51 protein-coding genes (1 of these 51 cut by a window edge) are annotated in these 57,671 nt (G+C 44.1%); 13 read left to right on the top strand and 38 right to left on the bottom strand.

Features of this window, described 5'->3' with window-relative positions:
- The first annotated feature begins 64 nt into the window (after positions 1 to 64).
- Together AC2Q9J_RS02850 and rnjA are read left to right on the top strand one after the other, a co-directional pair.
- The gene (locus tag AC2Q9J_RS02850) at positions 65 to 277 is read left to right on the top strand and encodes a DNA-dependent RNA polymerase subunit epsilon (protein ID WP_499037002.1); all 213 of its coding nucleotides are present in this window, start codon (positions 65 to 67) and stop codon (positions 275 to 277) included.
- Positions 278 to 279: 2 nt separating this feature from the next.
- Positions 280 to 1,947: a ribonuclease J1 gene (rnjA, locus tag AC2Q9J_RS02855; RefSeq protein WP_499037004.1), complete on the top strand. Its 1,668-nt coding sequence runs from the start codon at positions 280 to 282 to the stop codon at positions 1,945 to 1,947.
- Between the two features lie 401 nt (positions 1,948 to 2,348).
- On the opposite strand, the gene AC2Q9J_RS02860 is transcribed toward rnjA, so the two are convergent.
- Both AC2Q9J_RS02860 and AC2Q9J_RS02865 read right to left on the bottom strand, forming a co-directional pair.
- Positions 2,349 to 3,008 carry a potassium channel family protein gene (locus tag AC2Q9J_RS02860; protein WP_084244875.1) on the bottom strand — a complete coding sequence of 220 codons (660 nt, stop codon included), beginning with the start codon at positions 3,006 to 3,008 and terminating at the stop codon, positions 2,349 to 2,351.
- Between the two features lie 76 nt (positions 3,009 to 3,084).
- Positions 3,085 to 3,381: a hypothetical protein gene (locus tag AC2Q9J_RS02865; RefSeq protein WP_101802009.1), complete on the bottom strand. Its 297-nt coding sequence runs from the start codon at positions 3,379 to 3,381 to the stop codon at positions 3,085 to 3,087.
- Between the two features lie 306 nt (positions 3,382 to 3,687).
- On the opposite strand from AC2Q9J_RS02865, the gene AC2Q9J_RS02870 reads away from it, so the two are divergent.
- The 6 genes from AC2Q9J_RS02870 (at position 3,688) to AC2Q9J_RS02895 (ending at position 9,618) form a co-directional block, all read left to right on the top strand.
- A complete protein-coding gene (locus tag AC2Q9J_RS02870) occupies positions 3,688 to 4,227 on the top strand; it encodes a helix-turn-helix domain-containing protein (RefSeq protein ID WP_499037006.1) in 540 nt (179 codons plus the stop codon).
- A gap of 16 nt (positions 4,228 to 4,243) precedes the next feature.
- Complete coding sequence (locus AC2Q9J_RS02875) at positions 4,244 to 5,350, top strand: ABC transporter ATP-binding protein (protein WP_499037008.1); 1,107 nt, start codon at positions 4,244 to 4,246, stop codon at positions 5,348 to 5,350.
- Positions 5,340 to 6,158, top strand: a complete 819-nt coding sequence (locus AC2Q9J_RS02880) for an ABC transporter permease (protein ID WP_499037338.1) — start codon at positions 5,340 to 5,342, stop codon at positions 6,156 to 6,158. Before AC2Q9J_RS02875 ends, AC2Q9J_RS02880 begins: the two co-directional genes overlap by 11 nt.
- Positions 6,142 to 6,948: an ABC transporter permease gene (locus AC2Q9J_RS02885; protein ID WP_499037010.1), complete on the top strand. Its 807-nt coding sequence runs from the start codon at positions 6,142 to 6,144 to the stop codon at positions 6,946 to 6,948. The genes AC2Q9J_RS02880 and AC2Q9J_RS02885 overlap by 17 nt, the downstream gene beginning before the upstream one ends.
- Before the next feature lie 2 nt (positions 6,949 to 6,950).
- Positions 6,951 to 8,027, top strand: a complete 1,077-nt coding sequence (locus tag AC2Q9J_RS02890; protein WP_499037012.1) for an ABC transporter substrate-binding protein — start codon at positions 6,951 to 6,953, stop codon at positions 8,025 to 8,027.
- A 364-nt stretch (positions 8,028 to 8,391) separates the two neighbouring features.
- Positions 8,392 to 9,618 (top strand): MFS transporter, encoded by a 1,227-nt coding sequence (locus tag AC2Q9J_RS02895; protein ID WP_499037014.1) that lies wholly within the window; start codon positions 8,392 to 8,394, stop codon positions 9,616 to 9,618.
- A gap of 138 nt (positions 9,619 to 9,756) precedes the next feature.
- Here the strand turns inward: AC2Q9J_RS02895 and AC2Q9J_RS02900 are convergent, their stop codons facing one another.
- From AC2Q9J_RS02900 to fadH, 15 genes are all read right to left on the bottom strand, one after another.
- Positions 9,757 to 10,431, bottom strand: coding sequence for a 5'-methylthioadenosine/S-adenosylhomocysteine nucleosidase family protein (locus AC2Q9J_RS02900; RefSeq protein ID WP_499037016.1), 675 nt, complete (start codon positions 10,429 to 10,431; stop codon positions 9,757 to 9,759).
- Between the two features lie 179 nt (positions 10,432 to 10,610).
- Entirely contained in the window at positions 10,611 to 13,190 is a 2,580-nt protein-coding gene (locus AC2Q9J_RS02905) for a VWA domain-containing protein (protein ID WP_499037017.1), read from the bottom strand.
- Positions 13,171 to 14,904 carry a vWA domain-containing protein gene (locus AC2Q9J_RS02910; RefSeq protein WP_499037019.1) on the bottom strand — a complete coding sequence of 578 codons (1,734 nt, stop codon included), beginning with the start codon at positions 14,902 to 14,904 and terminating at the stop codon, positions 13,171 to 13,173. The genes AC2Q9J_RS02905 and AC2Q9J_RS02910 overlap by 20 nt, the downstream gene beginning before the upstream one ends.
- Before the next feature lie 11 nt (positions 14,905 to 14,915).
- Positions 14,916 to 15,776 (bottom strand): DUF58 domain-containing protein, encoded by an 861-nt coding sequence (locus tag AC2Q9J_RS02915; protein WP_499037021.1) that lies wholly within the window; start codon positions 15,774 to 15,776, stop codon positions 14,916 to 14,918.
- Complete coding sequence (locus AC2Q9J_RS02920; RefSeq protein WP_499037023.1) at positions 15,773 to 16,765, bottom strand: AAA family ATPase; 993 nt, start codon at positions 16,763 to 16,765, stop codon at positions 15,773 to 15,775. The genes AC2Q9J_RS02915 and AC2Q9J_RS02920 overlap by 4 nt, the downstream gene beginning before the upstream one ends.
- An 18-nt stretch (positions 16,766 to 16,783) precedes the next feature.
- Positions 16,784 to 18,208 carry a DUF8809 domain-containing protein gene (locus AC2Q9J_RS02925; protein ID WP_499037025.1) on the bottom strand — a complete coding sequence of 475 codons (1,425 nt, stop codon included), beginning with the start codon at positions 18,206 to 18,208 and terminating at the stop codon, positions 16,784 to 16,786.
- A 12-nt stretch (positions 18,209 to 18,220) separates the two neighbouring features.
- The gene (locus tag AC2Q9J_RS02930; RefSeq protein WP_499037027.1) at positions 18,221 to 19,060 is read right to left on the bottom strand and encodes an ABC transporter permease; all 840 of its coding nucleotides are present in this window, start codon (positions 19,058 to 19,060) and stop codon (positions 18,221 to 18,223) included.
- Entirely contained in the window at positions 19,057 to 19,992 is a 936-nt protein-coding gene (locus tag AC2Q9J_RS02935; protein ID WP_499037029.1) for an ABC transporter ATP-binding protein, read from the bottom strand. The genes AC2Q9J_RS02930 and AC2Q9J_RS02935 overlap by 4 nt, the downstream gene beginning before the upstream one ends.
- Entirely contained in the window at positions 19,989 to 22,352 is a 2,364-nt protein-coding gene (locus AC2Q9J_RS02940) for a DUF8725 domain-containing protein (protein WP_499037031.1), read from the bottom strand. The genes AC2Q9J_RS02935 and AC2Q9J_RS02940 overlap by 4 nt, the downstream gene beginning before the upstream one ends.
- A 99-nt stretch (positions 22,353 to 22,451) precedes the next feature.
- Positions 22,452 to 23,567 carry an N-acetyldiaminopimelate deacetylase gene (locus AC2Q9J_RS02945; RefSeq protein ID WP_499037033.1) on the bottom strand — a complete coding sequence of 372 codons (1,116 nt, stop codon included), beginning with the start codon at positions 23,565 to 23,567 and terminating at the stop codon, positions 22,452 to 22,454.
- Between the two features lie 10 nt (positions 23,568 to 23,577).
- Complete coding sequence (dapD, locus tag AC2Q9J_RS02950) at positions 23,578 to 24,291, bottom strand: 2,3,4,5-tetrahydropyridine-2,6-dicarboxylate N-acetyltransferase (RefSeq protein WP_499037035.1); 714 nt, start codon at positions 24,289 to 24,291, stop codon at positions 23,578 to 23,580.
- 66 nt (positions 24,292 to 24,357) lie between these two features.
- On the bottom strand, positions 24,358 to 25,218 hold the full coding sequence (ccpC, locus tag AC2Q9J_RS02955) for a transcriptional regulator CcpC (RefSeq protein ID WP_499037339.1): 861 nt from the start codon (positions 25,216 to 25,218) through the stop codon (positions 24,358 to 24,360).
- Between the two features lie 4 nt (positions 25,219 to 25,222).
- Complete coding sequence (locus AC2Q9J_RS02960; protein ID WP_499037037.1) at positions 25,223 to 26,701, bottom strand: MDR family MFS transporter; 1,479 nt, start codon at positions 26,699 to 26,701, stop codon at positions 25,223 to 25,225.
- Positions 26,702 to 26,763: 62 nt separating this feature from the next.
- On the bottom strand, positions 26,764 to 27,213 hold the full coding sequence (cbpB, locus tag AC2Q9J_RS02965; RefSeq protein WP_084244833.1) for a cyclic-di-AMP-binding protein CbpB: 450 nt from the start codon (positions 27,211 to 27,213) through the stop codon (positions 26,764 to 26,766).
- 100 nt (positions 27,214 to 27,313) lie between these two features.
- Positions 27,314 to 28,081: a 2,4-dienoyl-CoA reductase gene (gene fadH, locus AC2Q9J_RS02970; RefSeq protein ID WP_499037039.1), complete on the bottom strand. Its 768-nt coding sequence runs from the start codon at positions 28,079 to 28,081 to the stop codon at positions 27,314 to 27,316.
- Positions 28,082 to 28,251: 170 nt separating this feature from the next.
- Between fadH and AC2Q9J_RS02975 the strand changes: the two genes are divergently transcribed.
- Positions 28,252 to 28,713 (top strand): YkyB family protein, encoded by a 462-nt coding sequence (locus AC2Q9J_RS02975; protein WP_499037041.1) that lies wholly within the window; start codon positions 28,252 to 28,254, stop codon positions 28,711 to 28,713.
- A gap of 15 nt (positions 28,714 to 28,728) precedes the next feature.
- Here the strand turns inward: AC2Q9J_RS02975 and AC2Q9J_RS02980 are convergent, their stop codons facing one another.
- From AC2Q9J_RS02980 to ykzS, 5 genes are all read right to left on the bottom strand, one after another.
- Positions 28,729 to 29,616, bottom strand: a complete 888-nt coding sequence (locus tag AC2Q9J_RS02980) for an NAD(P)-dependent oxidoreductase (RefSeq protein ID WP_499037043.1) — start codon at positions 29,614 to 29,616, stop codon at positions 28,729 to 28,731.
- A gap of 469 nt (positions 29,617 to 30,085) precedes the next feature.
- Complete coding sequence (locus AC2Q9J_RS02985; protein ID WP_499037045.1) at positions 30,086 to 31,300, bottom strand: hypothetical protein; 1,215 nt, start codon at positions 31,298 to 31,300, stop codon at positions 30,086 to 30,088.
- The gene (locus AC2Q9J_RS02990; protein ID WP_499037047.1) at positions 31,297 to 32,451 is read right to left on the bottom strand and encodes a DUF58 domain-containing protein; all 1,155 of its coding nucleotides are present in this window, start codon (positions 32,449 to 32,451) and stop codon (positions 31,297 to 31,299) included. Before AC2Q9J_RS02990 ends, AC2Q9J_RS02985 begins: the two co-directional genes overlap by 4 nt.
- A 1-nt stretch (position 32,452) precedes the next feature.
- A complete protein-coding gene (locus AC2Q9J_RS02995; RefSeq protein ID WP_499037048.1) occupies positions 32,453 to 33,388 on the bottom strand; it encodes an AAA family ATPase in 936 nt (311 codons plus the stop codon).
- 30 nt (positions 33,389 to 33,418) lie between these two features.
- Complete coding sequence (ykzS, locus tag AC2Q9J_RS03000) at positions 33,419 to 33,607, bottom strand: protein YkzS (protein ID WP_499037050.1); 189 nt, start codon at positions 33,605 to 33,607, stop codon at positions 33,419 to 33,421.
- A gap of 185 nt (positions 33,608 to 33,792) precedes the next feature.
- Between ykzS and AC2Q9J_RS03005 the strand changes: the two genes are divergently transcribed.
- Both AC2Q9J_RS03005 and AC2Q9J_RS03010 read left to right on the top strand, forming a co-directional pair.
- Positions 33,793 to 34,401: a CPBP family intramembrane glutamic endopeptidase gene (locus AC2Q9J_RS03005; protein WP_499037052.1), complete on the top strand. Its 609-nt coding sequence runs from the start codon at positions 33,793 to 33,795 to the stop codon at positions 34,399 to 34,401.
- A 352-nt stretch (positions 34,402 to 34,753) separates the two neighbouring features.
- A complete protein-coding gene (locus AC2Q9J_RS03010) occupies positions 34,754 to 35,443 on the top strand; it encodes a hypothetical protein (RefSeq protein WP_499037053.1) in 690 nt (229 codons plus the stop codon).
- 80 nt (positions 35,444 to 35,523) lie between these two features.
- Here AC2Q9J_RS03010 and AC2Q9J_RS03015 read toward each other — a convergent pair whose 3' ends face one another.
- From AC2Q9J_RS03015 to AC2Q9J_RS03060, 10 genes are all read right to left on the bottom strand, one after another.
- Complete coding sequence (locus AC2Q9J_RS03015) at positions 35,524 to 35,967, bottom strand: MarR family winged helix-turn-helix transcriptional regulator (RefSeq protein WP_499037055.1); 444 nt, start codon at positions 35,965 to 35,967, stop codon at positions 35,524 to 35,526.
- A 90-nt stretch (positions 35,968 to 36,057) separates the two neighbouring features.
- Positions 36,058 to 37,407, bottom strand: a complete 1,350-nt coding sequence (locus AC2Q9J_RS03020; protein WP_499037057.1) for a TrkH family potassium uptake protein — start codon at positions 37,405 to 37,407, stop codon at positions 36,058 to 36,060.
- 132 nt (positions 37,408 to 37,539) lie between these two features.
- The gene (locus AC2Q9J_RS03025) at positions 37,540 to 38,757 is read right to left on the bottom strand and encodes an anti-sigma-I factor RsgI family protein (RefSeq protein WP_499037340.1); all 1,218 of its coding nucleotides are present in this window, start codon (positions 38,755 to 38,757) and stop codon (positions 37,540 to 37,542) included.
- Positions 38,757 to 39,506: an RNA polymerase sigma-I factor gene (sigI, locus tag AC2Q9J_RS03030; RefSeq protein WP_499037058.1), complete on the bottom strand. Its 750-nt coding sequence runs from the start codon at positions 39,504 to 39,506 to the stop codon at positions 38,757 to 38,759. The genes AC2Q9J_RS03025 and sigI overlap by 1 nt, the downstream gene beginning before the upstream one ends.
- Positions 39,507 to 39,711: 205 nt before the next feature.
- Positions 39,712 to 40,485: a TerC family protein gene (locus tag AC2Q9J_RS03035; protein WP_499037060.1), complete on the bottom strand. Its 774-nt coding sequence runs from the start codon at positions 40,483 to 40,485 to the stop codon at positions 39,712 to 39,714.
- 216 nt (positions 40,486 to 40,701) lie between these two features.
- The gene (locus tag AC2Q9J_RS03040) at positions 40,702 to 41,787 is read right to left on the bottom strand and encodes an SDR family oxidoreductase (RefSeq protein WP_499037061.1); all 1,086 of its coding nucleotides are present in this window, start codon (positions 41,785 to 41,787) and stop codon (positions 40,702 to 40,704) included.
- Between the two features lie 201 nt (positions 41,788 to 41,988).
- Entirely contained in the window at positions 41,989 to 45,048 is a 3,060-nt protein-coding gene (locus AC2Q9J_RS03045; RefSeq protein ID WP_499037063.1) for an efflux RND transporter permease subunit, read from the bottom strand.
- Positions 45,049 to 45,247: 199 nt separating this feature from the next.
- Entirely contained in the window at positions 45,248 to 46,816 is a 1,569-nt protein-coding gene (locus tag AC2Q9J_RS03050; protein ID WP_499037065.1) for a peptide chain release factor 3, read from the bottom strand.
- 106 nt (positions 46,817 to 46,922) lie between these two features.
- Positions 46,923 to 48,383 carry a UDP-N-acetylmuramoyl-L-alanyl-D-glutamate--2,6-diaminopimelate ligase gene (locus AC2Q9J_RS03055; RefSeq protein WP_499037067.1) on the bottom strand — a complete coding sequence of 487 codons (1,461 nt, stop codon included), beginning with the start codon at positions 48,381 to 48,383 and terminating at the stop codon, positions 46,923 to 46,925.
- A gap of 14 nt (positions 48,384 to 48,397) precedes the next feature.
- Positions 48,398 to 49,450, bottom strand: coding sequence for a M42 family metallopeptidase (locus AC2Q9J_RS03060; RefSeq protein WP_499037069.1), 1,053 nt, complete (start codon positions 49,448 to 49,450; stop codon positions 48,398 to 48,400).
- Positions 49,451 to 49,553: 103 nt separating this feature from the next.
- Here AC2Q9J_RS03060 and AC2Q9J_RS03065 point away from each other — a divergent pair, with 103 nt between their 5' ends.
- Positions 49,554 to 51,122 carry an ATP-binding protein gene (locus tag AC2Q9J_RS03065; RefSeq protein WP_499037071.1) on the top strand — a complete coding sequence of 523 codons (1,569 nt, stop codon included), beginning with the start codon at positions 49,554 to 49,556 and terminating at the stop codon, positions 51,120 to 51,122.
- Positions 51,123 to 51,161: 39 nt separating this feature from the next.
- Here the strand turns inward: AC2Q9J_RS03065 and AC2Q9J_RS03070 are convergent, their stop codons facing one another.
- The 6 genes from AC2Q9J_RS03070 to AC2Q9J_RS03095 all read right to left on the bottom strand — a co-directional run bounded on the left by AC2Q9J_RS03070 (position 51,162) and on the right by AC2Q9J_RS03095 (position 57,421).
- Complete coding sequence (locus tag AC2Q9J_RS03070; RefSeq protein WP_499037073.1) at positions 51,162 to 51,791, bottom strand: PepSY domain-containing protein; 630 nt, start codon at positions 51,789 to 51,791, stop codon at positions 51,162 to 51,164.
- Between the two features lie 470 nt (positions 51,792 to 52,261).
- The gene (locus AC2Q9J_RS03075) at positions 52,262 to 52,972 is read right to left on the bottom strand and encodes a PepSY domain-containing protein (RefSeq protein WP_499037075.1); all 711 of its coding nucleotides are present in this window, start codon (positions 52,970 to 52,972) and stop codon (positions 52,262 to 52,264) included.
- The gene (locus AC2Q9J_RS03080) at positions 52,969 to 54,342 is read right to left on the bottom strand and encodes a sensor histidine kinase (RefSeq protein ID WP_499037076.1); all 1,374 of its coding nucleotides are present in this window, start codon (positions 54,340 to 54,342) and stop codon (positions 52,969 to 52,971) included. The genes AC2Q9J_RS03075 and AC2Q9J_RS03080 overlap by 4 nt, the downstream gene beginning before the upstream one ends.
- Positions 54,326 to 55,021, bottom strand: a complete 696-nt coding sequence (locus AC2Q9J_RS03085) for a response regulator transcription factor (RefSeq protein WP_499037078.1) — start codon at positions 55,019 to 55,021, stop codon at positions 54,326 to 54,328. The genes AC2Q9J_RS03080 and AC2Q9J_RS03085 overlap by 17 nt, the downstream gene beginning before the upstream one ends.
- Positions 55,022 to 55,083: 62 nt before the next feature.
- On the bottom strand, positions 55,084 to 56,472 hold the full coding sequence (locus AC2Q9J_RS03090) for an aldehyde dehydrogenase (protein ID WP_499037080.1): 1,389 nt from the start codon (positions 56,470 to 56,472) through the stop codon (positions 55,084 to 55,086).
- Between the two features lie 25 nt (positions 56,473 to 56,497).
- On the bottom strand, positions 56,498 to 57,421 hold the full coding sequence (locus AC2Q9J_RS03095) for a Gfo/Idh/MocA family protein (protein WP_499037082.1): 924 nt from the start codon (positions 57,419 to 57,421) through the stop codon (positions 56,498 to 56,500).
- Positions 57,422 to 57,543: 122 nt separating this feature from the next.
- Between AC2Q9J_RS03095 and AC2Q9J_RS03100 the strand changes: the two genes are divergently transcribed.
- Positions 57,544 to 57,671: the 5' portion of a hypothetical protein gene (locus tag AC2Q9J_RS03100; RefSeq protein WP_499037084.1), read on the top strand. It continues 16 nt past the right edge of the window; the window shows 128 of its 144 coding nt (coding positions 1–128); it begins with the start codon at positions 57,544 to 57,546; the stop codon falls past the right edge of the window.

Consider the following 57,671-nt stretch of genomic DNA (forward strand, 5'->3'; position numbering starts at 1 on the left):
AACAATGACATGATAATATAAAGAAAGTGAATTTATTTTGAACGTGGAAAAAGGAGAGCAAACTATGATTTTTAAAGTTTATTACCAAGAGAACCGCAATGAGGTGCCAGTTCGCGAAAATACTAAGAGCCTCTATGTTGAAGCTTCATCCGAGCGTGAAGTGAGAACGCACCTGAAAGACCGCAATTATAATATCGAGCTTGTTCAATTGCTCGAAGGCAGCCATCTAGAATACGAACAAGGCAGCCAAAACTATGAAGTTGAGAGTATCGACTGATCATGAAATTCGTAAAAAATGATCAGACAGCTGTTTTCGCGCTCGGCGGACTGGGCGAAATCGGTAAAAATACGTACGGTGTCCAATTCCAGGATGAAATCATCCTGATTGATGCCGGCATCAAATTTCCGGAAGACGATTTGCTCGGAATCGATTACGTTATTCCGGATTACACTTATTTAGTAAAAAATGCCGACAAGATCAAAGGCCTTTTCATCACGCATGGCCACGAAGACCATATTGGCGGCGTTGCCTATCTGTTAAAGAAAATCAATATTCCAGTATACGCAGGCAAGCTTGCACTTGGGCTGCTGCGCAAAAAATTGGAGGAGCATGGCCTTCTTCGCCAAACAAAACTGATCGAAGTCGGTGAAGATGACATTATCAAATTCCGCAAAACATCTGTAAGCTTTTTCAGTGTAACGCACAGTATTCCGGATGCATTTGGTATTGTTGTGAAAACACCACCGGGCAACATCGTCCATACAGGAGATTTCAAATTCGATTTCACACCTGTCGGCGAACCGGCGAACCTTTTAAAAATGGCTCAAATCGGCAGTGAAGGCGTTCTTTGCCTGCTGTCAGACAGCACAAATGCTGAAATCCCGAACTTCACCATGTCCGAACGCAAAGTCGGCGATACGATCAAAGATATTATGCGGAAAGTGGACGGACGTCTTATTTTCGCGACGTTCGCTTCCAATATCTATCGTCTTCAGCAAGTAACGGATGAAGCAGTTGCGCAGGGCCGTAAAATCGCTGTTTTCGGTCGAAGCATGGAAAATGCCATGACGATCGGCCGTGAACTCGGCTATATTAATGCTCCTGAAGATGCTTTTGTCGATACACAAACTTTGAATCGCCTGCCGGCCAATGAAGCTTTGATTCTTTGCACAGGCTCACAGGGTGAACCGATGGCCGCATTGTCACGCATCGCCAACGGTACGCATCGCCAAATTCAAATTCAGCCGAATGATACGGTCGTCTTCTCTTCTTCTCCGATTCCGGGGAATACGAGCAGCGTCAACCGCACTATCAACTTGTTATTCCGTGCAGGAGCCGATGTCATCCATGGTTCCCTGAATAATATCCATACATCAGGCCACGGTTCACAGGAAGAGAACAAGCTGATGCTTCGTTTGATCAAACCGAAATATTTCATGCCGATCCACGGCGAATACCGTATGCAGAAACAGCATGCGCAGCTTGCCATCGATTGCGACGTTCCACCTGAAAACACATTCATCATGGAAAATGGTGATGTATTGGCGTTGGGCACAGATGAAGCTTCGGTTGCCGGCCGCATCCCATCCGGAGATGTTTACATCGACGGCAGCGGAATCGGTGACATCGGCAATATCGTATTGCGCGACCGCCGTGTCCTTTCTGAAGAAGGATTGGTCATCGTTGTAGTCAGCGTTGATATGAAGAACAATAAAATGGTGTCCGGCCCTGATATCATCTCCCGCGGTTTCGTCTATATGCGCGAATCCGGAACGATGATCTACGAGGCACAGCAAATGCTGAACCGCCATTTGAAAAAGAAAATCCATGGCAAAGATACAGACTGGCCGGAACTGAAAAATGACATTTCAGATGTTCTTGGACCATATCTATACGAAAAAACAAAACGCCGTCCGATGATTCTTCCAGTGATAATGGAAGTCTAAGAAGACATTAAAAAGGGGTCCCGATACGGGACCCCCTTTTTGGTTGCCGAAAAACATATACTGCATCAATCATTCCGTTGCATATCTTTTAATGTCTCAAAGCCAGTGCAGCGATGCAGAGACAGAAACGGAGTTGGCTTTCCAACTCCGTTTCGAGCGAAGTGCTGAGATCCACTCGGGCGAAGTGGAACGAGCCCGAGTTAGCTCAGCACGAGCCAAGTGCGGCCAAAGTAGTTCGGCCGGCGCTTTGCGACGAAGCTAGCGCAGCGATGCAGGAGCACGGGTTTTGGAAAGCGGAGCTGTTTTGCGGAATATCGGTTAAATATCTTTACTTCTTTTTAAACAAAATTGAAAGGAGATCCCATTACGGTACCTCCTTTTTTCTCGTTTATATGAAAATACTAATTCAACATCTTCTTCTCAAAACGGTTGATATCCGCGTCAGAACCGATAATGATCAGAATATCCTGCAACTGGATTTCCATATCAGCCTGCGGGGAAACAATAATATCTTTGCCCCGTTTGATGGCCACGATGTTAATGCCGTAATTTGCGCGGATATCCAGTCCAATCAATGTGAAGCCCGCCAATCTTTCATTGGCCTTCACTTCCATGATCGAATGCTCATCTGAAAGTTCCAGATAGTCCAATACGTTATTCGAAAGCATATTGTGGGCAATACGGATTCCCATATCCCGCTCCGGATGCACCACTTTATCGGCGCCTATTTTATCCAGCACTTTCGCGTGGTAATCATTTTGCGCTTTTACCGTGATTTTCTTTACACCAATTTCTTTCAGCATAAGTGTTGTTAAAATACTGGCTTGAATGTTCTCCCCAATAGCGACAATAACATGTTCAAAATTTCGGATGCCAAGTGATTTCAAAACAGATTCATCGGTGGTATCAGCAACTACCGCCTGTGTTGCGATGCTCGCAAATTCATCTACTCTCTCCGTGTCTTTATCAATTGCCATAACGTCAGCATCCTGTTCAATCAGTTCCCGGACGATGCTGCCTCCGAACCTTCCCAGCCCTATCACTACAAATTCCTTTTTCATAACCATCCTCCAAATCCTTGCTCTAGCTATAGTCTACCATATAATTGTTTTGCTGAATAAACTAAAAAAACCCCGCTTATCGGCGGGGATCAAGTGGTCGTTTCGGGCGGTTCTCACAGTATTCACAATCAATATCGCTGCATGCTTCCTCACGCCATTCATTGCAGCTTGCACAATAGCTTGCGTCAAATTCGTCATCGAATGTCAACGGCGACAAACAATGGTGGCAGTATGTATGAACTTCCATCCAATTGATGACTTTCTTGTTGGCTACAAGGTAAAGGCCTTGCTGATCTTGTTTATAATTCATTATCGATGATTTTTGCACTGCCCGATGTTTCGGATCCAGGAAAAAATTCATTTTGTCATTCATTATTGGTCACTCCTAAATTAGTGGACAGGCTATTAACAGTATTTCTGATCGTCCTTTTTACACTGAGTCTTACATTATAATAAAATAATCTTTTTGCACTTTCTCTATAATAGTAAATACACCCTCTATAATGCAATAGAAATGAACCAATTAATTTAAATAATTTTCACTTGAATTTCATTAAAAAATATTGCATTTTTTCAAGTGACGGTAGTAAACTGTAAGTATATTATTACTAAACTTTAAAACTTTGAAGTTTGCTGAAAATAAACTTAACAATCTGTCTCAAATAAAGGGAGGAGCCTTATGGAGATCGGTTCAAAAATTAAAAGTCTCCGTCTAAAAAACGGATTGACCCAGGAAGAGTTGGGCGAACGCACAGATTTAAGCAAAGGTTTTATATCACAGCTGGAACGGGATATGAACTCTCCGTCTATTGAAACCTTCTTTACTTTACTGGAGGTATTAGGTACCACACCAAAAGAATTTTTTGATGACGCCGAGTCGCCGCAGGTCATCTACTCTTCGAAAGACCATCGTGTGCATAAGGATGAAGAGGCCGGCTATGAAGTGGACTGGCTCATCCCCACTTCCTATAAAAAAGAAATGGAGCCCATCTACCTTACACTGTTAGAAAACGGCCAGTACAAGAAATTCGAACCCTCACAATCCGAGACTTTCATTTATGTATTGGAAGGCAAAGTACGGCTAGTGCTTGGCGAAGAAGAATATATAGCTGTCGCTGGCGATTCCATCTATTATGAAGCATCACAGCACCATCAATTAGTAAATGCCGGAAAAGGCAAATGTGAAATGATCATAAGTGCAACACATTCTTATATATAATTCAGGAGGTAATAAAATGTCCGGAGATTCAATCATCCGTTTTGAAAATGTAACACAAATATACGAAGGTGCAGGCAATGTGCTGAATGATGTCAGCTTTGAACTGCAGCGCGGAAAGTTTTATACGCTGCTTGGGCCTTCCGGCTGCGGCAAGACGACCATCCTTCGCTTGATCGCTGGATTTATCAAACCGTCTAAAGGCGATATCTATATCGAGGGTGAAATCGTCAACGACTTCCCTGCCAATGAGCGACAGGTTAATACTGTCTTCCAGGATTATGCACTGTTCCCCCATTTGAATGTTTTTGAAAATGTGGCTTTCGGCCTTCGCATCAAAAAATTGAAGAAGGCTGAAATAGAACAGCGTGTGCTGGAGGCTCTTGAATTCGTCAACCTGCATGGTTATGAAAAACGAAATATTGATGAAATGTCAGGCGGCCAACGCCAGCGCGTAGCCATAGCGCGTGCCATCGTCAATGACCCGGAAGTTATCCTTCTAGATGAGCCCCTGTCTGCCCTGGATTTGAAATTGCGGACAGAAATGCAGTATGAACTTCGCGAACTTCAGCAGCGCCTTGGTAAAACATTTGTGTTTGTTACCCATGATCAGGAAGAAGCGCTTGCGATGTCTGACGAAATTTTTGTCATGAATGCCGGTGAAATTCAGCAAAGCGGCACACCTATGGATATCTATGACGAACCGATCAACCGTTTTGTAGCTGATTTTATCGGTGAATCGAATATCGTCGATGCTGTCATGATCGATGATTACCGTGTGCGGTTCGCTAACCAGGAATTTGAATGTGTCGATAAAGGCTTGAATAAAAATGAAAAAGTGGAGATTGTTATACGACCGGAAGATTTGCACATCACCCGCCTTAATAGAGGGAAAATTACGGTGACCGTGGACAGCCAGTTATTCCGTGGTGTACATTACGAAATTGCCACAATCGACGAAGTCGGCAATGAATGGCTTGTGCACTCTACTAAAAAAGTGGAAGTAGGCTCCAAAATAGGCTTGGATTTTGAACCTGAAGCCATCCACGTTATGCGCTTGAATGAATCGGAAGAGGCTTTTGATGCCAGACTTGAAGCTTATGGAGCAACGGGCTATGAAAAATAACCGGACCAATCCTTTTTATCTGATCCCTTATTACCTATGGATTGTGTTGTTTGTCATAACACCGATCGCACTCGTCGTGTATTTTTCGTTTTTTGATATAGCCGGCAATCTGACACTCGATAATTACCGCAACTTCTTTTCCTCCGTATACCTGCGGCTGACATTGAGTTCTTTCTGGTATGCTTTTCTGATCACGTTAATTTCCCTTTTGGTGGCATACCCGACTGCTTATTGGCTGACTAAAACAAAACATAAACAATTATGGCTGCTGTTGATCATCATTCCTTCATGGATCAATCTTCTATTGAAGGCTTATGCATTCATCGGAATCTTCGGCTTGTATGGCCCTGCCAATAATTTATTGGCATCGATCGGTTCTGAACGCCTGCAGATCCTGTTTACTGATTTCAGTTTCATCTTTGTCTCGGTTTATATTTTCATCCCGTTCATGGTGCTGCCGATATTCAATTCACTCGACCGCATCAATCCGGCGTTGATTGATGCATCACGGGACCTCGGCGCTTCTTCCTGGACAACTTTTACCCGGGTCATCTTCCCGCTGGCTATCAACGGCGTTAAAGCTGGCATCCAGGTTGTCTTCATTCCTGCGCTGTCGCTGTTTGTAATTACAAGGCTTATCGCGGGCAATAAAGTCATCACACTCGGAACAGCGATTGAACAGCAATTCCTTGTGACCCAAAACTGGGGCATGGGTTCGACTATAGCTGTTTTCCTGATTCTGTTCATGATTATCATCATGATGGTCACCGGTGAAAAAGGAGGTACGATCAATGGAAAAATTAAGTAAGACAGCACGAATCTATTTGGCCATTGTCTTTATCATCCTTTATGCGCCGATTTTCTACTTGATTTTCTATTCATTCAACAGCGGCGGCACGATGTCGAGTTTCGAAGGCTTTACGCTTGAACATTACGCTGCTGTTTTCAACGATACACGTCTTATCGTCATTGTATTGAATACCGTGATTGTCGCATTGCTTTCTGCTCTGATTTCGACTGCGATCGGCGTCCTTGGCGCGATTGGCATTGTTTTCATCCGCAACCGCAAAATGCGCAATGCCGTTCTCTCATTAAATACAATTCTGATTGTCAGTCCTGACGTCATTATTGGCGCCTCGTTCCTGATCTTGTTCACAATGATCGGCATCAAGCTCGGTTTCGCTTCCGTATTGATCTCCCATATAGCCTTCAGCATCCCGATTGTCGTGATCATGGTGCTGCCAAAGCTGATGGAAATGAGCGACTCGCTGATCGATGCCGCAACTGATCTCGGGGCCTCTAAACGTGATATTTTAACTCGCGTCATTCTGCCTTATATCAAACCCGGTATTTTTGCGGGATTCTTTTTGGCGCTGACTTATTCCCTGGATGATTTCGCCGTCACTTTCTTTGTAACAGGCAACGGATTCGCCACATTATCCGTTGAAATCTATTCGATGGCACGGGCTGGCATCACACTGACCATCAACGCACTTTCCGCTTTGATCTTCCTTGTGACCCTAGGGCTTGTGCTCGGCTATTACTTCTTTAATAATCGGACCCGGCTGACCATCCGACCACCAGGAGGAGGCAACTGACCATGAAAGATCTAATACGCGCAAGTGTGGCGATCATCGTCATTTCAGCAATTTTGCTGTACGTCGTTTCCCAGTTGGAGGACACATCTTCAGCTGGAGGCGGCGGTACCATCAATGTCTATAATTGGGGCGAATATATCGACCCTGAGCTGGTAAGCCAATTTGAAGAAGAAACTGGCATCACCGTCATCTACGAAACATTCGATTCAAATGAAGCGATGATGACAAAAATCGAACAAGGCGGCACGACATATGATGTCGCTATGCCTTCAGAATACGCAATCGAAAAAATGAAGGAATCGGATTTGCTCCACCCGATTGATTTGAACAAAATCACGAATCTCGAAAATATAGACCCTTATTTCTTGGACCTTCCATTTGATCCAGGCAATGAATACTCCATCCCTTATTTCTGGGGTACAGTAGGAATCGCCTTCAACCCTTCCCTGCTCGAAGGACAAACATTCGAGAGCTGGGATGACCTATGGGATCCAACGCTTGAACAGGAAGTGATCCTGGTGGATTCCGCCCGGGAAGTTATCGGCATGGGACTGAACAGCCTCGGCTATTCACTGAACTCAACCGATATGGGCGAATTGCGGGAAGCGACTGATAAACTGAAAACATTGGGACCGAATGTCAAAGCCATCATCGGTGATGAAATCGTCGAGATGATGCGGCGCGAAGAAGCCGCCGTTGCGCTCACTTGGTCCGGTCAGGCAGCGGATATGATGTGGATCAATGAAAACATCGATTATTCCGTACCTGTAGAAGGCTCTAATTTATGGTTCGATAATATGATCATTCCGAAAACAGCTGACAATGTGGAAGGTGCCCACGAATTCATCAACTTCATGCTGGATGCAGAAGTTGCGGCACAAAATGCTGATTACGTCGGCTATTCCACTCCGAACCAGGCAGCTTTGGACTTGATGGATCCTGAAGTGACGGGGGATGAACGCTTCTATCCGACAGAAGAGATGCGCGACCGGTTGGAAGTCTACGAAAACCTCGGGCTTGAAATGCTTGGCGTCTACAATGAATTGTTTTTGGAATTTAAAATGGATATGGAAAAATAACAGAAAATGAGCTGGGCAAAAGTGTTTTGCCCGGCTCATTTTATATTTTATTGTTATTCGTATACCTTCTAAAACCTTGCTCCTGCATCGCTCCGCTAGCTTCGTCGCAAATGACACCGGCAAAAATACTTTTTGCCTGTTGATTATTCTAACTTTATCTAAGCGAATAAAAATTCTTTATTTCTTACTTATCCTCAATCCCCTGCTCCTGCATCGCTCCGCTAGCTTCGTCGCAAATGCCACCGGCAAAAATACTTTTTGCCGGTGGCATTCCCTGTTATTTTCTTTTGAAATGGGGTATAGTAACTAAGTTAATAAATCGAAATTTAGCCACACGAAGTAATAAATGAAAGAAGGACGCCCTATGGCAGTAAAGTCAAATAAATTCGCATTATATATCCTCATGTTCAATATGTTCATCGCCATGAGCGGCATCGGCCTGATCATTCCTATCATGCCAGCTTATCTGGATACATTCGGAGTCGCCGGCCAGGTGCTTGGAACTTTAATCGCCACTTTCGCCTTTGCGCAATTCTTATTCTCCCCGCTTTCCGGCCAACTGTCAGATAAATACGGAAGAAAAAAATTGATTATTTTCGGTCTTGTCGTCTTTGGTATGTCGCAGCTTGTTTTCGGTCTGGCCACCGAACTTTGGGTTCTATATCTGGCCAGATTCTTCAGCGGCTTGGGTGCAGCTTTTCTTATTCCGCCAATGATGGCATTTGTCGCTGATATCACTACTTATGAAGAACGCGGCAAAGGGATGGGACTGCTCGGTGCATCCATGTCACTCGGTTTCATGATCGGACCCGGTTTTGGTGGTTTCCTTGCGGAAGTCAGCCTGCAATTCCCATTCTATATTGCAGCACTGGTCGCTACATTAGCGGCAATCATGTCCTATATCGCTTTACCGGATGTCGCTCCAACCATCCAGCAGGCAGAGAACAAAAAAGAAAATCTCTGGCAGCAGATGAGACGTTCCGTTTATATGCCATATTTCGTCATGTTGATTGTGATGTTCATCTTTGCTTTCGGTTTATCGAATTTCCAGTCGACCATCGCATTGTATGTCGATAAAGAACACGGCTTTACGCCAAAAGAAATTTCGATTCTTATCACCGTCGGCGGTTTTGTCGGCGTCATCATCCAGACTTTCGTAATTGACCGCCTGTTCAAACGCTATGGTGAAATGAATGTGATTCTGGTGAACCTGCTCATTTCTGCGGCTGCCATGATCGGCGTCCTGTTCGTCAACACATTCTGGACCATCTTACTCGTTTCTGCTGTGTTCTTCACTGCGGCGTCTCTGCTTCGTCCGGCGATCAATACACTGATTTCCAAGCTTGCCGGTGATCAGCAAGGCTACGCGGCGGGTATGAACAACGCCTATATGAGTCTCGGCAATATGATAGGTCCTGCGTTAGCTGGTATCCTATTCGATATCAATATGATATTCCCTTATATTGTAGGGACTGCCATCCTGCTGATCTGCTTCTTCATCGCTTCCAGCTGGTCTGCAAGAAAGCAGCAGCTGTTGCAGGAAACACGTTCAGTCGCACCTGTTGGAAAAGGTGAAGTTCAAAAAAGTTAAAGTAATCAACAACAAACTCTTAGTCAGTCACAAACTAAAACGTATAAAAAGACCGGCTTTCGATAAGCCGGTCTTTTTATTATTTATTATTCTCTTTTTGCCCATCCACCATTTAGATTTTGCGATTTGTTTAAATTTCTATTTGATAAATCTATTTAGGTATTCGTCGTAGATCTTGTTCATGACTTTCGGTGTGTTTTCCAAGTAAACATTGATTTGTTCTATATTCGACTCAAATTTGTCTGTGTTTCTTTCATCTGATGGAAAGTCAGATATCCCTTTAATTATGATGCATTCAACGTCATTCTTCTTGCATATATAAGCAATTGCACCAGCTTCTGTATCAGCTATTGTAATTTCGTTTTCTTTCAGCTCTAAATAGTCCTTCCACATTACAACTGCTTTATCAGCGGTGGCAATTGTTCCGGTGTAAAAATCATTCCCATATTTTGATAAAGCAATATCAACTATAAATGATTGTTTAATAAGCGGTTCAATCTCTTTTACTGTGCAATCATATTGAACTGCACGATTGGGCACAAAAATATCTAAATTACTGAACTGATCATCTATTCCCGTACATGTTCCTGCAACGATTACTTTAGTTAATCCAAATTCAGAAATCATATACTGAGTACCGCCAACACCGTTCACTTTTCTTATGCCGCTGCTATAAAAAACAAGTTCAGCATCATTAATTGTCCTCATAAAATACTCGCCATAAGGATAACCGAATCGTTCGTTTTCTTTTACGTTAAAGTATTCCAGTGTCGCTTCATATTCCCACTTTGTCGCAATACTTATTCCTATCATATGCATATCACCTTATAATCTAATTTTTCGTTTTTGAATAACTGTACACGAGCTATATTCATATATACAGATTAGCATAAAATTCCAGATTACCTCTCAAAAACTATATTTTTGAAATAAGATGTCAACTCTCATTTTATTTCAAAGTAAAGCCTGTCCGAAATTTGGACAGGCTTTACTTACTTATTCCGTTGTTTGGCTTTCAATAATTGCTCTATGCCATCATTGCCATTGTTCTGAGGTTGCGCCGCAATTTTTTTAGGCAGTGAGGGTATCCTCAGTCCGAATCGTCGAATTGTAATATCCGCAAAAAACAGCAGCATCGCCAATAGAATCAGCGGTATTGTTATGGATTGCATGGAGGAACTGTTGTAAGGAATGTCCCTGAAAGCATCATCCAGCGAATCCAGAACCTGGCCGCCGCTTCTTTCGGCAATCGCGGTCAACAGATCCACATTTGCAGGTGCACTGCGGTATTCCTCACCATAAGGAATTGTAAGGCCGGTCCGATAAGCCGCTCCGGTTTCATTGGAAACACCGAAAAATACGAGACCAGGTTCTTCCACCATATGGACATCGATGACACCAGGCGCTACAGGCTCCGTTTGAACTTTAATCTCTTCACCTGCTTCGTTAATGACAGTTACATTTAAAATAGCTGAAGATTGGCTTGGATCTTTAATGGTATAAATCCCCTGCTCTTTGCGGGTGATGGCAAACGGTGCTTCGACAAAGGACGGCAGAATCTGGGAAACGCTTCGGTTCCAAAATGCCGGCCAATTGTTCCAGTTTTGAAATTCACCGCTCCACGCTCCACTGCTGGAAGTGAAAGCCAGTGTTTTCCCCAGACCGTAATTCCATTCAGCCAGAATCGGATCTTCCTGTTCGCTTTCCGCGGCAACTCTTGCAGTGTCTTTAGCCGTAGTCGCTATATAGCTGTTTAACTGCGGAATTCCGTCAGCGAATAAAGGGCTCCATGCGCTGTCGTAAATCACCGGATAAAAAGGTTCATCTACAATATAAGTACGAGACATCATAATGGTCTCACGTGACAGGATTGCCGGTATCGTCGAAGCGTCTGTAACATCGTAGAACCGCCCGCTGCCGCTGTCAGCCAATGATTCAAGCAAAGCCCTGTCGGCGTCCTGCCCGACGGCGACTGTCGACAGTGTGATGTTATTTTCTGCGCCTTCATCAATTAGACTGTTATAATCATTTTGCGTCGATGATTGCCCGTCCGTCAGCAAAATAATGTGCTTGCGCTGAAGATCCAGTTCTTCCAATTGACCATAAGCTTCAGCCAGCGAAGAATAGATTTCTGTTCCGCCACCGGGGGCCACTGTGAGTATATCGTCAATTGCCTGCTGGCGGTCCTCCAGTTTCTGTGTCGGAACGATTTCCCATGGTTTATCATCAAAGGCAATGACGCCGACCACATCATCTTCCCTTAGCAATTCAACTGAACGCGCAGCGGCTTCTTTGGCCAATTCCATTTTTTGGCCGGCCATACTGCCTGAGCGGTCCATCACAATCACCAAGCCAAGTGACGGCAGCTCATGTTTCCCTTTCACTTCCATTTCAACCGGCAAAAGACTTTCAATCGGCGTTTTGAAATAGCCGCCTAGCCCGAAACTCTGATCGCCCCCGACCATCATGAAGCCCATGCCGAATTCCTTAACCGCTTGCTCGATGACAGCCATAGTCTGTTCCCCGACCTGGGTGCCGGACACATTATCAAAAACAATGGCATCATATGCCAGAATCGAAGACAAGTTTTGCGGCAGTCCCGAAGGTGCCATCTCTTCTAAGTTCAGGTTTTCGTTATCCAATAAAGCCGTTACCGGGCTTGCGCCTTCACTGCTGACAATCAATATTTCCGGCGGTCCTTCAACTTCTGTAAGGCTCGTCAATTGATTGTTTTGAAGAAATCCATCTCCTTCTATTTCAATCGATGCTGCAAATTTCAGCAACCCTTCACTTTGCACCTCATATTTATGTGACAGGATATTTCTGCCTTCCTCCAAAGTCACTGGTATACGTTCGATCTCTGCATCATTGGCGGACAGGATTAGTTCCCCTTTACTCTCTTGATCAGCTTCGATTATCAGGGAGAAATCCAGCTCTTCCCCTGAAAATGCCTGGGCAGGGGTTGTGAATTCTGTTAAAGCCGCTTCATTGCCTGCAGGCGGCTCTATCGGCAATACGTCGATTGTCATCCGTTCACCATTGATACGATTCAAACTTTCCAAGGCGGATGAACGGGTTTCATTGCCATCACTCAACAGAACAAGCCTGGTGGCCAAACTTTTTTCACCGCTATTGGCTGCCAGTTCAAGCGCCTGTGCAATATTGGTATGTCCTGCTTCATTAGCCGGAACTTCGGCAGGAAGTAAACCAGGTTCAGCTGATAAAGGCATCAGCGATTGGAAATCTTCAGCAAAAGTATATACCCCGGCAGATTGGTCAGTGCCATTATCAGCCAATGCCTGATTAAGCTGTTCTTCTATACCATTTTCAGCCTGGGCCATCGATGACGAACGATCCCATAGAAAGAGGATCTGCTCTTCATCAATAGGCTGGTGGATGACCGGTGATGCAAGCGCAGCAATCAGCAGAAATACGCTCAGCAATCTGAGAATGAATGAGGTGCGGAAAAGCTTTGACGCATTCCGAAAATGTTTCCAACCCGTCAAAAATAAATAGAGCGCTGCAGGAACGAGTAATAGCAGCCAAAAAGGTTCATCCATGCGAAGTTCCACGTCGGTACACCTCCCATTCCAACAGCACAAGCAGCAGGATCAGCAAAAGAATCACGGGAATTATAGAACGCTGTGCCGTATTCTCCGTTTCCACCGGGGTTCCTGCTGTAAAGTTCTGTCCAGCTGCCAGAGTTTTTTCTTCATTGTTTAATTGAACGATGAAATTTTTGGTTTCATCGCCGCTGACTGCCCGGTAAATTCCAGGTTCTCCTGGCGCTTGAAAACTGCCTTGCCCTTCGATATAGGAAAATTGATATTCTTCGCTTTTGAAGATTTCCCATTCGTCTGACGCAGAAGTCAATGCCACTGCACGCTGTTCTTTAGGCGAGAAGGTGCCAAGATAATTTTCATTGCCCGATAATTCATTGACTGCACTCCAAAGAAATAACGGAAAAGATGGACTCAACGGCCAGTCAGTCGCCTGTATATCCGCCAGTACGATGATATCCCCGCCGGGTGACAGTTGAACGAACGGCTCTCCTCCTACCGTCGCCACTGTCTCGAAGCCATCAAATCCTGGATAGATTTGAGATATGAAAACATCTTCCATCGGCGCATACGCAAACAGCGGATGATCGGCAGTTTCGACAGCTCCTGTTGCTGCAACGGGTGACTCATCATCTCTTCCAATCAATAAAACAGGTGCTTCTCCTTCGATAAGATCGGTTTGGTTTGTAACCAACGGAATTTCAGTGAAATTATTAAGTTGTTCTGCTGCAGCGGTATTTACTTGAATGCCCAAGGATTCCACCCCCCTGGAAACAAGGCCGCGAAGCTCATTGTCAATGATGACGGTCCCAGATGACCTGTTGATATAAGCAAATGCGCGGTTGTCCAATATGTATTCATCATTTACATTCAGAGTCGCCTGCCAAATTTCCGTTTTCGGCAAGTTTTCAAATGGAATAAGCTGCTCTTCTCCTGAAGCCATCTCAATATCTTTTCGCTGTTCAAATTCACCGCCCGCCAATTCCAATGTCCCTGATACGGTTTCATCACTATCATTAATAACCTGAACAATGGCGCGGTCTTCTGTATCGCCTTCAGCCACTCCAAATTGGCGAATCGACACATTGGATGGTTTTTCGCTATTTGCATGAACAACGTAAGCCGCTCCGGTTTTATTGGAAAGAATAGTTCGGTCTACAGAATCTGTGAAAATATGGATTACAGCTGAATTATCATTTGTAAGCGTTTCAGCAAATAACAGGGTTTTATCCATTTCAGGCGATTCGTAGCTAATATCGATTGCATCGATGACACTCTTCAGCCGCCCTGTCGATTGCTCCGTTCTGGCAAGGATTTCCGGCGTACCTCCCGCATTAATGATGGTTACCGGTTTGCCTTCCGCCTTCTCGGCCATTTCTTTCATCAGCTCTTTTTTGGATTCCAGCCGATTGGGGGAACCAGCCATCATGGACGCAGAAGTATCGATGACGAAGATGAATTCCCTTCCTTCGAGACTGTCCGACTCGAAATAAGGATTAAGAAGTGCAAACACAAGCAGTAAAAGGGCTGCCAGCTGCAGATAAAAAAGTGCATGGTGCTGCAATTTTTTCAGATAGGGTGATGCCTGCATCTCCTTCATCACTTGCCGCCAATATAATATAGAAGAAACTTGCTGGTCTTTGTATTTTTTTCGGTACAGATAGTAGACGATAAGAGCAATGGGCATTACAAGCGTCCAGACCATTCCCCAGTTTGATATTCCCATTCCCCTTCACCTCACCTGATCCATTTTTGTTTAAGCAATTGGTGTGAAAAAACGTGCTGGATCCCATCTTCGATATGCACCGGCATATACTGAATTCCATATCTGCGGCATAAAGCCTGCAAGCCATCCAGGTGTTCCACCCTTTTTCGGTTGTAATCATTTATTGTTTGCGCTGACATTGTCACATTGAAGGCATCTGAACTTTCATCATCAATCAAGCGCAGATCTCCTTGGAATAAAGGCTGTCGTTCCTGTTCATCGGATAGATGCAGAAAACGGACATCTTTTGAATATTTAGAGGCTCTGCTGAAAAACCGCTGCCACTCTTCCAGCGGTTCGAGGGCATCCGATAAAATGAATAATACAGTAGAATCTTTCGATTGGTTTAAATCCGCGATTTCTGCAAATCTTTTTTCATTCGCTTCAGGCAAGGTGGCAATAAAGTGATTGAATAATTTTTGTGCGGACTTCCCTTTCCTTCTAAGCGGTGGATGCTCTCCCTGGCCAATTGAAAAAGTGAGCTTGTCATCGTTCAACAACACGATGGATCCCAGCGAAAAAGCGAGCTGTTTAACAAACAGCCATTTGCTTTTCATCGATTTAGAACCGTCAACCATGATATGTACCCGCATTTCCTGCTCATCCAGGAACCGCTTTATGTAGACCTTTTCTGTCCTTGCATAAACGTTCCAGTCAATATGGCGGACGTCATCGCCTGGATGGTATTCCCTGAAATCGGAAAAATCCATCGATGAGCCGAATCGCCGTGATCGGCTTGAACCTTTATGATGTCCTCTTATTTTTGATTTGGTGGCAATCGAATGCCGGCCGAGACTTGACACCCAGTGCTCAGGCAAATGAAGGAAATTCATCGGTTTCTTCCTCGCCCTGCAGCGTCCAGCACCTGGTCAATCAATAAATCAATGTCCGCCCCTTCAGCTTCACCTTCATAATTAAGCAATAGCCGGTGCCTCAAAACCGGTTTTGCGACATATTTTAAATCGCCGATCGAAACGTGGTAGCGTCCTTCTGTCAACGCGCGCGCCTTTGCAGTCCTGATCAAACTTTGCAGACCCCGGGGACCACTGCCATATTGCACAAAACGGATAATATCTTCAATTTCAGTCTGAAGTGGATCTGTACTCTGTATAATATCGACAGCAACCATCAGAATGTCATCAGCGATCAGAACTTCTTTAGCAAGCTGCTGGGCTGCGATCAACTCCTCTGTATCCATCTGTTTCATCAATAGGATTTGTTCCGTGCCCGTGGTTCGCCGCACAATCTGTGCCAGCTCTTCGCGTGACGGAGACGGAATTTTAATTTTGCATAGGAAACGGTCCATCTGTGCTTCCGGAAGCGGATATGTGCCTTCCATTTCTATCGGGTTCTGGGTAGCCAGCACGAAAAACGGACGCGCCATATTTTTTGTGTCTCCAAGAACAGTGACAGTTTTTTCCCCCATCGCTTCCAGCAACGCACTTTGTGTTTTCGGTGTAGCCCGGTTAATTTCGTCAGCGAGCACCATCTGACTGAAAATCGGCCCTTCACGGAAAGTGAATTGCTGCTTTCCCGCCGCATCTCTTTCTATCAAACTGGTGCCGGTAATATCAGATGGCATCAAATCCGGCGTGAACTGGATTCTTGAAAAGGACAGATCCAGCACTTCCGCTATTGTGCGGATGAGCATCGTCTTGCCCAGACCCGGCAATCCCTCTAGCAATGCGTGGCCATCGGAAAGAATAGCGTAAAGCGAAAACTCGACCGCTTCTTCCTGGCCGACGATAAAGCGGCCGATTTCTTTTCTGACCTGTTGAAGTTTCAAGCTCATTTCCGTAAATTGTTCCGCTGTCACTGTCATCATCATCCCTGCTTTCGATTATTCACCGTCAATCGATGAAAAATATTGTTCAATTATGTTTTGAAGATCAGGTGGCAATTTCATGCGATTTGCACTGGAAAAATAAGAATCGCTGTAAGATCCCACCACTTCTTTATATGGACGGCTAGTTCCGCGCTCTGCATCAACTGCTCCTTCTTCAAAGGAACCTGCTTCACCCTCCGATAATTCTCCATTGTCGACGGTTGTTTCACCACTTCCGCCAATCCTTGAAGGGATGCTCAGCATTTCCCTACTGCCCTGGCCTGCACCCGCACCCGGATTCGTTCCTTCGCCAGCACCGCTGCCTTGTCCCTGTCCTCCGCCTGAACCTTCGGCACCCTCTCCTGAAGAATTTCCATCGCCTTCACTGCCCTGACTGGAACCTTCGCGTTCTGCTTCACTGCCACCGCCTTGTTGTCCGGCAGTGTCTCCTCCGCTTGAATCTTCCGCATTTTCACTACCGGCCCCTTCAGACTGTTCTCCGTCCGTTTCGCCGCCTGATGCAGCATCTTCGCTTCCGGCTTCACCATTTGCGCCATCCGCTTCAGATCCGGAACTTTCTTCCGGCTCCCCTGAAAGATTATTTGCGGCTATTGATTGCTGCAGATCAAAGGCCACCGGTTTTCCCATTTCGCTTAGAGCTGTTTGTGTATTACCAGCTTGCTGAGCCAATTCTTGAGAAGCATTCCCAAGTTCTTCCGCTTCTTCAGTTGCCTGCTCTGTGTCTTCCTGCTCTTTCTCCCGTTGTTTTAAAGCCAGTTCTTTTTGTTTTTTCACTAATTCACGCAAAGCTTGTTCAGGTGTTTCACTTTCGTTTAATTTCTCTTCAAGCGATTCAAGCTCCTTCTTAATCTCTGGTGAATCAGCCAATTCTTTTTGCTTTTCGACCTTTTCAATCATTTCTTCCACTAACTCCTGTTCCCGCTCTTGGTCTTTTGCTTCGAGTTGTGCAGAAGCAGGGAACAATCCTGAAATCGCCACCAAAATCAGCAGACTGACAGCTGCAAGAAGCCATCTTGGTGAAAACCATTCATTTTTCTCTTTTTTGAATAATTGATAACTGAGATGGATATCCTTTTCCGTCCGTTTCGCCAAATCTTCGGCCAAACGATTGCCAACAGGTATTTGGCTCAAAGTGAGCAATTGATTATGCGGAGTGAATTGATCCAATTCACTGACCGCCTGCTGACGCCGCGGTATTTTCGAGATCTTGGCCATCACCACTGTGAGCACTGTGAGAGCGGCTGCTATATATGCATAAAATTCATAATAAGGAAAAACGGACAGCCTCGAAATGACCATGATTAATAACGCCGAAGCCAGACCGAAAAACAAAGCAATCTGCAGAATTCTTATTAAATATTGCAGTTTCAGGCGCTGATTGGCCTTTTCGATGAACAAAGTGATTTTTTGGCTGTCCATAACGCATCCTCCTTATCTGTATTTATTCATATTCACCCGCAATTTAGTTACAGACAGCCATATCGCTCCTACAAAAATCAACGTGTAGAAAATCGTATAACTGACCCATAACGGAAGCGGAATTCCCGTCATTTGAGCAATCTCATCGCTGAACCCGGGTTCAAGCAAAGTCAACAGAACCACTGCAGGGTTGATGCTTGCCCAGAAATAACTGAGCGGCGTCACGCCTGTCCCCATTGCTGCTGAGGACAGGGATACAGACAGTATCAGGAAAAACCCCGTAACGGCTGTCAGGAAAATCATCGTACTATACGTTGCAATCATTGAGACGATCGTTCTGCGCAATAACGTTGAATACATGACACCCAAAGCGCCGATGACCAACAAAGTCAAAAAGTAGAACAGAAAGATGGTGGCAATCTGACTGGGTGATACGCCTCCATATAAAAATACCATACTATAGATGGGAAGCCCGGAGACAAGAAGCAGCAGCAAGAATGCTATTGATGACAGCAGCTTGCCGAATATGATCTGGAAACTGCTTTGCGCTGTTGTCAGCAGAATGTTCAAGGTCTGCTTTTCCCGCTCGCTGCTGATGGTTCCAGCGGTAAGCCCAGGCGTAATGAATAGTATCAGCCCCAATTGGATGTAGCTCAGCATACTGAACAGCATAAAACTTTCTTCTGGACGGAAAAATCCGCTGCCTGAAATTGAACTGGTCAGGTTTATAAAACCGAAAACAAAGATTCCCATAATTAATAGATAGAAGAAAAGACCTGTAAAACTCTTCATATTCCGGAATCGTAATTTTATTTCCTTCACCATAACTGGATTGGCCAGGAGCTCCTTCATTGCGTGTCAGCTCCTTTCGTAATTTCCATGAAGACGTCTTCCAGATCCGTTTCTTCTTCTGAAAATGCTAGTATGGGCAAACCGGTGGTCATCGCTTTACGCAGCAATGCCAATTGGTCATCTTCTGTGCCCTTATACAAGAATTGAAGAAGACCTCTTTCCTGAATTTCCGTAATTTGTGAAACCAGTGGATCATTTTCAAAAAAACGGATCGCTTCAGCAAAACTGCCAGTCAATTTGACGCTTATGACTTTTTCACTTTGCAGTTTTTCCTGAATGCTCTGTACCGAACCGTGAGCGATCAACTCGCCTGAATCGATGACTCCCAGTGTGTCACACATCTCAGCCAGCTCCGGCAGGATATGAGAAGAGATCAGTATCGTTTTGCCCATCGCTTTCAGCTCTCTCAGAATCTCCCGCATTTCAACTCTTGCACGAGGATCCAATCCGGATGCCGGTTCATCAAGTATCAAAACTTTAGGGTCATGAATCAAAGCCCTGGCGAGGCAAAGCCTCTGTTTCATCCCTCTAGACAGCAGATCGACATAATCATTTCTTTTATTCGAAAGATTAACCAGTTCGAGTAATTTGGGTATCAATACGGCTCTTTGCTGGGCATCCAAACCATAGCTTGCCCCGTAGAAATCAAGGTACTCCTCTGTTTTAAGCTGATCGTAGACCCCAAAGAAATCCGGCATATAACCAATTTGTTTCCGCACTTCATGTGGGTTTTGAGAAATGCTGATGCCATTGATCCAGGCTTCTCCGGAAGTCGGCTGAAGGAGTGTCGCCAATATTGAAAAGGTGGTGGATTTTCCAGCCCCATTGGCACCGACAAAACCGAAAACTGTTCCTTCTTCAATTGTCAGGTTCAAATCTTTCAAGGCATAAAAGGAGCCATATTTTTTCGTTAATCCCTTTATTTCGATCATTGGCCAACCACTCCTTCCAGCTCGATTTTTGGGACTGTGATCTCTGAAAAACCGGTCATTTCATTTTTAGTGATGCGAATTTCAATAGTTCCATCATCCGAAATATAATTTCCGCTATTCTCCGATAAATCATTGGACCCGGCATCCAAAGGTTCGTAGTCACCCGTATCTGTCCGTAAAATTGAAAATTGCACATCTGTCGAAGCAGACTGTGTTTCAAAACGCGTCCACTCAGCATCCTGGTCAGCCAGTGCATCCGGCAATTCATATCGAACTCTATATTCTCCAGGTTCCAGCCCATAAAAATGTGGATTATTTGGATATTTTTCGACATGACCCATAGCGCTTTGCAGTTGTACATCTATCTTTAAGTTGTCAGAACTGATGGCAACTTCTCCGTCAAAGTTCATACTTGGTTCAAAACTTTGCGCAAGCAAATGGACCGCAGAAACATTCGCATCCTGGTCCTCCAATGAGATTGGTGCGATTGCTGTATCTGCGTAAGCAATCAAATAAGGAGTCGACGCGTCTCTTCCAAGATGTTCGTATGCCATTGCCAAAGCGCTTTGTTTTCTCGCCTCAATTAATTCCTCTTCACCGCCGCTGATATTTTGTGGCACCTGATATTGTGCCATCGGTGAAATTGGCTGCAGCAATTCTGACTGGACGGCTTCAGCAATCTGCTTTTCTTCATCGGGATTAAAGTCTCCCAATGAAATAAACCTCGTTCCGGTCCAGATCGCTGCGTCTTTAACAGAGAACGGGAAAGAATTCCGTATTGTCCCAGTCAGGTTCCCATCTTCCATTATCAACTGGATATCAAACTGGCCGCTGCCGCTGATATAAGATTCTCCTAGTACAGAAGCCACTGACCAATATCGCATATTTCGTACAGTCAAAGTGGAGGCGGCTGCCCCTTTTTCTAAAATCGCATTTTGATGTGTATTGTTTGATGAAAATTGATCCCCTGCTGTAGCAGTCATTGTCGTGTTGGCTGGAGCAGTGAACCGATAATCGCCGCTGCGGTTCGATAATAAAGTATTCATGTAATAGCCGTTCAGCCCGCCATCGCCATCTACCTCGAAAAATCCGGTTTGCTGGATTTGAGGATTAGCTATTCTGTCTTTGGCACCTGCGGCAAAAATACCTATTGATGCAAGCCCCGCAATTAAAGGGATTGCAAGCCAAGCATATTCCCGCTTGTCTTTTTTAATAAGAAATAGATATAGTACGGGAACAACAATAATAATATACAAAAGAATAATCAGGAACATTACCGTTTTGGAAACGGCAAAGCTTTCAAATAATTCGTTGACCATTCCGACTTCATACGACATTCTTTCTTTAATCGACTGATCCTGCTGAAAGGCAGAGGAATTCTGGTCAGCGCCAACTAACTTAACCAGCATCTCTTCGTACCCATCCTGGGAAACGACTGGCTCATCCCCAAGTGAAAATGCCGTTTGAATTATTGTTCCCGCACCTACGGTTCTTTGCACTGCTAAGATTTGCCCTTCTTCTTCAAGTATCACCAGGGCATCCGCTTCGACATCACCCTGATAAACCGGAATCGGATTCTCAAATCCAGAAACGGCTGTCTCCTCTGGCGTATTAAGCTGCATTGGCAGCAAATCAGAAAGATTCCCTGTCGCGGCCCCTAAATTGCTGTCAGCGCCTACCAGGATTTTTCCTCCCTGTTCGAGCCATGTCATAGCAGCCTCCTGCGTTTCAGCTGGAAGATCACTATAAGGGAATTCATCAATAATCAAATAATCCAGCGCATCCCAGGCAAGTGATTCAGAAGGAAGCGATTTCTCTCCTTCCATAGTAAAATGGAATACTTGTGCATTCGCACCGTTTACTGGTAAATATCCACTTAATCCACTTAACCGGTCAGCGTTTTGGGTCAATGTTGCGATAAAGGGAATCTCGGGCATGAAATAATTGGGGCGCAGCGATTTACTTCCCTGAAAATCGATGGCATCCCCTTTTTTCCAGCCGCCTTCATAAATGAAGATTGTTTGATTGGTCGTTCCGCCAGAGTAGTTGTTGTCCATCATTCCTGGCAGCGATAAATTGAATGTTTTGGTTTCTCCTGCCGCCAGCTCAAGCGGCACTGTTAATCCCGATCCAATGTTATAGCTTTCGGAATAATCAATGACCAGATCTCCCGAAAACGCAGTGCCGTTATTGGAAGCCGTAATTTGTAACGGGACACCTCTGTTATATTTCACCTTATTCTGGAACCCGGCTTCCGCGTCAATTGTTATGTCGGCTTCTGCCGATGTATGCAGCGGAGCCACAATAAACAGCAGCCAGGCTGATAAAATTATGAATGCAAATGATATTGATCTTTTCATATCGTGCCCCCTTTACTCTCTATATAATTAGTACGCTCCAACTGTAAAATAGTTCCTTTAAGAAGAAAAAAAAGTGGACAGCATTTTGCTGTCCACTTTCTATAGTCCACTGAAATAACGGTGAATGAGATCAGGCATAAGAGCCAGGATTTTTTCATCGGGATTTATTTTTGAATGGTGAAGCCCGAATTCCGAGTCGACTCCAGCCCAGAACATCAACCCAGGTATCTGCTCAGTGAAATAGCCAAAATCTTCCCCGGTCATCGCGGCATCTGCGCGGACAGCAGTGATGCCTTCGGCCGATGAGGCAAACTCCAGAAAATGTTCAGCTAATTGCGCGTTGTTATCAACTTCTCGGTAAGAAGCTCCGTAGTCTATCGAAATACGGCAATTATAACCCGTTTCAACCGCTTTACAAATGGCTTCTATGCGCTCTTTCATTTTCAGCATAGATGTATTATTTAAAGTCCTGATGGTGCCTTCCAATCGGGCATTTTCAGCGATAATATTCTGAACGGTGCCGGCTGTGAATTTGCCGACCGTCAAAACTGCCGAATCCATCGGGTTGATATTGCGGCTGACAATCGTCTGAAGCTGCATCAATAGTGATGCGCCGGCAATCGCCATATCTTCTGTTAAATGCGGAAATGCCGCATGGCCGCCTTTTCCATGCAAATCTATAAAAAGTTCTGATGTATTGGCAAATAACATTCCCGGTTTTGTCGAAACGGTACCCACGGGCAGTTCTGGAGCGATATGCATAGCGTAGATTTCATCCGGCCATAAATCCGGCCGCTCATTTTTCAGCCATTCCCTGAAAGGCAAAGCTCCGCCCGGCCCTTCTTCCGCCGGTTGAAACAGCAGCAGCACATCCTGCTTTATCGGATTTTCGATGAGCCGTTTTAGCAATCCGATCGCATTCGCCATATGGATATCGTGTCCGCAAGCATGCATAAACCCTATATGCTCTGAACTGAAAGCAAGTCCAGTATTTTCTTCGATCGGCAAGCCGTCGATGTCTGTGCGCCAGGCGATAAGCTTATTTGCATCCAGCCCGCTAACTTTTACAGCGATGCCTGTTTGCCAGTCGGTAATTTCCAATCTTTCCTGCGGCATCGAGCGTATCTGCTCGAGCAGATACTGCTGCGTTTTAAATTCTCGGAAACCGATCTCCGGTATTCTATGCAAATCTCTTCTGATTTGGATTAGGTTCATATTAGATTCCTTATAGTTGACGAAGTTCTTGCTTAATTTCCGTTTTCGAGCGAGTCTTTTCATCCATCAATTTCAATACGCGAGCTGGCGTGCCGCCCACTACTGAATTTTCAGGTACATCTTCGATAACGATTGCTCCAGCTGCGACAACTGCGCCTTGACCGATACGCACGCCTTCAAGGACTACTGCATTAGCGCCGATCATTACATTATCTTCAACAATAACTGGAGTTGCAGAAGCCGGTTCGATTACGCCTGCAAGCACTGCGCCTGCGCCGATGTGGCAATTCTTGCCGACAGTAGCACGGCCGCCCATGATAACGCCCATATCGATCATCGTACCGTCGCCGATAACCGATCCGATATTGATGACTGCGCCCATCATGATGATGCAGTTATTGCCGATTTCCACATTTTCACGTATAAATGCGCCAGGTTCGATGCGGCTGTTGATGTTTTTCAGGTCCAGCATCGGAATCGCTGAATTGCGGCGATCATTTTCTACAACGTAGTCTTCAATCGCAGCTTCGTTTTCTTTTAATGCTTTTTCGATATCTGACCATTCACCGAAAACGGTGGCATGAGCACCTTCGCCAAAAACTTTTGTAGACTCTCCGAAATTTAATGAGGCAACGCCTTCACCTTTAACATAAACTTTTACAGGTGTTGATTTCTTTGCATTCTGTATGTACGAAATAATTTCATTTGCATCCATTTGCTTCATCAATTAAAACCTCTTTCTATAGTTGATGGTGTAATTATAACGGAAACTGCAAGATAATTCATTACTCTAGTCTAATAAAGCGGCATGTTTTTGCACAATTTCAACAAAAGCGGATACCTGCCGCAATTCGAAAGCGGAATCATAGCCAATGAGCCACGTATCGCGTGTCAATTCGAGTTCTTCCGCGTTGCTAGCCAACGCGACCGTATGAACATCTTCCGTGCCGTTTAATGTTATAGAAGGAAGTATAGCGTATCCAATGCCATTGACCGCCATTTGCTTGCACGTTTCAATCTGGTCCACTGTAATCTGTCTTTTCGGATTGGATGCGAAATGCTTTTGCCACCATTGCTGGATTTCTTCATAGTAATTAGAATCGCTTTTGAATTGGATGAAAGGCCGTTCCGTTTCCAGGACCTGTTCAAGGGAATCGATTTCCTTATCGACTAAATACAAAGTATCGCGGAATAAGTGGATTTTCTTCCCTTTCCAATCGGTATGTCCACGGACAATCCCTATATGTGCTTCCCCTTCATATAAAGCTCTTGTAATTTCAGAACTCCAGCCGGTAATCAATTGGATTTTCGCCTGAGGATAAAGAGTGACGAAATCCTTCAGCACTTTCGGCAGCCAATTTTGGCCAATGATTGAAGCACAGGCTATTTTCAATGTGCCATGCACTTTTGACGTCAGCGTATGAAGCACTTCAAATATTTCTTCTTTGCGCTGAAGCATCTCATTAGCGTAATTGATGACCAATTCGCCTGCTGGTGTCGGTGTCAGTCCCTTTTGGGACCGGATGAATAATTGCTGGCCCCACTCTTTTTCAATGGATTGCAATCTTTGCGATAAAGCCGGCTGCGAAAGGAAGAGACGCTCAGATGCTTTTCTCATATTGCCTTCCTCAGCCAGAATTTTTATGATCATTTCTTCATTTGACACTTCTTCTCACTCCTTTATCTCTTGGCAGACCAAATATCAGCAACAGGCTGACAACAGCAAAAACAGCCATTAAAGCATAGACATTCTGAAGAGCCAAGGATAATCCTTCCTGCAGATACTGCAGTTCATCGGCAGGCATGTCTGCGCGGCTATCAACGGTTAACAGCGAATTAATGGAGTCCAAGCCGTAGCCTTCTTCGCTTTCTTTAAAATAATTCAGCAGCGTTGTATTAAGTACGGTGCCAAGAAGCGCCACTCCGATTGTACTGCCAAGATTCCGCATGAACATATTGGAAGCTGTAGCGACTCCCCGCTTTTCATACGTAACAGCACTTTGGATCGACACGATGAATGCGGTGCTCGTCAAACCCATGCCGATACCAATAACAAAGCTTGATAAAGCCGCCCACCATGGTCCCGCTTCCGGACGCATCAGCACAAATAAGAGAGCTCCAAGCACCAAAAATACCCCGCCGGCAAGCGAAGTCCTGAAATAACCGAATCGGATTATCAGCCTCCCCGACAAAGTGGATGCAATTGGCCAGCCGATTGACATGGCGGTCAATGTAAATCCGGCGATGGCAGCAGGCTGTTCCATTACCCCAGTGACATAGGTTGGCAAATAACTCGAAACAGAGATCAAAATAATTCCTGTAGCTAGAGATACAAGATTGGCGTAAAGAATCGTTTTATTTTTCCATATATCAAATGGCATAATCGGATCTTTAACCTTCCGCTCAACAAAAACGAATAAAGTGAAAGCTACAGCCGAGGTGGTAATAAGAATTGCCGCTGACGGAGAAAACCAGTCAAAACCGACGCCGCCTTCAACAAGGAAGTATAATAAACTGATTAAACCGATCGTCAATAAAACCGCTCCGGCGTAATCAATTGAAGGCTTGCCGGTTTTCTGCGGTTCTTTCAGAAAGAGAAGTACTCCGGCAAGCGCCAGTATGCCAAGCGGAATATTAACCCAGAATACATATTCCCAACCGACAGTCGCAACAAGAACTCCACCGATGGCTGGACCGGACACCGCAGAAATACCCCAGACACTTGAAAGGTATCCCTGTACTTTAGCCCGTTCTTCAGCAGAATAGATATCCCCCACGATTGTTGTGGCAATCGGCAATACTGCACCGGCACCCATACCCTGTATCAGCCTGTAGATGATCAACTGATCCATCGAATTGGCGAGGCCGCACATCAGGGAACCAAAAAGGAACAATATGATGCCAAAAGCGAAAATCGGTTTACGGCCAAAGATATCGGAAAGCTTTCCATAAATAAGAACGGTCACTGTATTCATCAACAGATATGCTGAAAAGACCCAGCTATATTTTGAGAACCCACCCAGATCTGCTGCAATGCTTGGCATGGCGGTTGCCACAATTGTCGCCTCTACTGCACCTACAAACATTGCCAGCATGACAGAAGCCAGTACGAGCGGTCGATTTGTCGTCTTCATAACTCTGAACCCTCACTTCAAATTGCACAACAAAAAAGGCCTCTTTCCTCGAGGCCTTCCATTCATTGATTATTTCGGATTTGATAAATCTGTTTCTTTAATTGCTTCAATACCACACGTCTGGTCAAAATACCCATGAACAAACCGTCATCATCAACTACACAAAGGAAGTTCTGATCGATCAGCAAATCAAGCGCCTTCTGAAAACGTTCAGTTATTTTAATCAAGGGAATATCAGTCTGCATAATTTCCTGCACTTTAATTTCCGGTAATTTTTCGTATTCAATATGGTCGAGCCCAAGAATGGATTCCGTAATCCGCTGCGTATTGATCAGCCCCTGGAAACGGTATTTCATATCCAAAACCGGAATTGCCGAATAACCTGTTTTAGTTAATACAAGCAACGCGTGTTCCGCGCTATTGCCCAACTGGACGTGTGCGACCTTTTCAGATGAAATAATATAGTCTTCTATTTGAGTTTCAAGAAAGTCTTTGCTTGGTAATGAAATCATGCGCTCTACTCCTTTTGCATCATATACTGATGCTAATCACTCCGATTTCATCATAACACATCACTAAACATGAAACTATTTAAAAGAAAGTATTATTTACTTAAAAAGGAAATTTATTCAGCCATTGCCCGCCGTCAAGCGTCACAATCTCCCCATTCATATAGGAAGCTTTGTCCGACATGATAAAGGCGGCAAGTTCCGCAATTTCTTCAGGCTTGCCCAATCGGCCAAGAGGAATCGATTCGAGTGTGCGTTTGGCCGCTTTTTCTGATTCCCACAGCTTATCTGCTCCGCCAGTACGTTCAATAGGACCCGGTGCAATGCCGTTTACACGAATTCCGTATTGAGTTCCCCACTCTACTGCGAGAGTGCGAGTCAATGACATAACACCTGCTTTTGCGGCAGCTGAATGCGCTACTCCAGCACCCGCATTCCAGGCGTAAGTCGCAAGCATATTCAGGATATTTCCTTTAGTTTCATTTTCAATCCAATAGTTTCCGACAGCATGTGAACAGAAGAATGTACCATTCAATACAATATCAACAACTGACTTCCAGCCGTTAGGCGATAGTTTTTCCGCATGAACGATAAAGTTTCCAGCGGCATTATTAACCAAACCATCAATTCGGCCGAATTTTTCATGGGCAAATTTAACCATAGCTTTTGCGTGCTCCGGCTCACGGACATCCATTTGAAAAACTTCAACCGTCCCTTTTGAATCTGCCATATTTTTAACAGCCTCATTCAATTTCTCCATGTCTCTCCCGGTAATGACAACATTTGCTCCTTCAGAAGCAAATTTTTCCGCCATATGGTACCCCATACCGCTAGAACCACCCGTGACAATTATAGTTTGATCTTGAAACATTCCAAATTCCTCCTTTAGGCCTCATTAGATTTTTTTATGTAAAAACGATAAATTACGCCTATTTCCTCAAATGAACATATATTCCTGATACTTGTTATACACATTGCAAGAAAATTTTGATATAATGAAGATGTTTTAGGAATATAATCCTCTTTGAAAGGAATGAGCCTATGTCTAACTCCAGAATGGATTCTGAAATTGCTCAGGCAATTTTCACAGTCAACAGGCACGCAAAGACCGCTTCAGACAATCATTATTTATATGCCTTAAAAAAAGAGGCGTTAAATAAAATGATTCTCCAGGACCGCGCTCAGAAAATAGGGCTGCACTTCAGTAAAAACCCCCGTAAAAGCCAACAGCAATCTTCTGTCCTCGTAAAATGTGGAGACTATTATTTTCACATGCTGCCGAAAAAAGAAGACTTCGAGAATCTTGAACACCTCGGCCATCTGGATGAATCCTATCGGAACCCCGCCAGCAGGATGAACTTGCGTTCTGCCAAGGAAATCTTAAGTGAGTTGACCGGCCTGCAGCCTGTAAAAAAAGATACAGCTGCAACTAATCCCGGAAAAGCTTATCAGCCGCGAGAAATGAACAGATTCTATTCACCTAAAAAATCTTATTTTGACTGATGCACAGAGCCGGGACTAAATTGTCTTCGGCTCTTTGTAATTATTATCTTCATATTGAACGATCAATGCCTGAGTGCCTTTATCTTCATACCCTTTTTCCGCCAGACTCTCAAACAGGCTGAGGGACAAACGTAGCGCAGGGAGTTCCAGCCCCATCAATTCCGCTTCTTCCAAAGCAATTCTCATATCTTTAATGAAGTGTTTAATATAAAATCCGGGTTCGAAATTTCGCGAGATCATTTTCGGCGCCAGATTTGACAAGGACCAGGACCCTGCTGCCCCTGAGGAAATAGACAAGAGAACAGTTTCGGGATCGAGCCCTGCTTTCAGGGAATAGATCAATGATTCGCTGACCCCCATCATATTGGAAGCAATAACGATTTGATTGCACATTTTTGTATGCTGCCCTGAACCAGCTGGTCCCTGATAAACTATATTTCCGCCAAAAAGATCCAGTAAAGGCTGCACTTGTTTAAAAGTACTTTTTTCTCCCCCGACCATGATGGATAATAAACCATTTCTCGCACCTATATCTCCGCCGGAAACAGGGGCGTCAAGTGCTGATATCCCCTTCTGAAGTGCGGTCTTGAAAATTTCACGGGCAAGTTCCGGTTTCGACGTGGTCATATCGACTAACACAGTACCTTCATTGGCATTGTTAATGATGCCTTCATCCCCGAAATAGATTTCTTTCACGTCTGAAGGATAGCCGACCATCGTAAAAATAACTTCCGCGTCCTTCGCCAGCACTTTCGGAGATTCCTGCCACTTTGCGCCAGCTTCCAATAGATTTTGCGCTTTTGAAGCTGTTCGCGTATAGACAGAAACTTCATGCCCTTCATCAAGCAGGTGCTTCACTAGGCTGTTTCCCATGACTCCTGTTCCGATAAATCCTACCTTCATATGTATCCTCCTTTTTCAAGCTAACTTCAGTTTAGCAAAAATCTTCTGTATATTCATTAAATAGTATAGAAAAGCGACCGCGACCGTTAAGCTCTGAAAGGCATAAGACGGTTTGGCGAAGCGGCGTGTTTTCAGCCGCACAGTCTCGAAAAGCGGAAGTGCCTGGTCAGCTCTGAAAGGTATAAGGCGAATCAGCGTAGTGGCGCTTTTTGCCACGCAGCTGGTTTGACTTATATCCCGAAGAGCTAGGCACTGGAGACTAGACACGAAGTGGCTTATGACCCGAAGAGCTGGGCCGCGGGAGTCTAGACAATAGAAAAGCGGAAGTGCCTGGTCAGCTCTGAGAGGTAGGAGTCTAAACAATAAAAAAAACAAAAAAAAGAAGCCGATCCAGTTAAGGACCGACCACAAAAGGGGGAAATGAGAATGTTGCTGTGTTCTTTATTAGTATGCCCAGATAAATATGGGTTTAAACATTTTCCCTAAAAAAATTTTTATTTATTTTTTCCAGCTCTTCCACGAAAGGAGATGCTTCACTGGTCGCTATTAATCCGTCGCTGTACCGCACTTTATCATAGGTTCTAAAAAAGAATTCCGTAAATGGCAATTCTTCACGACGAGCCCATTCCCTGACGGTTTCGTGTTCCATGCGGCCTTTGTCAGCTTGGGTTGCCTTGGTTTCAAACTCTCTGAACGCTCTCCGGATTTCATGGATATCGACTAGCTCGTACCCTCTGGCCGGTTCTGGTTCTTGAGTTTTATCGGCAACTTCAGAAAAACGGATGACTTCAGCAACCCTTTCTTCTTTTTGACCGGCACTATCCGGTTTTATCTTTCGGATCAGCAGAATACCGATAATCACCGCAAGCACAATGCCTATACCAGCAATGATTGTATAATCGAATTCCATCGCGCCTTGTGAATAAGGAATATCCTCCGTCTGTTCCGCTTGTTGTTCCATATTGCTCAGATTCTCCTGCATCTCTTCTTCATTGGAAAGTCCGTTCACAATATTCACCAGCCAGTTCAGTACACCTGCAAATGGCCATAAGACCACTGCCAGTATGCCTCCGAAAACCGTTCCGGCTAGTTGCCGTGTTTCATCAGCCAGTAAATAAACAACGAATGCTATTGCCCCGGAAATGGCGATAATGCCTGCTGAACCAGCAAGCGCCTGCCAGAATTTCGCCCCTTCCTGCCTGGCGGCAAAATACCGGTAAAGCAGACGTGATACAGTGTAGAAAATAATGGCTGCTGCTGCAACCGGAAACAATAGGAGCTGTGAACTGCCCAGCGGGTTAAAGATACTTAAAATCAATGCAATAGTGAATATCACCAAAAACAGTATCATAAAGGAACTTTCTCCACTGCTTTTATCTTCTATCTCAGAAAATCTGGCATGCAGACGATATAAAGAAATGATTGTTAAGACGATGAACGTACCGACCGTCACCCCGGCAAATAAGGATATTGCCATTATCAGGCCGGCTGCAGTCAGAACAAGCGCTGGATTATAAGGCTTCCGCCAACTGACGGCAGCTGCTGCCAATGCCGATGCCAGCACTAACCCCAGCCAGATCAAAACCAAAGGAAATCTGGCTCCAGCGTCGATAAACAGAAATACAAATGAGATGAGGAAAGCATCCTGAATATACGCGGTGACCGAAGAAAATCTTGCAGTCATGCAATCACCCGCCCTTCGCTTGTGCGCAGAATCTTCAACTCTGTTTTTCTGCTCCACTTCGGTATATATTTTCTGACGCTTTCATGGTTGTCCGTCATAAGGTAAGTCGTATAAGGCAATTCCATATGAAGATCCAAATGGGCGATCATTGAAACGAACGGCATTGTCGAATTGTTTTTCGAAATCACCGACAACAATTCAAGCGCATGCTGTCTTTGTCTGCTTCCTTCACCCGAAGCCAGATAGAGATAAGGAATCTTGCCGGCTGACCGGACGTTGATTGCTATGGCATAAGGCACACCTTCGCTAAAGCAGTTTTCTATATAAGATGCCAATTCTTCAATTCTTTCTTCCAGGTTCGATATTGTCGCATAACGGTCAGCGACATTCAGCACAAAAAGCATCGCTTCATTCGCCACATGATTGTAAACCTTCGTCTGATAGGTCTGCATTCTGGCACTTGCCTTCCAGTGAATCTGATTGAATTGGTCTGTCGAGACGTAATCCCGTGTACCGATCGGCTGGAAGGGATCTTCAAACAGCGAATGCCGCAAGTTGAATTGTCCCGGTTTCTGTTTTGACGGTGCATAGCGGAATTGATATTTGCGCAGTTTCGGATAAACAAGATGTTCTTGCAGAATCATGTCACCGTATTCGAGCATCAGGCTCCCCTGGCCGAATGGATGAGGAATCGATAATTCCATTTTCTTGATGCGGGACAAGCCTCGGCGATTTCCTGTAACCGGCACTTTTAACACCACCGTCTCTTTATATCCCACCGTAAAAGGGATATCGAGCTCAACAAGCTCGGTATAACTGCCTGCTTCCTGGCCAACGGGTATAACTGTGTCAATAAACCAGATTTTCAGGTTAGCGCCCCAAACAGGCAAGCCTTTATTTTCAAAGGACAGTTCCCAATGTGAATCTCCGCCATTCAAGACTCTTTTTCGGATTTTTGAATTCTTAAAAACGAGTTTATCACCAAGTCTTGAAAAATAAGCTAATTGCAGCGCTACAATAAAGCCGATGAAAGCCGTAATCGCAGCAGCTGTAAATTGAAGGAACACCATAGACATAATAAATAGAACGACAGTGAAGCCGAGAGCCATTTTAGTGTTTTTTATTCCATAATCATGGCGGATCCAGTTCATGTCAATAAGCCTCAACCGGGGATGCCACCGAAGAGGAAATCTCTTTGAGCAATGTCTCTGGATCCTGGACCAGCATTCCTTCGACCGTCAACAGAAGACGGTGGACAGCTACTGGTTCAAGTATGTACTTGACGTCATCAGGTGTTACAAAATCACGGCCATCCAAATAAGCTTTCCCTTGGGCAGCGTGGACCAGAGCAAGCGCTGCACGGGAACTGAGACCAAGTTCGATCGATGGATGTTCACGGGTCGCGCGCACCAAATTCAGGATATATTTTTCGATATCTTCATGGACACTGACTTCGCTTGCGCCTTTAGACCATGCCGCCACATCATCAACTGATGCAATGCTCATTATCTGTTTTTTATGGGAGACATTATCCCGGAAGTTTCGAATAATCGACATTTCTTCATCATAATCCGGATAACCGATTTCCAATCGGAACAGAAAACGGTCCAATTGGGCAGCCGGCAATGGGAAAGTCCCTTGCTGGGATTCAACCGGGTTTTGAGTAGCAATAACCATGAATGGTTGTGGCAGCTGCAGCGTTTCCCCATCAATTGTCGCTTGTTTTTCTTCCATGGATTCAAGCAAACTTGACTGTGTGCGAGGTGTTGCCCGGTTAATCTCGTCAGCCAGTAGGATATTTGCCATTACAGCGCCCGGACGAAGCTCGAATTCCTGATTTTTCGGATTGAAGAAACGGATACCAGTCACGTCCGATGGCAACACATCAGGTGTAAATTGAAGCCTGCGAAACATGCCGCTGAAAGATCCAGCAAACGCTTTTGCCATCCAGGTTTTCCCTGAACCTGGAACACTTTCAAGCAATACGTGGCCTTGCTGGATCAAAGCGATCAGCATAAAGTCGATTTCTTTTTCACGGCCCACAACCAAATGATTCAAATGCTCTTTCACTTCTTTTAAATTCCCCATTTAACGCACCCCTTTGAGTTATGTATGCTTTTATTTACTCGGTTCCTGTGTATATCTATAGATTGTCTTGCCATGATGAAAAGCTTCACCGCGAAAATGCTTGAAATCTTCCCGGACAATCAAAACAGTACGGAACTCGAGAAAATTCTCCTTTTCAACAGTTAAGGATTCGATTTCACCCGATTTTAGCCGGTCTAATAATTCATTGTAATCTGTCATTATTTAATTCTCCTTTTTCAATATTTCCAAGGCTTGAAGTCTGTTATAATACATAGCGGACAAAGAGTTTGCCTGAGTCCGGCAATGGCTCTTCCATTTATTATACAACAAGGATTGTCTCCGGACAGTGTTAGTTTTACCATAAAACGGCAAAACTTGTCTTTTACATTATAGGAGGATATTTTATGCTGCGCTTTTTAACGAAACACAAACTATTATATGTGCTGCCGATCGCTTATGGCTTATACAATTTGGCATTTGCTGATATCTCTATTTTTTGGTATATGTATACATTCGCTTTATTAATTTTAATGTCCGCAGCCATTTTATTCGGGGAAATTCATGAAGAAATGCGCACTTGGAAGTCATTTACTTATGGAATATCCGCTGCTGCAGCAATATACCTGATCTTGTTTGCGGGCTATCATCTGCTGCAAGTGCTGGGTGTCGGGTCAGCGTCTTCCACTGCTGATTTCCTGGCAATATTCACGCCGGCCTCAGTTTGGCATCTTTTATTATTGATGTTCATCGTTGTGCCTGGTGAAGAGTTGTTCTGGCGTGGATTTGTTCAGCAGCAGCTCAAGCGGTATGTACCGGCTTCCATTGCCGTTCCGATAGCATCAGTCCTTTTTGGCCTGACTTTATGGCTGGCAGATTTCTGGCCGGGAATATTCGCGGGAACCGCAGTCGGTTTAGTCCTCGGTTATCTTTATGAAAAGAAAAAAAGTATGCCCGCGCTTATTATTGCCCACCTATTGTTAATGATATTGATTTTTATTGTTTTTCCATTTTAATATTAAAAGCGGAAGCGCCCGTTTAGCCCCGACAAGCAATAGAAGGCTCAAAGGTAATTTGAGCCTTCTATTTGCGACGAAGCGCGCAGCGATGCAGGAGCAGCAATAAGTAGTTATAAATTATAATGGCGTTCTTTGCCATTAACGGCAAGGCTGAAGCGACTCGAGGGGCTGGGCGCTGGAGTCTGGACAGTTAGAAAAGCGGAAGTGCCTGTTCAGCTCTGACGTCTAGACAGAAAAGCATTTATTTCCAAGCCATGTTAAACTAAAAAGGTAATATTTACTTTTTTAAAAAAAATAGTGAAACGATTTCCAGATTCATGCGTCTACTTTACAAAGGGAGTGAAATTATATGAATAAAAAATTATTTTTAGCAGCATCAGTACTGGCACTTGGCGGTTTAATGGCTGCATGTGGGTCGGACGAATCGACCGAAGAGACAAACGGTACTGCAACATCCAACACTGAACAAAGCGAAACGACAACTTCAGAAGAAACTGCAACAGAGGAAAGCACTGAAGAAGCAACAGAAGAAACAACAGAAGAAGCACCGGAAGAGGAATCTTCTGAGGAAGAACCTGCTGAAGAGAGCACTGAAGCCGAAGAAGAAAATCCGGCAGCCACTGAAGGGACACCGACAGTCAGTGATTCGCAATCTTACCAAATCCATTTGCTTTCAGGGTATGAACTTACTGCTGAAGAGCCAAACAAAGATGTAATCTACTCAACAGAAAATGATGAGTTGTTTATGCGTGTTGAAACTTTCAAACCTGAAGAAGCGGATTTTGCTTTTGCTGACGATTCCATCCAACAAACAGTGATAGCTTCCAACGAAACTGCCGAAATGACTGAGTTGCCAGCATTTGAAGAGGCTGGATTCAAAAATTCCGCTGTTTATGAAATCCCGACAGAAAACGGAAAAGTAACTGGAGCAGTATTTGAAACAGAAGGTTTGATCGTTAAACTTACAATTTTCGATCTTACAGACGCTGGAGTTACTGAAGAATTTCTAAACATGGGCAAGACCATCACCGCCAAGTAAGGACCGGCTGATAAGTCCCATAATACAATACAGATTTAAAAAACGGCTACCCTGAAATTCAGGGTAGCCGTTTTTTTTGATCAATAAGACAAATCCTTAATGGAAAGTCCCAGTTTCTTCATCAACTCAATTGCAGTATCTTTTTCTTCGGGTGATAAGGCAGCTGTCAATTCATGAAGATTTTTTTCATGTTCAGGGAAAATGCGCGCCATGAACTCTTTTCCTTCTTCGGAAATTTCAGCATAGGTAACACGGCGGTCAGTTGGACAATTAACCCGTGTAATATAGCCTCGTTTTTCCAATTTATCAATTACATACGTAATAGAACCACTAGCCAGAAGGATTTTTCCGCCTATTTTTTGAAGCGGCTGTTTTCCTTTATGGTAAAGCAATTCCATTACGGCAAATTCTGTAGGATTTACGCCATTGGCCTGAAAAAATTGATTGGCCTGCTCGGATATCGCTTTATGGGCTCGTGACATGACAATAAATAATTTTAAAGATCTCTGTATTTCTTCATTCATACTATCCACTCTTTTCCACTTATTAAACACTATAAATAAGATTATAGCCTTTTTGCATGAAAATGGCATCCCCTGCAGTTTAAACAATTATTAGCCGATGATGACACGTTCTTTCGGATAATGGAATTTCGTCGGATCGGTTTTTCCACCAATAGTAAACAGGAAGGAAATAAGTCCGACACGCCCTATGAACATCAAGACCATAATCGTCAACTTACCGAAGGAAGACAGATCATCTGTGATACCCAGCGACATCCCGCAAGTCCCGAATGCGCTGGTAATCTCAAAAATGATTTCTATCGCTGATGCTTCCGGTTCAGTGATGAATAAGATCATCGTTGATACAATCACCATAAATATGGCAAGGATAATGACTGCATAGGAACGGAACACATCGATCAATTGAATTTCCCGTTTGAAGATTTGGATGGTATTTTTCCCTCTGGCAAAGTTAATCAGGAATAAAATCGCGATCGCCAGCGTAGTAGTCCGGATCCCTCCCCCTGCGGAACTCGGAGATGCTCCGATAAACATCAGGACACTCATGAATACGTTTGTCGCTTCATCGAACTGGGTGATATCAAAAGTGACTAGCCCGCCTGACCGTGAAGATACCGAATGGAAAATCGCCGCGAATAATGTCTCATGCCAAGACATATCCTTGAATGCTTTAAACGATTCAAGCGCAAGTATCCCCAAGGTACCAATTGCGAGCAGGATACCAAATGTGCTCACTGTAATTTTTGTAAATAAAGAAAACCGGAAATTCTTATCTTTATTCGATAAAAACTCTTTCAGCTCAATCAATACCGGGAAGCCGATTGCGCCAAGTATAATCAGAATCATATTGATCACTTGAACAAAATAATCATTGAAATAAGGAACCAATGAGGCACCGGTAATATCAAAACCGCCATTAGTCGTAGCTGTTACCGAGGCAAAGACACCCTGCAGCAACGCTTCATTGAATGTATCGTAAAACTGCATGAAATATAACGTAAGAATAATTGCACCGATCAATTCAATCAATAATAAAATCGAAATAATATTGCGGATCAGTTTGACAACACCTGCCATACTTAACTGGTTATGGTCGACCATGATCAATTGACGCTCACGAAGGCCTATCCTTTTACCCACCAAGAGCCAGAAGAAGGTCCCGATAGACATGATGCCAATGCCGCCTAATTGAAGTATGACCATTAACAGCACAATGCCGAAGACAGAGTAAGTCTCAGAAATATTGATAACAGTCAGGCCAGTAACACTCACTGCACTTATAGCAGTAAAAAGTGTGTCGATCAAAGGGATATTGACGCCTTCCTGATGAACTCCTGGGAGCCGCAGCAACAGAAAGGAAATGGTGATGGCGGCAAAATAATAGGCTGCAATCGCCTGTGCTGGCGTTAGATTACGAATTTTTTGGAACGATTTATTCATATGCGTGAAATCCTTTCGACTTCGGTTATCTACCTATTCTAAGTAAAGTATTTGAAAAAAGAAAGGGAAATCGGAAATTCCCCACTTATCCATCTAAAAAACAGCAGAAAAGTATTTTCTGCTGTCATTGTATTACTCATTCTTATTCTTTTCTTTATTGTTCTTGCCGTTACTGCTGCTGTTATTTTGCTTGCTGCTCTTCTCACTTGGTTGTTTCAGATTGTTTTTTTCTGTTGATTTTTGCGGTCCGGAAACAGAGGGCTTGGATTTATCTTTTGTATTCTTTGCTTTCGAAGATTTTTCATTTCCTTTTGGAGACTTTTCTTTTTCTGTTCCTTTGTTTTCTTTATTTTTTTGCTGGCCAGGTGCTTCATCTTTTTTATCTGCAGGCTCATCGCTTTTATTGACATCATCTTTTTTTATCTGTCCAGGGGCTTGGTTGCGCTTTTCCTGGCCAGGCGGATTAGGGTTTCCCTTTTCTGCAGCAGGAGTTTCTTTACGCTTTTCCTGGCCTGGTGGTACTTCTTTTTCTTTTTCGGAAGGAGGATTTTTGACTTCCCCTTTATTTTTCTCTTCTTGCTTTTTAGCTTTTTCTGCCGACTTTAACTCTTTTTCTTTTTGTTTATCGACAGCTGCCGGCTTATCTTCCACTTTCAGTGGCTGGTTATTTTTCTCTTTAACAGGTTTGTCCTCATTTTTTTCGTTCTTTAGATTTTGTGAGTTGTTAATCAGTTGACCCACGGGCACACTCTTTTCGACTGAAGTTCTCCATTGTGTTTTAGAAGCTTCCTTCAGCTTAACAGTTACGTTTTTCGCCATTGCTTTTGCTGATATGGCCAGCACTGATTCTACAACTTCCTTATCCGCAACTTGATCCTCTTCGTCAGCAACTGTCGTAATGACAATTTCATCAGTAGTCGAATTCATTGACAGGACAATTACTTCATCAAGCACCTCTTCGAGTGGATGGTTTTTCCATTCACCAAGTTCTTCTAATATTTCCCGGCCGTCTGAATTTAACCCCCTGATGGAAACCACATCATATCCATCATTAATTCCCAGCTCAACTCCTGGATTCACCTGCACCTGAACGTAAGCAAAGGCTTCTTGTTTCGGCAGAAGTACAGAGAGGAATAACACCGCCACCGCTGCAGCAGCGGCGATAGGAGCCCAAACCGGCTTATTGGCTTTGCGCTTTTGCACAGCCAACACTTGTTTAGGATAAAAATAGCTTTCTTCTCCCACAGCAGCTTCCCCAACTGGCATGCCGTGGACAAATTCCCCGCTATGGCCAATGAATACAGAAGACTTGCCATTCAATTCTATACACAGTCCCTTTTGCATTCTCATCAACGCAACCGCTCCTTTAGGTAATCCTTTAAATAATGCAAATCACTCATTAGCAATACAGCAACCGCAATTATATACTTTCGATTGCGCTCAATAGTCTTCCTGGAAACTTCCACCAGTTGTTCTATGTCCTTGACTGGCAGTTTCTTTTTTTGCTGAAGAAAATTCTGATAATCTTCAGTTTCGGCAACCAATTGGGCAATTTGGATTGCGGTGACTCTGGCATCTTCATGAGCTGGCGATACTTTCACCAAGTCCTGGAATGTCATGCCATATCCCGAAAGCAACTTCTCATATTCAGCTATTTCTTCTCTGCGAGCCGCAACCTGCTGCTGCTCTGTATAATCTTTTATCGATGCAGATGTATCAATTCCACTCCTGAAGTCATCCGTCTCTGATAAACCATGAAAATCATGGGCAAAATCTTTTCTGTTGGCCTCTTTCCGGATATAATCAATGACTCTCCTTCTGATGACCATATGTGCAAAAGTCAAAAAAGAAGCGTTTTTTTCATGATTGAAACCATTGACCGCCTCATGGAACGCTGAAAGGGCTATCGTATATTCTTCATCATGATCATTAATGAACCGCTTGCAAACTTGTCCTGCAGTTTTTTTCATAAATGGTGAATAGGATGCCAACAAGCTTTCCATTGCCTGTGCATCGCCATTTTGAGCCTGTACTGCCAACAATTCGGCATTGCTTTTCTCACCGCGGCCGAAATATCCAGCCAATACTGACAGCAGCATCCGGTTCACCTCTTTCATTCTTCTCATTAATATTGATTGTAACGAGAATTGGAAAAAATGAAAAGAATGAACAATTCTTCCTTCTATAATAATGATTCGAGGATGTACCCCTTTTTATAAGGGTATAAACAATAAAATTTAACTTTCTCTTAATTTTTTCGATAAAATTAAAAGAGCATCTTCGGGAGAAGATGCTCTCAAAATATTAATGATTTTCAATTTCTTTATTCTTTTTCAACCCGATAAGTGCTCCGACTACTACTATTCCTACCAGTACGCTCCAGAAAGTAATTGTCCAAGGAGTTGAATGCGGGAAGTCATGCGGCAATATATCGAGCTTTTCATGTGACAAAGTCATCACGAGCAACTTCACGCCGACCCAGCCTACAACCACAAACGCGGCTGTTTCCAGCTGCGGGAATTTTTCCAGCAATTGAACAAATTTATGCGCAGCAAAACGCATGATGATAACACCGATTAAACCACCGGCAAGCATAACAGCGAATTGTCCTGAATTGATGCCGCCGATGTCTTCAAGACCAAACACGTTCAAATGCGGCAATGTTACTGCCAGAGCTACCGCAGCAAGCATCGAATCGATGGCGAATGCGATGTCAGCCAATTCGATTTTCAGAACTGTCATCCAAAAACCTGAACCTTTTGTGGCTTCCGGTTCAATGGAGTGTTCCTGCCCTTTACGCTGATCGTAGATATGTTTAAATGATATAAACAATAAATAGGCGGCCCCTAATGCTTGGATTTGCCAGATATTCACCAATAGCGTAATCATGAATAACGCAGCGAAACGGAAAACAAACGCTCCCGCCAATCCGTAGAATAAAGCTTTCTTTTGCTGAGCTTTCGGTAAATGTTTTACCATTACCGCCATTACCACTGCGTTATCCGCAGCAAGTAAGCCTTCCAGACCAATCAGGACCAACAGGACCCAGGCATACTCCAATAATATTGCACTATCCATCTTTCTTCCTCCTGTTTTTTGCCAGCAAAAAAGACCCTCACCTAATAAAAGGCAAAGGTCTCGCTAAGCAATCAAAATTGCTATCACAACCGATGGCTGCAAACCATGTGCTGACGACTGTGAAATAGGTTTCCCTACAGCTACTCCCCTTTGACATCTGTCAAAGTAATTTAGTTGTATTTTGAGTATAGCACCATTTTTTCGAAAGTAAATATACTATTGGATTGGAATATGAAATTTTTTGTCATTTTTATGCAACTCATAAAAAGCGACCATTTCCGGCATAGTTTCCAGGAAATCCGCACATCGGATGCCGCTTCCTTTTAAGAGTCGCTCGGCTTTTGACGTATCAAAAGAGGCTGGCCAATCCATATAATCCAAGGTCTCCATTTCAACACCGAGCATTTTTCTCACAGGTTTATATTTCATGCTGATGACAGCCATTTTCTTAGGCAAGCGTCCTTTCGGTGTTTTGCCTGTAAGATGAACTACCATAGAACGGTACACCTCTTCGACTGGATGCGGGTTTGGATCTGTCAAATGGACTGTTTCGCCTTCTGCGGCTGATAATTTACTTAAAAAGACTGATGCTTCAAATATGTAATCGATTGGGACGACATTAATATAGGAAGAAGATTTTCCTACATACGGAATAAGAGGCATTTTACGCATCCGGTCAATCATATTCAGGAAAAAATAAGGTCCATCGAATTTAATGGTTTCTCCTGTTTTTGAATGCCCGCGTACAATTCCCGGACGAATAATAGTAACCGGATAATTTCTTTTCATTTCCTCGACAAGCACTTCCGCTTCAAACTTTGTTTCTTCATAAAAATTTTTAAATTTTTCCGGACGGATCAATTCATCTTCCCGAAGTACCCCTTCACGTTTTCCAGCCACATAAGCTGTACTGAAGTACATATATCTTTCCAGACCTGAAAGTCCCGACACAAACTCATTTACAAATTTCGTTCCTTCGACATTCACTTTCCATGCTATATCACGCGGCACTGCCAAATCATAGATTGCGGCCAAATGCCAAAAGATGATTTTCTTATTTTCCAGGTAAGTAATGTCCTCTTGCTTAAGTCCCAGCCCTTGCTTCGTAATATCACCATCCATGATGCGTAAATGTCTGCAGCCTGTTTCTTCTTGAATGCGGGCAGCTTCTTTTTCCGCCTTAACACGCTCTGACGGCAATACAATCGCGGAAACGCCAAGTTCCGGATCCTGCCCGATGGAAGTACGGATCAGCTGACTTGCTATAAAACCTGGAAATCCTGTAAATACTGCTTCTGTCAATTCAATTCCCCCTAGTCGATTCTCCTTCATATAAATGAGACTTCTTGTTCAGCTAATAAAGTTCATTTACCTCTTCATTACCAATTATACTAAATATTCCAATAAAATGTATGGAAATAAAAAGCCAGCCGCTTGCAAGAGACTACGCTCCTGCATCGCTGCGCTGACTTTATAACAAAGATTAAGCCAATTCCATTTGGCTTACTTTTTATTCATCAATCTTGTTTCCCTGTCAAAGAGACTGTATACAATCGGCACTACATAAAGAGTAAGGAATGTGGAACTGATCAAACCGCCAATTACAGCAATCCCCATCGGCTGGTTTATTTCAGTTCCTTCACCAATTCCGACTGCAAGCGGTGCAAGCCCAAGAATTGTAGTCAATGCCGTCATTAGGATTGGACGCATTCTATCTCTGACTGATGTGATGATTGCATCATAGGATTCCATTCCACTTTCTTTGCGTTTGTTAATATAATCCACAAGAACGATCCCGTTATTCACGACGATCCCTACCAGAACCAGTATACCGATGACTGCGGTTATACTAATCGGTGTCTGTGTAATAAACAAGGCGATTGCCACACCGATGACCATCAGGGGCACAGTGAACATGATAACAAATGGATATTTAAACGATTCAAATTGAGCCGCCATAACCATATAGACTAGTACAACAGCCAATAATACAGCCATAATCATGTCATTGATGGCATTATCGAACAGTTCCCTGTCCCCTCCAAAGGTTATCATGGTTCCGTCGTCGAGATTCAAATCTTCAAGCGCTGCATCCACGTCATTTGACATATCTCCCATAGTGACATCCGACTGGTGCTGCAATGTGAACGACACACTTCCCGCCTGATCGACACGTTGAATGCTCACCGGGCCCTGAGCTATTTCAATCTCCGCAAGTTCCTGTAATTCGACAAATGTGCCGGAAGGCGTGCGGAGACTCAGTTCCTGCAATTTTTCATAGCTGTCACGATCTTCTTCTTCGATTTCCACAAACACGGCATAAACTTCATCCTGCTCATTTATCAATTGGGTAGCCTGTACCCCTCGGGTAATGTTGTTCACTGCCTGTGCAATCTGCGCCGGAGCCATGCCGTATTCAGTGGCAGCCTCACGGTCAATTGTCACCTGGATTTCATCGATTGTATCGTCACGGTCATTTGTCAGTTCAGTAACAGAATCCAAACTGTTTAGAGAATCACTGATTCTTTCTACAGCTTCATCAAGTCTGACAGGGTCGGTATCGGTAACTGTGAACGATAATGTATTCGGTGTTGAACCGGCAGCCGTTTGCAGATTAAATCCTACTTCAGCGCGGTCTCCCACTTTTTCAAGAATTTGAGGCTGGACATCGTCAACGAATTCAAAAACAGAACGTTCCCGGTCATCCAGCGGAATCAGTTTGACATAAATCTCAGCTTCGTTGGCCTCTGAAGACCCTTGTGCCTGACCTTGTTGAGTCGTTCCGACAAGGCTCACGTAAACTTCCACATCATCTTCCGCTTCAAGCTCTTCTTCAATCAGTGTGACCACTTCATCAGTCGCTGTGCGGGATGAGCCATTTTCAAGCTCAACTGAGACACTGACGAACCCTTCATCTGTAGCCGGTAAAAATTCAGTGCCGACCTGTGAAACGCCAAAAGCGCCAATGATCAAAAACACTAATGTAACCAATAAAACAACTATCCGATGACGCAGTGCCCACTTGATGGAGCGTTCAAAGTTCTTGAGCCCTTTGGACCTCCGCTTTCTCGCTTCAACATTGCCTTTCGGTTTTTTAAGCATTTGGGAAGCAAGCATCGGAATGACTGTCAGTGCAACAGCCAAAGAGGCAAAAAGACTGAATGAAATCGTCAATGCAAACTCAAAGAAAATTTCACCAATCAACCCCGAGATAAAAATTACTGGAACAAAAACTGCTACTGTAGTCAGTGTTGAAGCCGTGATGGCTCCAGCCACTTCCCTTGCACCATCCGAAGCTGCTTTCTTCGAAGGTTTGCCCATTGCTAAATGCCGCTCAATATTTTCAATTACAACGATGGCATTATCCACGAGCATGCCTATCCCCAACGCTAAAGCGCCGAGTGTCATAATATTTAAGGCAAAGTCAGCAAAATACATCAAAACAAATGTAACAATGACGGAATAAGGAATTGCGATACCGATGATGACCGGGCTCTTTATTCCACGCAGGAAGAAAAACAGCACGAGCATCGCAAATATGCCTCCGAAGATTAATGTCTGTCCAATATTTCCAACTGCCAGTTTCACATAATCTCCCTGGTCAAAGAGAATATCAGCTTCTACTGCGCTGAAGCGTTCTTCTTCAAGCAGTTCTTCTAAGCGTTCCTGGAATGCAGTTGAAACGTCCGCAGTGTTCGCACCGGATTCCTGCAGGGCTGCCAAAAGTACAGCCGGTTCCTGGTTGGCACGCGTTTCACTGTTGCGGTCCCGTTCAGTCAGTGAAACATCCGCAACATCACCAATCGTCAGGTTCTCGCCATCAAGCGGATCCACTGTCACGATGAGGTCCGCGACTTCTTCCGGGCTCGTCAATGTGCTGATGATCCGAGTTGTTAAATTACGGCCATCTTCGCTTTCAATCGGTTCACCAGGCATCGAAACATTGCTTCCTTGAATCACTTGCACAATATCTGATTGCTGCAAACCATTCTCTTCCAATAATTCCTGATCGAGAGAAATTAAAATATCCTCTATTAAAGTTCCGGAAATATTTACGTTCGCCACACCTTCTGTCTGCAGCAATTCCGTTTCCAGTTCCTCCGCAAGTACTCTTATGTCTACATCCGATTCGGTCGCTCGCAAAGATAATTGCAAAATGGGGAATTGTGAAGGGTCGAACTTCAGAAACTGTGGTGTCCCTGCGTCTTCAGGTATGAAGGTCTGGTCAATCCGTTGGAGGATGTCGCTTTGCACATCATCAATTTCAGTGGACCAGTCGAATTCAAGTAAAATGAAATTCGATCCTTCCTGTGAAGTCGACTGGATCGATTCGATGCCAGGCAATGTTGAAAGGTTCGCCTCCAAAGGCTTTGTCACTTTCTCATTCACTTCTGTAGGGCTTGCCCCATTGTAACTGGTTACGACAACCCCAATTGGCGGATTCAATTCAGGTATTAAGGTCACCGGAATCCTTAAAAATGACACTGCTCCCAAGATTATGACCAATAGCATGGTGACAGTAGTCAAAACCGGTCTTTTTATCGAAAAATCACTTAGTTTCATCGTGTCAAACCCTCTCTGTTACTTCGTTCTTTTATCATAAGAAAAACTGACTGCCACCGCAAACTTAAACCTTTGAAATGAATTTGGATTTTTCTAAATGTGAACAGAATATTCTTATTTAATTCACAAAAAAACCTGCCTCTTGGCAGGTTCTAAAATTTCTTTATGGTTAGATGGTTCTTAGTGAGAAAGTTTCTTCTTATAATAAGCTGTACAGCCTGATACCCGGATTTTTATCCTGGAACCAGCGTGTGGCGAATTCATTCTCGAACAGGAATACATAGTTATCGAAACGGTCCTTCACCAACATCGAACGGCTGCTGGACATAGACTCTTTGACGTCTTCTTCGTTTTCGATCCATCGGGCAATTTTGGAACCGATCGGCTCCATCCGGACTTCAACATTGTACTCATTTTTCATGCGGTGTTCAAAAACTTCAAATTGCAATTGGCCCACTGCTCCAAGAATGACTTCTTCCATATGCAGCGTTTTATAATACTGAATGGCCCCTTCCTGGACAAGCTGAAGAATCCCTTTATGGAAATGTTTTTGCTTCATAACGTTTTTAGCGGTAACTTTCACAAATAATTCCGGTGTAAACTGTGGAAGGTTTTCGAACTGGAATTTCTTCCCGCTTGTTATCGTATCGCCAATCTGGTAATTCCCCACATCATGCAGCCCGATGATATCTCCGGCAACTGCTTCTGCCACCATTTCACGATCATCCGCCAGAAACTGAGTAGTTTGGGACAAGCGGAACGATTTTCCGGTACGCGATAAGGTAACGTTCATCCCTTTTTCGAATTTTCCTGACACGATTCGCACAAAAGCGATTCGGTCACGGTGTGCAGGATTCATATTCGCCTGGATTTTGAAAACGAAGCCTGAGAATGGAGTATCCACCGGGTCTACAATGTCTTCTTCCTGGGTCATTCTTGGCTGCGGCGACGGTGCGAATTGAAGGTAGGTCTCCAAAAACGTCTGAACGCCAAAGTTTGCAAGTGCGCTGCCAAAGAAAACCGGAGTCAATTCTCCTCTTTTTACCCGGTCGAATGAAAATTCGTTGCCGGCTTCATTGAGCAATTGAATATCTTCCATAGCTTGTGTGTAATAGGAAGAATTTTTCATATCGTGATCGACAGCCAATTCACCTTCTTCGTCTATCGGCAAAAATCTGTCGCCTTCAGACCGGAAAGGCTCTACACGTTTATTGAAGCGATCATATATGCCAAGGAATTCTTTCCCCATGCCGATCGGCCAATTCATTGCGTACGACTGAATTCCAAGTACTTCTTCAAGTTCTTCCATCAATTCCAACGGTTCTTTCCCCTGGCGATCCATCTTATTGATGAATGTGAAAATCGGTATACCGCGCATTTTACAAACTTTAAATAATTTAACTGTCTGTGCTTCTATCCCTTTTGCGACATCGATTATCATCACGGCACTGTCGACCGCCATTAATGTACGATATGTGTCTTCACTGAAATCCTGGTGTCCAGGTGTATCCAGAATATTTACACGGTGGCCGTCATAATCAAACTGCATAACAGATGAAGTAACGGAAATTCCCCGCTGTTTCTCGATTTCCATCCAGTCGGATGTTGCAAATTTACCACTTTTCTTCCCTTTAACCGTACCCGCGTCGCGGATGGCTCCACCGAATAGCAAAAGCTTTTCAGTTAAAGTGGTTTTCCCGGCATCCGGGTGGGAAATGATGGCGAATGTTCTTCTATTTTCAATTTCATTTTTAGTTTGGACTGACATGTTTTACGCTCCTTTAATCTACTCTCTTCATATTAGAGAAGGAAATGTGAAAAAACAAGAAATAATAACCTATACCACAAAAAAAGAAGCCGCTTTGGGCCTCTTTTCAGCTATATTTTTTCAACGCTTCCTGTTTCGCGATTTCTTTATCACTGTGCGGATATTTTGTGGCTCCAATAATTTGATAATCTTCGTGGCCTTTTCCGGCAAGAATAATGATATCACCAGGTTCTGACTGCTGAATCGCATGTTTCACCGCTTCTTCACGGTCGCCGATGCAGGCATAATTCGGATGGGCCATTCCAGTTTCCAAATCTTTCAGGATGCTGTCATATGCTTCATCTCTCGGATCATCAGTAGTTAAAACGACATAATCCGCAACTGATGCTTTTTTAGCCATATTCGGCCTTTTCGATTTGTCCCGGTTGCCGCCGGTTCCCACAAGGAAAATGATTTTATTTTTTTTGAATCCTGTTACGGCAGCCAGTGCTTTTTCAATGGCGTCAGGTGTATGGGCATAATCCACATAAACGGTTACAGGTGCTTCAATCGCCACTCTCTGCATACGGCCCTCAACTGGGTCGATCGCCGCCAGTGCCTCCAGTATATCTTTCAGCTTGAAGCCTTCCGCGTATAGAGCAGTAATGGCCGCCAGTGCATTGGACACATTAAAATGGCCAAGCAATTTCATGGTCACCTGAAATTCACCTTCCGGGCAATTCAAACGGAAAGACGTTCCGGATTGGTCCATGGAAATTTCATCGGCTTTAAACTGAGCATCTTTTTCCAAGCCATATGTGAAAATCGGATGGGAAGTCATTTTTGCAAATTGCTCAGACCAAGGATCATCAGCGTTAAGTACTGCCCGTTTCTTTTCACGAAGGTCCTGTCCTAATTGGGCGAACAGCAATCCTTTTGCATGCCCGTATTCTTCCATTGTCCCGTGAAAATCAAGATGGTCATGCGTAAGGTTAGTGAAAATCGCTGTGTTGAATTCTACTCCGGCCAGTCGGCCAAGTACAAGTCCATGCGAAGAAACTTCCATTGTCATATGCGAGCAACCAGATTCTTTTGCTTTAGCTATCATTTTCTGCGTTGTTAACGCATCGCTCGTTGTATTGGCAGAAGGATGCATTTCCCCGTTGAGATTGAAGCCGATTGTTCCGGTTAAAGCCGATTTTTGCCCTAGCTTCATCAACATTGAATGGAGCATGCCGGCAACACTCGTCTTCCCATTTGTGCCAGTGACTCCAATCATTTGAATGTCTTTGGAAGGATAATCGAAAAACTTCGAAGCCAATTGTCCCAGCGCCCGTACGGTGTCTTCCACGATCAGCACCGCTGGACCATCAACTTCAACCGGTTTTTCGGAAAGAATAAGAGTCGCTCCGCATTTTGTCGCCTGTTCCGCGAAATCATGGCCGTCGACCGTATAGCCTTCGATGCATACAAATAGAGATCCAGGCACTGCGTCCCTTGAATCCATTGTGATATGTTCTATTTTTTCAGGCAGCTCGCCTGAAATCAGTTTATAAGGAATATTTTCGAGTAACTCCCTGCTATTCATGAAAATCCTCCTAATCAGGAAACCAGCGGTGACATTACATAAGCATAAAGCAATGCAGCCGAGGCTTTCAGTGAATCTGTATGGGTCCGTTCATAGGAATGCGAAGCTTCTATTCCCGGACCGAATAGTGCGTGTTTTACATCATAACCCGCACTGATCGCCGCTGATGCGTCTGATCCATAGTATGGATAAATATCCACTTTATAATCGATGTTATTTTCTTTGGCTAAAGATATCAGATGGCGGGTCAATCCATAATGATAGGGACCGCTGGAATCCTTGGCACAAATTGATACCGTGTATTCATCCGAAGATTGTCCATCTCCAATAGCGCCCATATCGACAGCAATATATTCTTCTGTCTGCTCGGGAATATTCGAGTTGCCGCCATAACCGATTTCTTCATTATTAGATATATAGAAATGCGTAGTGTAAGGCAGTTTTTCAGAACCCTCGCTTAAATGTTTAACCAATTCGAGCAATAAAGCCGTGCTCGCCTTATCATCCAAATGACGGGATTTTATAAATCCTGATTCTGTTGCGGCAAACCTCGGATCAAATGACACGAAATCGCCTACCTCAATACCAAGTTCCCTAACAGCATCTTCTGAAAACGCTTTTTCATCAATTCTTACTTCCATATTATCTGCATTGCGTTCAGCAGTGCCAGCATCTTTATAGACATGGACCGTTGTTTGATGAAGCAGGATGGTCCCAGATACAGTTTTTCCGGAAGCCGTATGTATCAGACAGTTCTCACCTTCTACCGCATTGAACTTAAAACCTCCCACTAATGAAAGCTTTAAGCGGCCGGATGGTTTAATTTCTTTCACCATGGCACCAAGTGTATCCACATGTGCCGTCAATAATCTGTGGCGCTCATCATTGTCGCCTTTGATAGTGGCTATGACGCCGCCTTTATTGGTTGTAGTATAATGGACGTTCCAGCTGTCCATCATTCTTTTGATCTTATCCATTATTTCCATTGTATATCCGGAAGGACTCGGAATCGATGTCAATTCGCCCAAAAGTCCGATTGTTTCTTTCGAATTCCATTGATGTGTCATGCGTGACGCCCCCTTAATAGTTTAATCATATCAAAATCAGGCGTTTTCGCACAGTCCTGTCTGTAGTATTATTAATGAAACCACGTGAAACCTGAGGTGTAAGATGAAACTAACCAGTCCAAACAGCCAGAAAAACTTATTGTTCCTTCATATCTTCGGCTTTGCCAGTATTTTGCATATCTCACTCAATATCATATTCAGTTTCAATGCAGCCGTGTTTGCGCCTTTAAGCGGACTCCTTATCTATATAGCTCTTTTACTTTTCAAAGAGCGCTTGTCTGAGCACGCTCTTCGCTCACTGTTGCTGTATGCCATGAATATATATATTTTCATTTTGAATATAGAGTCTTTGTCAGCTATTACCCTTATCTATTTTGCTGTTCCTTTACTGGTTGCGGCATTATCGGATGAGCTCAGGGCCATTACAGTTCTTGTCTCAGCCACGGTCTTGGAGGCCCTAGTGCTGATCCTTGTTTTCGGCCAACTGGAACGAACAACTAGCTTGCACTATAATCATCTCTCAATATTCACTTTCCTGGTCATAGTCATTCTTCTCACTTTTTTCCACACCTTCTATTTCAGCCGATTGTGGCAGCAGATGCAAGACCGCAATAAGTCAATGGAAGAAGCGCTCATTTCCCGTGAAGGTTATCTGCAATTGTTTTTCGAAACCGCCAAGGATGCAATGGCCGTTTTTGATACAGACAATCGTGTCATCGCCATAAATCCCGCATTTGAAGAACTGTATGGATGGTCGGCGGAAGATTCCTACGGTAAAAAAATCAAGCCCTATCCTCAAGAAAAAGAGGAAGTTGCGGATCTTCAGGCTCTTGAGCTGTTAAAAGGGAAAAGCTTCAACTTGCTTGATACCGTGGATATGAAAAAAGACGGCACAAAATTCCATACACAGATCACGTTATCCCCTATTTTTGACAAGAAAGGTAAAGTCATTGCCACATCGGTAATTTCCAGGGACATCACATACCAAAAAGAATCTGAACAATTGATACTGCAAAGTGAAAAATTGAAGCTTGCCGGTGAAATTGCCGCTGGCGTCGCACATGAAATCAGAAATCCGATGACTGTCATTTCAGGCTTTGTCCAACTGATGCAGCAAGATCCCAACCACCCTTATAAGCAGTATACAGAGCTTATCCATTCAGAATTGGAACGCATCGACTTGATCATCAGTGAATTTCTGGTGCTTGCAAAACCACAAGCCCCCTCCATAAAGGAATTCAGTTTGCGAAAAATGATTGATAATACCACCTTATTGTTCAGTTCCGAATTTAATTTGAAGGGTATTGTTTATACTGAAAAATGGAAGAATGAGCCGGATTATATTCTTACCGGTGAACAGCATTCATTGAAACAGGTTTTTATCAATCTGTTTAAAAACGCTGTAGAGTCCATCGAACCTGCCGGGACAATCCATTTGTCTGTCTCGCTTACTAACAGGACGATCTCTATCCGAATTGCAGATAACGGAAGCGGCATCCCACCCGAGAGCCTTAAAAGGATATATGAACCTTTTTATACGACGAAGGAAAATGGAACAGGGCTCGGTCTTCTTATTTCCCAAAAAATCATACAGGACCATGGCGGAGTGTTGAATATTTCGAGTGAAGCTGGAAATGGAACCACCGCCGAAGTGGTATTGCCGAAAAACTAAAAAGGAGCCATGGGCTCCTTTTTAGTTTGGCTTAATATATCAGTCGTCGTCTCGGTCATCGTCGTCATCCTGCTCGAATTTCAGGATTTTTCCATCGGCTGCGTTGATTTCAAGTTCAAACTCTTTATTGCCATCGACGATTTCAATATCGTAATGCTTGATACCGTCATCGTTGTCCATATCGAGTTCCACAACTTCTCCACCGCCGGTTTCTTTCAAAGCGATTTCTGTAGCTTGTTCAGCGGAAATCATGTTTTCTGCAGAAGCTTGAGTGCCGTTGCTGTTTTCAAGATCCACTTCACGGTCGTCATCATCGTCATCGAGACGATCACGGTCCCGCTCCAGCACTTCGCCAGTGAATGCATCGATTTCATAATCATATTCATAATCATTGTCTTGAATTTCAACTTCATATTGCTGTCTGCCATCGTCTTCATCCAATTCAGTGCTTATGACTTTCCCGTCGGAAAGCGCCAGTGCTATCGATGAAGCTTTTTCAAAACCGATCAGTTCCTCTGCAGCTGTATTTTGAGTTTCTGTTGATTTTCTGTTTTCTCCCCCTGGTAAATCGACTGAATCATTATTAGCCAGCACAATTCCTCCAAATGCCAATACACCTGCAGCTGCCGGGAATAAAATAAGTTTCTTAATAATTTTTCTCCTCCTCAATTTGTTATACCTTTATCATATCCGCTCCATCTGAGCGCACGCTTAAGGCAAGATGAGAATTTGATGAGAAGTCTATGAAGATTTTTTAATCCATCATTCTAGTGTCTAGACTTCAACGGCCAACTCCTCGAGTCGTAAGCCACTTTGTGTCTAGTCTCCAGTGCCTAGCTCTTCGGGATATAAGTCAAATCAGCTGCGTGGCACAAACCGCCCCTACGCTGATTCGTCTTATACCTGTCAGAGCTAAACAGGCACTTCCGCTTTTCGAGACTGCGCGGCTGAAAACGCGCCACTTCGCTATTCCGTCTTATGCCTTTCAGAGCTTAACGGGTGCCATCGCTTTTCTTGTGTCCAGACTCCGGCGACCCAGCTCTTCGGGTCATAAGCCAGCCTAGCTGCGTGGCGGAGCGCCACTTCGCTATTCCGTCTTATGCCTTTCAGAGCTTAACGGGTGCCGTCGCTTTTCGGTACTAATCATCCCAGTCTACAGAAAGTGTCTCCCCGCGGATGGCGTGGATTTGAATAGTTGCTTCCTGATCAGTTTCGTCATTTTCAATTTCAACCAGGTAATAGCCGCCGTCTTGTGTTTCTGTGAATTCCACTTCCTGAACTTCGCCTTGCAATGTTTCCTTTGCAATCAATACAGCTTCATCGCTGGTTATGATGCGTTCGGGTTCCGGTGGTGTTTCGTCTTCAGGCTGATCCGAATCCGATTGTGTGATTTCTTCTTTTGAGATTTTACTGATTTCACCGGTTTCCGCTGACAAGGTTACAATTGAAACTTCTGTTTCACCCGCTATTTTTATTTCATACTCATTTTGTTCCTTTAGATAACTGATTTCGTCAATACTTCCTTGAACTTCTTCGAGCGCTATTTCTTTCGCTTGTTTTTCAGTCAGGGTTTTTGAAGGACCCGTTTTTTCAATCAGCTCCACTGCAGCAACCTGGCCGGATTCACGGTCGACAATCGCACTGTATCTTCCCACATCTGTTTGGAACTCCACTGTAATTTCATTTCCATCAAGAGTTGCCGCATTTGCAGTTCCGCCATATAACTCGGTGACTTTTGCCGAGGCTTCAGCTTCATTCAGCCTTTTTTCATTGTCTGTGGAATTAAACAGGAAGAAAACAATGGCAATTCCTAAAATGATTGAAGCTGCTATCATAATCCATTTTTTCATCTTGATCCCTCCTGCTTCAATTCTACTTCGGGAACATTAAAATCTGATGAGAAAATGACAGAAACTGTTGTACCCAACCCCTCAATGCTTTCAATCTCCAGTTTTAATTCCAGCAATTCAGCTAACTGTGCAGCCAGCGACAATCCCAGTCCAAATCCTCCCGTTTCCCTGGTCCGCGCCTTGTCGACTCGATAAAAACGGTCAAACACATATGGAAGCGATTCTTTCGGGATGCCGTCTCCATAATCTTTGATCTGGACTAAGGCAGTGCCATCCGCTTTCGCACTTACCTCAATTCGGTCCGAACTGTATTTACGCGCGTTATCAAGAAGGATATACAGTAACTGCTTGAACTTTACAGCGTCAGTCAGAACAGTAAAAGGTTCTTTCTCCACTTCTAGAATGAATTCACGGTCATATGATTGGTTAAAAGCTGTTATCGTCTCGTTCAACAATGCTCCTAATTCAACTTTTTCAAATTCAGGCGCGGTTTCATTTCTGCGGGCGATCAACAGCAACTGTTCAATCATCTCTTTCATCCGGTCAGTCTCTGCACGGATGGCCGCTATACTTTCTTTGGCAATCGCTTCATCTTCCAGGCCCTGTCGCTCAAGCAGCCTGGCATAGCTGCCGATAATGGTCAGCGGCGTCTTTAGCTCATGTGAAGCATTAGCTACAAACTCTTCCTGCTTGGAATAGTTCTCTTCCAATAAAGCCATCATGTCGTTAAAGGTGAGGCCCATCTGCTTCAACTCATCATTGGACTGTTCAGCGACAGGCAGTTTCTGAAAATTTCCGCTCCGCTGAATGCTTCTCATAGTAGCGGTCAACGCGGCAATCGGCTGGGTCACAATTCCCGCCAGCACTGCTCCAGAAATGACCACTGGAATCATTGCAAGCAGCACAGCAGCAGCCATCACCAAACGCAGCGTTTCCAGATTTCCTGAAACTTCACGAAGCGATTTCGCAATCAGCAGATCCGCAACAGTCCCGTCTGGCCAAATAATCGGGGCTGTTGTATATGCAAAACGTTCGCCATCAACTATTATCGTACCGGACTTTTCTTCAGGTTGACCTGGAAATTGAGCCGCTACCTCCGGCGATTGGACCGACTCAAGCGACTGTCCTTCCTGATCCGTGACTTTTATCATTCCGGATACAGGCATATACGCGCGTAATATATCAGAAGGATCAACGGTTTCATTGGCATTGAAAGTCGACAGAAGGGCTTCGCTTACAGAATCGAGTTCGTCGACTTCTGTCGAATAAGCGAGCGAACTGAATGAGTAATAAATAATTACGGTGAGTATAATTAAAATCACCAATATCAGCATTGTCGTATAGAGATGGATCCTATTTCGCAGTTTCATTTGGCTGCTCCTTTAGGACATAACCGACTCCGCGTACAGTCTGGATATATGTCGCATGCTCACCGGCATCCACTTTTTTCCGCAGGTACCGGATATATACATCAATCACATTGGTGTCACCGTAATAATCGTATCCCCAAACAGCATTCAACACCTGTTCCCGGGTCAGTACCTGCTTCGGGTGTTTCATCAAAAACAATAATAAGTCGAATTCACGCGGTGTCAGTTCAATTTCCCGGCCATTCCTTTTGACTGAACGTGATATTTCATCCATCTCAAGCTCATTGAAACGATGGATTTCCGAATTTCCATTGCTGCTTGTACGCAGATTCGCACGGATCCTCGCCAGCAATTCTTCAATTTCGAATGGTTTTGTGACGTAATCATTGGCTCCAAGATCGAGCCCCGCTACTTTATCTTTCACTTCATTTTTTGCAGTCAATAGGATCACCGGTAAATTTCCATCCGATGCCCGTATTCTTTTCAATACATCCAGCCCATGGATTTCAGGCAGCATCAAATCCAGCAGTACCAGATTCCAGTCCTGCTCCCTGAATTTAATCAGCCCCTCCGAACCTGAATGTGCCACGCCGGTTTCATAGCCCTCGAATTTCAGTTCCAGTTCCAGGACTCTGGCGATATTCTTTTCATCTTCAATTATTAAAATGCGGTCGGCCATTCTAATCACCTCTTGAACTTATAGTATCAGTTCCAAAAAGAAAAAAGCGACCCGCAGGCCGCTTATTTCAATACTCCTCTGATATACTTCGCTTTATTCTTATAAGGCGGGAATAGAACATTGGTCGAAATTTTTGTCGACTTTTTCAAAATCGATTTCGCATGGGTAAAGTTTTCGAAACTCGTTTTCCCGTGGTAAGAATTCATCCCTGAAGGGCCGACGCCGCCAAACGGTAAGTAGGCACTCCCAACGTGCGACACCGTATCGTTGATGCAGCCACCGCCGAATGGCAATTCTTCAAGGAAGAAGTTGACGGCACGCTCATTTTCCGAGAACATATACGCTGACAGCGGCTTCGGCAGCTGGCGGATTTGTCTCAGCAGCAGCGGCAAGTCCTGGTAGGTGATGATCGGAAGAATCGGGCCAAAAATCTCATCTTCCATCGATGGGCTGTTCCAGTTGATATTATCCAGGATTGTTGGTTCGATATAGCGATTGGCACGGTCTGTTTTACCGCCGTAAATAATATTTCCAGATTCCGACTCAATCAATTCAGCCAGTCTGTCGAAATGAGACGTGGAAACGATTCTTCCATAATCCGGACTCGCTTGTGCATTTTTTCCGTAAAAACCACTGATAGCTTTCGTTAATTTCTTGATGAATTCATCTTTCACGGATTCATGGACGCAGACGTAGTCAGGTGCCACGCAAGTTTGTCCTGTATTCATCAATTTCCCCCAGGCAATCCGTTTGGCAGCCAAATCGATATCCGCAGTCTGGTCAACTATTGCCGGGCTTTTGCCTCCCAGTTCGAGCGTAATCGGCGTCAATCTTTCCGAAGCTGCTTTCATGATGACTTTGCCGACTTTTACGCTGCCCGTGAAGAAAATATAATCAAATGAAGCATGGATTAAATTAGTGACTTCTTCACGTTCTCCTTCTACTACACGTACATAGTAGGATGGAAATGCTTCTTCGAGAACGATACGGATTGCGCGCGCTACATGCGGCGTAGTTTCTGAAGGCTTAACAATTGAACAGTTACCTCCGATAATCGAGCCGATCAACGGCTCCATCACCAATTGGAACGGATAATTGAATGGCCCGATAATCAGAACGGATCCGTAAGGCTCGCGGATGACAAAGCTTTTCGATGGCTGAAGATGAAGAGGCGTCTTCACTTTTTCTGGTTCCATCCATTCATCGAGGTTTTTCTGCATATTCCCGATGCTGTCAAGCACAAATCCGATTTCTGTCGCATATGCTTCGAACTCACCTTTTCCAAGATCATGTTCTAATGCCTGTGTGATAATTTCTTCATTTGCCAGAATTGCCTGTTTTAAATTTTCCAATTGCGCTTTTCGGAAATCCGCGGAGCGGGTGGCGCCTGTGTAATAGAAATTACGTTGTTCCCCTATCATGCGTTCAACATCATTAGCGGTAAAGTTCATGAAAATTCCTCCTATTAAGGTCAAATTATTTATTTGTCAGCTGATCGATATAACGCTGGATGGTCAAGCCTTCTTCGAATGGAACCAAGGCCGTAGACATCGCTTTCATTTCTTCGAATAAACCGGATACTTTTTCAAAATCAGTCAGCTGGATACGTTCCTGCTGTTTTTCAGCCAAATATAGCTGCGACCAATTTTCCAGTGTCAAAACGCCTTTGGTTCCATAAATTTTAAATTGAAGCAATTCTTCTTGGCCGACGCCGCTCATGCCGGTTAATAATAACGGGGTTACGCTGTTTACCAGTCCATGGGCAATCAACCCTGTTTCGCAAAGTTCGGATTGTTCAGGATAATTGATTTGGTGTCCGTTCAATGTAATGTCACCAAAAATCCGTTGGATCAATTGCAGATAATGCGGAAATACTTCCCTGATAAAACCTCCTTCAAGCCTGGAACCGATCCACGGCGTCTGTTGCCACGCCCTAGGCCACTCAGGAAAGAAAGTTTGCAGTTCGATTCTGATGATGTCACCGATACTTCCATTTTTTGATCGTTTAGCCATTTCATGCACTGCAGGACTATACATCAACGGGAAATGCATCGCAGAACGCACCCGATTTTCCGTTACTGCCGCCACCATCTGCTCGCCGGCTTCAACATTATGCGCCAGCGGTTTTTCGCTCAATACGTTTAAGCCCGCGTCAGCTGCCTGCCTGGCGATGGAAGCATGGGAAGCCGGCGGGGTTCCAATATAAACCCAATCCGCTTTTGAGTAAAGAATTTCGTCTAAGCTGCCAGCTAATGGCACATTGTATGTCTGCTCCAATTTTTGCAGCCGTTCGAAATTTTCATCGTAAACGGCCACGATTTCCACGCCATCTTCCTGCTGGATTTGCTTAATGATCCGCTCGCCCACTATCCCGGCGCCGATAATTCCAATCGAAATCATGAAATCCCTCTCTCTAAGGCCAAAAGGCTTATTTTCGTATCCTCTGTTTATTAGTGTACCCTTTAAGGGTATGGAATAGTCAAACAATTAAACCAGTAATTATTCCAAGGAGGACGTTAATGATGAATGAAACTACTAATTGGTGGGAACCTGTATTCAGCGGAGAATTAGAAATTGGATTGAACAAGGAAAAACTTGAAAATGTAGATGAGGAAGCTTTTCTTTACTATGGACAGCATAACCAGGAAAT

Source organism: Planococcus sp. RAB007_Raresut (assembly GCF_057369535.1).

Coding starts and splice junctions, on each gene's coding strand:
- AC2Q9J_RS02850 (WP_499037002.1), top strand. CDS start 65: ATGATTTTTAAAGTTTATTACCAAGAGAACCGCAATGAGGTGCCAGTT.
- rnjA (WP_499037004.1), top strand. CDS start 280: ATGAAATTCGTAAAAAATGATCAGACAGCTGTTTTCGCGCTCGGCGGA.
- AC2Q9J_RS02860 (WP_084244875.1), bottom strand. CDS start 3,008: ATGAAAAAGGAATTTGTAGTGATAGGGCTGGGAAGGTTCGGAGGCAGC.
- AC2Q9J_RS02865 (WP_101802009.1), bottom strand. CDS start 3,381: ATGAATGACAAAATGAATTTTTTCCTGGATCCGAAACATCGGGCAGTG.
- AC2Q9J_RS02870 (WP_499037006.1), top strand. CDS start 3,688: ATGGAGATCGGTTCAAAAATTAAAAGTCTCCGTCTAAAAAACGGATTG.
- AC2Q9J_RS02875 (WP_499037008.1), top strand. CDS start 4,244: ATGTCCGGAGATTCAATCATCCGTTTTGAAAATGTAACACAAATATAC.
- AC2Q9J_RS02880 (WP_499037338.1), top strand. CDS start 5,340: ATGAAAAATAACCGGACCAATCCTTTTTATCTGATCCCTTATTACCTA.
- AC2Q9J_RS02885 (WP_499037010.1), top strand. CDS start 6,142: ATGGAAAAATTAAGTAAGACAGCACGAATCTATTTGGCCATTGTCTTT.
- AC2Q9J_RS02890 (WP_499037012.1), top strand. CDS start 6,951: ATGAAAGATCTAATACGCGCAAGTGTGGCGATCATCGTCATTTCAGCA.
- AC2Q9J_RS02895 (WP_499037014.1), top strand. CDS start 8,392: ATGGCAGTAAAGTCAAATAAATTCGCATTATATATCCTCATGTTCAAT.
- AC2Q9J_RS02900 (WP_499037016.1), bottom strand. CDS start 10,431: ATGATAGGAATAAGTATTGCGACAAAGTGGGAATATGAAGCGACACTG.
- AC2Q9J_RS02910 (WP_499037019.1), bottom strand. CDS start 14,904: ATGGGAATATCAAACTGGGGAATGGTCTGGACGCTTGTAATGCCCATT.
- AC2Q9J_RS02915 (WP_499037021.1), bottom strand. CDS start 15,776: ATGAATTTCCTTCATTTGCCTGAGCACTGGGTGTCAAGTCTCGGCCGG.
- AC2Q9J_RS02920 (WP_499037023.1), bottom strand. CDS start 16,765: ATGACAGTGACAGCGGAACAATTTACGGAAATGAGCTTGAAACTTCAA.
- AC2Q9J_RS02925 (WP_499037025.1), bottom strand. CDS start 18,208: ATGGACAGCCAAAAAATCACTTTGTTCATCGAAAAGGCCAATCAGCGC.
- AC2Q9J_RS02930 (WP_499037027.1), bottom strand. CDS start 19,060: ATGAAGGAGCTCCTGGCCAATCCAGTTATGGTGAAGGAAATAAAATTA.
- AC2Q9J_RS02935 (WP_499037029.1), bottom strand. CDS start 19,992: ATGATCGAAATAAAGGGATTAACGAAAAAATATGGCTCCTTTTATGCC.
- AC2Q9J_RS02940 (WP_499037031.1), bottom strand. CDS start 22,352: ATGAAAAGATCAATATCATTTGCATTCATAATTTTATCAGCCTGGCTG.
- AC2Q9J_RS02945 (WP_499037033.1), bottom strand. CDS start 23,567: ATGAACCTAATCCAAATCAGAAGAGATTTGCATAGAATACCGGAGATC.
- dapD (WP_499037035.1), bottom strand. CDS start 24,291: ATGAAGCAAATGGATGCAAATGAAATTATTTCGTACATACAGAATGCA.
- ccpC (WP_499037339.1), bottom strand. CDS start 25,218: ATGATCATAAAAATTCTGGCTGAGGAAGGCAATATGAGAAAAGCATCT.
- AC2Q9J_RS02960 (WP_499037037.1), bottom strand. CDS start 26,701: ATGAAGACGACAAATCGACCGCTCGTACTGGCTTCTGTCATGCTGGCA.
- cbpB (WP_084244833.1), bottom strand. CDS start 27,213: ATGATTTCATTACCAAGCAAAGACTTTCTTGAAACTCAAATAGAAGAC.
- fadH (WP_499037039.1), bottom strand. CDS start 28,081: ATGTTTCAAGATCAAACTATAATTGTCACGGGTGGTTCTAGCGGTATG.
- AC2Q9J_RS02975 (WP_499037041.1), top strand. CDS start 28,252: ATGTCTAACTCCAGAATGGATTCTGAAATTGCTCAGGCAATTTTCACA.
- AC2Q9J_RS02980 (WP_499037043.1), bottom strand. CDS start 29,616: ATGAAGGTAGGATTTATCGGAACAGGAGTCATGGGAAACAGCCTAGTG.
- AC2Q9J_RS02985 (WP_499037045.1), bottom strand. CDS start 31,300: ATGACTGCAAGATTTTCTTCGGTCACCGCGTATATTCAGGATGCTTTC.
- AC2Q9J_RS02990 (WP_499037047.1), bottom strand. CDS start 32,451: ATGAACTGGATCCGCCATGATTATGGAATAAAAAACACTAAAATGGCT.
- AC2Q9J_RS02995 (WP_499037048.1), bottom strand. CDS start 33,388: ATGGGGAATTTAAAAGAAGTGAAAGAGCATTTGAATCATTTGGTTGTG.
- ykzS (WP_499037050.1), bottom strand. CDS start 33,607: ATGACAGATTACAATGAATTATTAGACCGGCTAAAATCGGGTGAAATC.
- AC2Q9J_RS03005 (WP_499037052.1), top strand. CDS start 33,793: ATGCTGCGCTTTTTAACGAAACACAAACTATTATATGTGCTGCCGATC.
- AC2Q9J_RS03010 (WP_499037053.1), top strand. CDS start 34,754: ATGAATAAAAAATTATTTTTAGCAGCATCAGTACTGGCACTTGGCGGT.
- AC2Q9J_RS03015 (WP_499037055.1), bottom strand. CDS start 35,967: ATGAATGAAGAAATACAGAGATCTTTAAAATTATTTATTGTCATGTCA.
- AC2Q9J_RS03020 (WP_499037057.1), bottom strand. CDS start 37,407: ATGAATAAATCGTTCCAAAAAATTCGTAATCTAACGCCAGCACAGGCG.
- AC2Q9J_RS03025 (WP_499037340.1), bottom strand. CDS start 38,757: ATGAGAATGCAAAAGGGACTGTGTATAGAATTGAATGGCAAGTCTTCT.
- sigI (WP_499037058.1), bottom strand. CDS start 39,506: ATGCTGCTGTCAGTATTGGCTGGATATTTCGGCCGCGGTGAGAAAAGC.
- AC2Q9J_RS03035 (WP_499037060.1), bottom strand. CDS start 40,485: ATGGATAGTGCAATATTATTGGAGTATGCCTGGGTCCTGTTGGTCCTG.
- AC2Q9J_RS03045 (WP_499037063.1), bottom strand. CDS start 45,048: ATGAAACTAAGTGATTTTTCGATAAAAAGACCGGTTTTGACTACTGTC.
- AC2Q9J_RS03050 (WP_499037065.1), bottom strand. CDS start 46,816: ATGTCAGTCCAAACTAAAAATGAAATTGAAAATAGAAGAACATTCGCC.
- AC2Q9J_RS03055 (WP_499037067.1), bottom strand. CDS start 48,383: ATGAATAGCAGGGAGTTACTCGAAAATATTCCTTATAAACTGATTTCA.
- AC2Q9J_RS03060 (WP_499037069.1), bottom strand. CDS start 49,450: ATGACACATCAATGGAATTCGAAAGAAACAATCGGACTTTTGGGCGAA.
- AC2Q9J_RS03065 (WP_499037071.1), top strand. CDS start 49,554: ATGAAACTAACCAGTCCAAACAGCCAGAAAAACTTATTGTTCCTTCAT.
- AC2Q9J_RS03075 (WP_499037075.1), bottom strand. CDS start 52,972: ATGAAAAAATGGATTATGATAGCAGCTTCAATCATTTTAGGAATTGCC.
- AC2Q9J_RS03080 (WP_499037076.1), bottom strand. CDS start 54,342: ATGAAACTGCGAAATAGGATCCATCTCTATACGACAATGCTGATATTG.
- AC2Q9J_RS03085 (WP_499037078.1), bottom strand. CDS start 55,021: ATGGCCGACCGCATTTTAATAATTGAAGATGAAAAGAATATCGCCAGA.
- AC2Q9J_RS03090 (WP_499037080.1), bottom strand. CDS start 56,472: ATGAACTTTACCGCTAATGATGTTGAACGCATGATAGGGGAACAACGT.
- AC2Q9J_RS03095 (WP_499037082.1), bottom strand. CDS start 57,421: ATGATTTCGATTGGAATTATCGGCGCCGGGATAGTGGGCGAGCGGATC.